Origin of the sequence: Streptomyces sp. SID14515 (genome assembly GCF_010548505.1) — a bacterium.
Classification (GTDB): domain Bacteria; phylum Actinomycetota; class Actinomycetes; order Streptomycetales; family Streptomycetaceae; genus Streptomyces; species Streptomyces caviscabies.
Genome location: NZ_JAAGMH010000053.1, coordinates 57,672 through 111,432, shown reverse-complemented (window position 1 = coordinate 111,432; position 53,761 = coordinate 57,672). Strand labels below are relative to the sequence as shown.

Sequence of the window (53,761 nt, the reverse complement as noted above, 5' to 3'; positions counted from 1 at the left end):
CGAGTGCCGCCGCCGATTCGGCGACCGGGGCGAGGGCGCCCAGGGCGAGGGCCATCGCGGCCGGGGCCCAGGCCCCGTCCAGGCGTCCGGCGGACGCGGCGTGAGCGGCGGCGGCCACGACCCCGATGACGGCGGCGACGACCAGCAGATCGCGGGCCGCGCCCGCGCCGGTCTCCCACGACTGTTCGGCACGCTGAGCGCGGGCGAGCCGACGCCCGGCGGACCGGAGGCGGGCCCGCCTGCGGTTCAGCGCCCCCGCCATCAGGAGCTCGCGCAGCCCGTCGACGCTCTCCACGGTCTCGGACGAGACCTCGGCGAGCGCGCTCCGGGTCCGGGCCCCGCGCTCGGCCCGCCCGCGCGCTTCGAACAGCGGCGACCAAATCAGGAGCAGCGCGGCGGGCACGACGGCGAGCAGCAGCCAGGGGCCGAGGGCCGCCAGCACGGCGGCCGACACCGCGAAGACCACGCCGGATGCGAGGAGTTGGGCGATGGCGTGGGCGTAGAAGAACTCCAGCGCCTCGACGTCCCCGAGCGCGGTGGCCGCGAGGTCGCCGCTGCGCCGGCCGGCGATCCGGGCGGGCGCGCTGCGGGCCAGCCCGTCGAAGACCCGGACGCGCAGTTCGGCGAGGACCCGGTAGGCGAGGTCGTGCGAGAGGTCCATCTCGCGCCAGGTGGCGAGGGCCCGGAGCAGGACGAGTCCGGCCAGGACGGCGACGGTCCCGGGGGCGGGTGGGCGGTGCTCGGTGACGGCGGTGCCCACCGTGTACGCGGCGAGCGTGACGAGGGCGACCAGGGCCGCCTGGTCGACGAGGGCGGCCAGGCAGGTGCGCAGCACGGTGGCGCGGTGCGCGCCGAGGACCGGGAGGAGCGAGCGGAGGGCGCCGGTCGGTGGGGTGGGAGCCTGTGTCGGGTTCATGCGGCGCGCTCCTCGTGTGCGGTGCGCCCGGCGGCGACGAGCGAGGCGTAGACGCCGCCGCCCGCGAGCAGGGTGGTGTGGTCGCCCGCCGCTGCGACTCGGCCCGCGTCGAGGACGACGATGTGGTCGGCGTGGCGTACGGCGTCGAGCCGGTGGGCGACGACGACACAGGTGCGGCCACGGCCGGCCGCCGTCAGTTCCCGGACGATGCGCGTCTGGCCGCGCTCGTCGACCGCGCTGGTGGCCTCGTCCAGGATCAGGACGGGCGCGTCGGCCAGCAACGCCCGGGCGAGGGCGAGCCGTTGGCGCTGTCCGCCGGAGAGCGTGGCGCCACGTTCGCCGACGAGGGTGGCGTAACCGTCCGGCAGCCGGGCGATCTCCTGGTCGATCCCGGCGGTGCGGGCGGCGGCGCGCAGTTGTTCGTCCGTGGCGGCCGGGCGGGCGATGCGCAGGTTCTCCGCGATCGTGGCGTGGAAGAGGTAGGTCTCCTGCGAGACCACGGCGATGCCCCGGCGCAGCGAGGCGAGGGTGTACGCGGCGGTGTCCGTCCCGGCGACGGTGAGCCGCCCCCGGTCCGGGTCCCGTTGCCGCAGCAACAGGCTCACCAGGGTCGACTTGCCGGCCCCGGAGGGCCCGACGACGGCTGTGGTGCGCCCGGGGGCGGCGGTGAAGCTGACGCCGTCGAGCGCGGGGCGGGTGCTGCCCGGGTGGGTGAAGTGCACGTCCTCGAAACGGATTTCGGGTGCGTTCGTCCAGGTGGCGGCCACGGTTCCATGGTCCGGCACGGCGGCTTCGGCGGTGCGCAGTCCGGCGATGCCGTCGGCCGCCGACACCCCGAGGTAGCCCGCGTGCCACTCGCGGGAGAGGTCGCGGACGGGGCGGAAGCATTCGGAGGCGAGGAGGAGCAGGAGATAGGTGCCGGTGGCGGCGGTACGGCCGGTGGCGGCCGAGGAGCACGCCACGAGTACGGCGACGACCGTGCCGCCCTGAACGGCGAGGTCGGTGAGGCCCGTGTCGACGAGCGAGACCCGGAGTTTGGCGACGGTGGCCCGGTGCAGGGCGTCCGACCGCCGCTCCAGCCGTTCCCGTACGCGGCCCACGGCTCCGGCGGTGCGCAGGGTCGGCATCCCCTGGAGAGCCTCCAGGTAGTCGGCGGCGAGGGCTTCGTAGGAGTCCCAGTGCTCCTTGCCGCGCCGGGCGAGCAGCCGGTCCCACCAGCGCGGCCCGAAGAGGGCGAGCAGCAGGGCGGGGCCGAGGGCGAGGGCGGCGTACGGCTCGACGAGCGCGACGGCGACGAGGAGCAGCGGCGGAACGGCGCACGTGATGAGGAGTTGGGGCAGATAGCGCGAGATGTACGCGTCGACGCCCTCGACGCCGTCCACCAGCGTGGCGCGCACGGCTCCGGCCCGCGCCCCGGTGATCGCGGTGGGGCCGAGTGCCCCGAGCCGTCGCAGCAGGGCGTCGCGGAGCCCGACCCGTACGGTGGCTCCCGCCGTGACGGCGATCAGGCGCTGGGCGCGGCCGAGGGCGGCGCGTACCAGGACGACGGCGATGACGGCCGTGAGCAGCGGGGCCAGGGCTGCGGTCTCTCCCTGCGCGATCCGGGAGAGCACGAGGGCGAGCAGGACGGCCTGGGCGAGGTGGGTGGCGGCGACCGCCGCGAGCAGTGCGGTGGCGAGGCCGAGCGGGCGGCGCGCGGTGTTCGCTGCGCGCAGGAGTTCGGGGTGGAGCATCATGGGCGTTCTTCCTCGCCGGGCGGGACCGTCGGGGTGACGGGGTCGGGTGTGTCTGGGGTCCGGGTGGCTGACGTCGGGTTTCGGTCGTTGACGGGCTCTGGACTGCCGAGGCCGGGACTGGCTTCGGACTACGGGCTACGGGCTACGGTGATCGGGGATTACGAAGGTGGGGCGGGCTGCGGTGTGCTCGCGGGTGTCGGGGCGCCGCCCAGGGCCAGGCCGTGCACGATCCAGTCGCGTCCGGGGGTGTCGCCGAGCGCCGCGCCCAGGTCGGCCTGCTGCCAGGAGCCGATGGGGCGTGAGCGCAGGCCCAGCGCGGCGGCGTGGGCTTGGGCGGCGCCGGCCGCGTATCCGGCGATGAGGTGGCTGCTGCGAACGACGGCCGGTGGCGCGTCCTCGGGGCAGCCGTGGGCGAGGAGTACCGCGCCCGCGGTGCCGACCCACTGCTGGCGCGCGGCCCAGTGGGCGAGGGTGGGGCGCGCGTCGCCGGAGGCGCGGACGTCGAGGCCGTGGCGGCCGGGGGCCGATGCGTACAGGGCCGGGGCGGGGCCGCCGACCGCTGCGGTCCAGGCGGGACCGGCGGGGTGCGCTGTCTGCGCGGTGGCCAGGATCCAGGCGAGCAGGTCTTTGCCGGGCGGGTGGTTCAGGTCGGCGGGCGGGGCACTTCGGCGCGCCTCCAGGACGTCGTCGGTCACCGGCTTCGGGCGCGCGGCCGGGTGCCAGGTGCCGCCGGGCAGTTCGGGGGCCCGGGCGATGTGGTCCAGCAGGTGCCGTGCGGCGGCGAGTTCGCGGGGCGGGGCGGTATCGGCGCCGGGTCGCGGCGCAGGGGCCCCGGCCCGGGGCAGGGTGGCCCAAACGCTCAACAGCCCTTCGGGGTCCGGAGCACCGCTGCCCGGATGCACCAACTCGACTACCGCGAAGGGCAGTTCCGGCTCGGTGCCGGGCCAGGCGTGCTGCCAGTCCGGAGAGCGGGGCAGCCCGGCGGCGGCGGACAGCAGGGCGCCGTCCGCGTCGAGGCAGACCCGGACGTCGAGGGCCGGGGACGCGGCGAGCGCCAGGGCGGCGGCTGCATGGCCCGTGTCCAGGAGCAGCAGCGGCCAGGCCCGGTGACCGTAGTGGGCGACGGTGCGGGACACGGCCACGGTGAGGACGACGAGGGCGCCCGGGGGCGCGTCGGCGGGGGCGGGACCGCGCGGGTGGACGCGATGGGTGCGCGGGTCGTAGGCGTAACCTCCGGGCGGCAGCGAGCACCCCGGCCCGAGCAACAGGTGCGCACGCACCGGGTGGAGGGCGCCCGCAGAGGGAACGGGACGGAGCCTGCCGGGTGTTCCGGTGGGCCCGGCCAGGGACAGCCGCAGTACGCGATCGAGGTCGAGGTCGGAGTCGAGGTCGGAGTCGAGGTCGGAGTCGAGGTCGATGGAACCTGCGGCTGCGGATCCGGTCCCGGCCACGGGCAGCCCCGGGCCCTTCCAGGGGAACGGGCGCTCCGGAACGTACGGAGAAAGAGCCGGAACACGCGAAGACCGGGCATCCGCAAGCGCCTGGCGCAGGAAGCCCGGTGCGTCGGGGCGCTCGGGTCGAGCCGAGGGAGCGCCATCGCTACCGGAAGCCGGCCCCGGGGCTCGCGCGGAAGTGCGGGCGTCGGGCGGCGCGGGGGTCGGGCCACCGGTGACGCGAGCGGCAGGTGACACGTCAGACGGTCCGGGAGCGGACCCGGCAAGCCGCACGGCGCGCACACCCGAGGCGGGCACGGTGGTCACTGCCGGAGCCGGTCCGGCCACGGGGAGGACCGGTGACACATCGGACTTCTCGGGAACGGACCCGGCAAGCCGCATAGCGCGCTTCCCCGAGGTAGGCACGGTGGTCACTGCCGGAACCGGTCCGGCCACGAGGACGACCGGAGACACATCGGACAGTCCGGGAGCGGGCCCGGCGGGCTCCACGGCGCGCACCCCCGAGGCAGGCACGGCAGGCCCTGCCGGAGCCCGTCCGGCCACAGGGACGACCGGAGACACATCAGGCCGCCCAAGAGTCAGCCCCGCGGGCCCCACGGCACCCACCCCGGCAGCAGGCGCGTCGGGCAGTTCGGCGCCCACCCCGGGCTTGGGCGCGTCAGGCCGTGCGGCACGTTCCGCCGAAGCGGGTGCGGTGGGCTGTGCAACGTCTGCTCCGGAAGCAGGCGCAGCAGTTCGGTCCGGTGTGTCGGGCATGGTGGCGGCATCCTTCACATGTGCGGCGGCGGGGCGAGCGTGAAGTCCGCCGGGTCGGTCGGGGGCCGGGACCGCCAGCCCCGGGCCAGCGCCGCGTCCGCGAAGCGCGGGCAGCCGAAGTAGCCGAAGGCCGCAGGGGCGTTGGGGATCAGGCCGGAGACCAGGACGCGGGCGACGCGCAGCGTGGTCTCGGCGACGTCCTCCGTGGTGAGGTCCGCGGTGATCACCCGGTGCCCTCCGGCGGCGAGCGTCGCGTCCAGCGTGGTCCGGCTGCCGGGGACGATCTCGGTGACGGGGACGACGCCCAGGGCGGGTTCGGTGAACCGGCGGGCGAGCGGGGCCATCCGGTCGTCCAGCCAGACCTGGACATGGGCGCCGAGGTCCCGTACGGCGGCGAACTCGGGCCCGCAGTCGTCGAGATAGCGTCGGTCTGCGCGGTGATCGAGGTAGAGACCGCGGGCCAGCATGCCGGCTTCCACCGCCCGGTACACCCAGCCGTCGGCGTCCACCGCGCCCTGGGTGAACACCCACGTGTGCACGGCCTCCAGGACCGCCTTGCGGGCCGCCTCCGCCGGGTCGTACCGGCAGGCGAACCCCGCCGCGTGGATGCCGCGCCCGGGATCGTGCACGAGGGCCGCCACACAAGGGGCGAACTCGGAGGGCATCTCCACGATGTGCACGTCCAGACCGCAGCCGGCCAGGTCCTCGGTGAGCCCGGGAACACTCGCCGGGTCGATGCCCCGGGTGGGTCCGTCCAGGTGCCACCACAGCTCCAGCGCGTCGCGTTCGACGACTTCGAGGAGCCCGCGCTCGACGGCGTCGTCGAGGCCCTGCCCGGTGGCGATACCGGCGTAGTTGAGGTGGTGGGTGCGCGGCAGCGAACGCAGCTCGCCCTGACGCCAGTTGAGGTGAGTCAGCGCGACGGGCGCCCAGCACGGCTCCCCGTCCTCGACGGCCCGGGTCCACAGCGCCGGTGTGTCGGGGGTGAGTTCGGCGTACGGGAATCCCGGCCGGCCGTACTGCCAGGGTGCGTAACTCGGCAGAGCGCCGGGCCCGTACAGGCGGTGGCCCTCGGCGGTCAGTTCGGCGGCGGTGGCCCGCCGTGGCTCCTGAGGGTGGCCGGGCGGCGGGAGGCGGTTGCCGCAGTAGCGCTCGACGGCCTCGGCCACCGCGGCGATCCACGCGCCCCGGGGGTCGCCGAACGTCGTGCCGAGCGAGACCCGGTCGGCGGGCCAGGCGCCCAGACGGCGGGCGTCGGCGACGTCCGCGGTCATCGCGGTGTAGCGGGGAGGCGCACCGGTGGGGTGCTCGACGGGCGCGACGTCCCGGATGATCCCGGTGACGGGATCGACGAGGGCTTCGATGGGCAGGGCGCTGGTCAACGGCATATCTCCGGTACGGGCTCGACGTAGCGGCGTCGGGCGACGACGGGCAGGTGGAGGGCGCTGCCCCGGGGGTTCACGGTGCGACGGGACGGGACGAGCCGGGTGGCCGTGACCGGGTCCTCGCCGGTGTGCGGGTTACGGGCGTGGGCGGGGAAGTGGTGTCCGGCGATCTCGGCCCGCAACCGGGTCCCGGCGGCCAGCCGGCGGCCCAGCGTGCCGAGCGGCACGGTGATGTCCGCGGCTTCGCCGGGCGGGCCGGTACGCCGGACGATGCCGAAGGCGAGCGGATCCGCGCGGCCGGACGGGTCGAGCGCGGTCAGGCGTACGGCCCAGTCGGCACAGGGCGTGTCGGCCGTGACGTTGATCCGGGCGGCGGCGGCTCCCGCCAGGTCGAGCGGGCGCGGCAGCGGCGGCGAGAGGAGCAGACAGCGGTCGGCACGGTCGCCGCCGGTCGGGACGGCGAGGTCGTCGGAGCGCACGGGGCGGTCCGGGTCGGCGCTGAACTCGGCTCCGTGGAGCAGCCGTAGACCGGTGGGCGAGTCGAAGGGCCAGGTGACGGTGTCCGGAGGCGGGGCAGGTACGGCGGGCAGGACGCGTACGGTGACTGCGGCTTCGGCTGCGGCCGAGGCGCGGGCCGCGGCATCGGTGGTGACCGTGCGGCGGTCGCGGTGGCTGTCCGGCGACGGAGGCCGGGGAGCGCTCCGCGCCCGCGTGCTGTGCCAGCGGCCACTGTCGCCGAGGGCGATGACCCCGTGCCGCGTCGGCTCCAGGTGGCCGGCGAGCGCGGCGCGGGCCCACCGTACGTACAGCGCACCGAGGTTGACGCGAGCCCGGGCCGGGGCGGCCGGGTCGGCGGTGAGGCGGTGGCCCCAGGGCCCGAGCAGCAGCCGGGCCGGGCCGCCCCACGCGTGCCAGAGGGCCACGGTGTCCTCGGCGAAGGGGTCACGGGTGCCGCCGACGGCGAGCAGCGGAAGGCGGGTGGCGGAACCCCGTGCGACGAGCCGACCCCGGCCGCGGTCGGCCCAGAGCCGGGGCCAGGACGGCAGTCGGCGCCCCAGGCCCTCGGCCAGCCGCTCCGCCAGACGGGTGATCGGGAGATGTTCGAGCAGTCGCGGGTCATCCGCCAGGGCGCGGTCCAGCGCGTCCGGGTCGGAGTCACGACGGTCGCCGTGGGCCGCCCACCAACCGGCCCGGGCCCACAGCCGCTCCGGGCCCCCGGGCTCGCGCGCCGTCTCGGTGAGTCCGAGCGCGGGGACGGCGGCGATGACGGCATCGGGGACACCGTCGGGGCGAGACCCGTCCCCGTCGGAGGCAGCTGGGAGCGCGTCGTCGGCCGTGGCCAGGGCGGTGACGAGCGCGCAGTGCGCGGCGTAGGAAGCGCCTACGGCGACGACTTCCCCGTTGCTCCACGCCTGTGCGCGCACCCAGGCGACGGTGGCCGCGCCGTCCGTCTCCTCGTGGCTCCGGTACGGGTGCCACTCCCCCGGTGAGCCGTGGCGGCCGCGTACGTCCTGGGCGAGGGCGGCGAATCCATGGGCCGCCCAGCCGCGCAGCTCGGCGCGGTGGGCATCGCGCCCGTAAGGGGTTCTGATCACGACGGCGGGGCGGGGGCGGGTCCCGTCCGGGAGGCATACGTCGGTGGCGAGCGCGGTGCCGTCCGGCGTGAGGACGTACACGGTACGGGTGTTCACCGGCGCGCCTTCGCGGTTCCGGCCTCGGCGCGCGTCTTCACCGGTGTGGGTGCGGGCAGAGGTCCCACGTCCGGGACGGGGAGTACGGGGTGCTCGGTGACGGTGAGGTCGCGCAGGTCGATCCGGCGCAGCCGACGGCGGGACGGGAGTCCGGGAGACCCGCTCGGTCCGACTGCGGCTTCGGCCCAGGCGATCAGATCGGCGGTGAGGAGCGCGGCGATCAGGGCGGCGGAGGCCTCGGTCGGGTGCGGTCCGGTGTCGGGTGTGCGGTGTCCGGCCCAGTACGCGGCGAGTTCGCGATGGGCGGCGGTGGCCGCGAGTCTACGGAGGCGGACATGCCGGGAGGTGACGTCACCCGGAGTCGCGGCGAGCGGTTCGGTCCACACGTGAGCACCCTCGCGGTGGCACCGCAGCCAGGCGATGCGTTGTCCGGGCAACCGGTCCGCCGCGTCCCAAAGCCCTTCGGGTACGGGCGAGTCGAGGCACCACACCACGGCGACGCGTTCCTCGGCGCGGTGGTCCGCGGTCGCCACGCGGGCGATTTCCGCCACGCGGTCCGGGGTGGCCCGGTGGACCTCGGCCCCTTCCGCCCGGGCGCAGCGCGCCAGCGGACCGGTGAGTACGGGGTCGCCCAGGACGTGGACGGCACAACCGGCGAGCGGGGCTCGGGACGGGCTGGACACCGCGTGTCCACCCTCCTCGAACGCCTCTACAAGCACCGCGAGTTGGGCAGCCTGCGGGCCTTCGTCCGGTGCATCCTCCCCCACCAGCCGGCGCACCAGGGCGTCGGTGTCGACACCGCCGGTGTCGATGCGCAGGAACTCCCCTCCGGAGGTCCGGAGCACGGGACCGGCTCCGGGGGCGGTGACGATCCCGGTGCCGGGAGCGAGTCGACTGCGGGTCACGGAATCCTCCGGTGCGGAATACGGGGTGAGGGACGAGGGTGCGGGATGTTCCGGCAGAACAGAGGCAGCGGGGGCAGCGGGGTGAACGGGGCGGGCCCGCCCGGGGTGTCACCGGGCGGGCCCGCCCCCGCGCTACGCGGGGAAACCTGCCGTCAGCGGCAGGCTTCGCTCACTTCTCGCCCGCGGTGTCGGCCTCGACGGCGTCGTCGAAGGGGTTCTCGACGAGGGCGTTCGAGTGGGTGGCGGACAGGTGGGCGAGCTGGCCCTGGTCGGCGATCGGGCTGAACACCTTGTTGTTCTCCATGAGTTGGAGTCTCCATTCGGTCGGATCGGATGAGTGTGAGTCACGGCGTTGGTGCGTTGGTGCGTGCCGCAGCACAGACACTAATGAATATGATTTTCATTCCGCAATAGCTGGAGCGGTTCGAGAGGGTGATCTGGGTAACAGACGGGCCAGCCACCCTCGCTGTCGATCCCCACCCGGCCGTCCACGCCCAGGACTTCGGCCAGCAGCTGCCGCGTGACCACCTCGGCCGGGGGCCCGTCGGCGGCGACACGACCCTCGCGCAGCGCGACGATCCGGTCGGCGAACCGGGCGGCGTGGTTCAGGTCATGCAGCACCATCACCACCGTCAACCGGCGCTCCGCGCGCAGCCGTACGACCGTCTGGAGCACCTCCAGCTGATGCCGCAGATCGAGATACGTCGTCGGCTCGTCGAGGAAGAGCACGCGGGCGTCCTGGGCCAGCGCCATGGCCAGCCGGACCCGTTGGCGCTCACCCCCCGACAGCGCGTCCACCGGCCGGTCGGCCCAGGCGGTGACACCGACGTCCGCGAGCGCCCTGGACGTCACCTCATCGTCGCCCTCCCGCAGCATCCCCAGCGGCCCCCGGGCCGCATAACGCCCTTGCCGCACTAGTTGACGTACCGTCAAACCAGGCACGTTCGGAGCCGATTGGTGGAGCAGGGCGACACGTCGGGCGGCGGTGCGGCGGGGCAGTCGGGCCACGTCGTCGCCTTCGAGCAGGACGCGGCCGCCGCTCGGGGCGAGAAGCCCTGCGGCGAGTTTGAGGAAGGTGCTCTTGCCGCATCCGTTGAGACCGATCAGGGCGACCAGTTCGCCGGCACGGATACTCAGGTCCACTCCGCGCAGCACCATGCGTCCCGGGTAGCCGAAGGCCAGCCCTTCCGCCCGCACCACATCCGGACCGGGCTCCACACCGGACTCCACACCCGGACCGGTCACCTCCCCCGGGCTTGTGTCCACTTGTTCTGTCAGGCCTTCCGGCATGCCGCCCTCCTCATCGCTGCACCCCTGTTCCGCCCACGCCCACGCGCACGTGCACGTCCATGTCCATGTCCACGTCGTCCTGCCGCGTCCGCGCCTCGCTGCTCGCCGTCATCGCTCGTCCGCCCGTCGCCGTGCCACGACCATCAGCAGCCCCGCCCCCACGAAGGTGGTCAGTGCGCCGACCGGAAGGGTCAGCCGGTCCGCTTCCCACGCGGTGGCCAGCAGCCGGGACAGCAGTTGGGCGGCGGCGTCCGCCCCGCACACCACCGCCGCACCGAGCAGCGCGGTGCCCGGGAGCGTGATGCGCAGGTCCGCGCCGAACACGGCCAGCGCCAGATGGGGCACCAGCAGTCCTACGAAGCCGAGCGCACCCACCGCCGATACGGCGCCGGCCGTCAGTGCCACCGCGCACACGAGTGCCGCTCCCCGGCCCCGGCCGGTGGCCAGACCCGCCGCAGCGGCCTGTTCGTCGCCGCAGCGCAGCAGGGTCAGCGGTCCGGCGAGCAGCCAGGCCGCCGCACCCCAGAAGGCGGCCCACGGCCAGAGCAGATTCCAGTGCTGCCACACGCGGCCCTCGGTGGAGCCGATCAACCACTGGACGACGCTGCCGAGTTCACCGGGAGCCACCAGGAGGACCACGGCGGTGAGCCCGGCGAGCACCGCCGACACGAGGACCCCGTAGACAGCGGTCTGCTCCGGGTCGCCCCGGTCCCGCCCGGCGAGCAGCCACAGCAGCCCCGCTCCGGCGAAGCCGCCGAGGCAGGCCGCCACGACCACGGCCGTGGGGGACTCCCAGCCCGCGAGGCCGAGGCCGGTCGCGGCCACCGCGCCGAGCACCGCACCAGGGGTGACGCCGGTGACCTCGGGTCCGGCCAGCGGGTTGCGCAGGGCCGACTGGAGCACCAGCCCGGCCACTCCGAGGCAGGCCCCGGCGACCAGCGCCACCAGTAGCCGCGGCAGACGCAGTTGGAGCACGATGTGCTCGGCGGTGGGGTCGTCGCCGACCCCGAGCAGCACGGCCCGTACGCCGTCGGGGGTGACGCCCCGGCCGGCGAACAGATCCGCGCAGGCGACCAGCGCGACGAGCACCGCCAGGCCGCCCATCCGGATGCCCGGTGCGCGCAGAGCGCGTCGGGCCGGTCCGGGCACGACATCGAGCAGAGTCATCGTTCCGCCTTCCGCAGGACGGGAGCGGGGACGTCCGGCGGGCCCCCCGGTGCGGACGGGCCCCTCGGTACGGACGGGCCCCCCGGTGCGGACGGGCCCCTCGGTACGGACGGACTCGCCGATACGGGCGGGCCGTCCGACACCGGCGGGTTGTCCGACACCGGCGGGCCGTCCGGCAACGGCGAACCACCCGACACCGGCGAACTCCCCGGCGCGGACAGGACCACGGCCCCCCGGTCCCGGGCCGGCCGCCTCCCCCGCTTCAGCAGCACCACCCCGACCGGCACCCCGACCAGGGCGGTCCAGGCGCCGACGGGCGTCTCGACCGGGGCGAGTGCCAGCCGGGCCGGCTGATCGGCGCACAGCACGACGATCGCGCCGCACACCGCCGACCGGACGAGCCACCCGGCCGCGCCGCCGTCCGGGCGGAGGCGGCGGGCGAGGTGCGGGGCGAGGAAGCCGACCCAGGCCACCGGACCGCAGACCGCGACGACGGGGGCGATGAGGACGACGGCGATGCCCAGCGCGGCCACCCGCGCCCGTTCGACCCGTACGCCCAGCGCACGGGCGTCGTCGTCGCCCAGCCGCAGCACCCCGAGCACCGGCACGCACAGCACCAGCGCCGGGACGGCCACGGCGAGCCAGGGCAGCAGACCGGTGACGTCGTCCCAGGTGCGGGCGGACAGACTGCCCAGCAGATAGCGGTAGATGAGCTGGAGGTCGAGCTGGTCGGCCATGACCATCAGCACCAGCAGTCCCGCCTGGAGCGCGGCCGCGACGGCGGCTCCGGTCAGCAGGACGGCCGAGGGGCTCCGCCCGAATCCGGCGGCGACCAGGGTGAGCAGGCCGCCGAGCGCCGCCCCGGCCAGGGCGAGGAACGGCTGCAGCCCGAGCGGCACGGACAGGGCCAGGACCAGCGGGGCCGCGACGCCCAGGGCGGCGCCGGAGGAGACCCCCAGCATCTCCGGCACGGCCAGCGGGTTGCGCAGGGCCTCCTGGAGGACGAGGCCCGCCGCTCCCAGGCAGGCGCCGGCGAGCAGCGCCAGCACCATGCGGGGCAGCCGCAGTTCGGTGACGACGAGCCCCGCGAGCCCGTCGGACCCCAGCGTGGCCGGGAGCCTGCCGGGCGGGACGTACGGTGTGCCGAGGCTGAGCGCGCAGACGGCGCTCGCCAGGGCCACCGCGCCCAGGCAGAGCAGCGCGACGGGCGGACGCCTCACCGCAGTGCGGCCGTCGCCTCGTCGAGGACGACGCCCAGGGACCGGGTGCCGCGCCCCTTGGCCCATACCTCGGAGTCGACCTCGATGACCTTGCCGTTCTTCACGGCGGGGATGCGTGACCAGAGCGGGTTCTTCGCCAGCTTGTCGGAGAGCTTGCCGTCCGGGGCGCCGAAGGACAGGGTCTCCACGAACAGGACGTCGACGTCCCGGGCGAGGATCTCCTCCAGGCTGTAACTGCCCTCGACGCCTCGGCTCTTCCAGGGGTAGTGGGAGATCTTCGGGAACAGTCCGGCCGCCACATCGGTCTCCGGGGTGGCCACACCGAAGTTCTCGTCGCTGCCGTAGACGATCAGCGCGGTCTTGTCGCTCTTCCGCTTCTCCGCCTCCGCCAGGCGGTTGCGGAAGGCCTTCTCCGCCCGCTCGCCCTGTGCGGTGCGGCCGGTGAGCGCGGCGAGGTCCCGCAGGTAGCCGACGCTGTCCTGCCAGGATCCGGGCTGGACGGGCCAGAAGGTCGTGGCGCCCTTCAGCGCGGGGGCCAGCTTGCCGTGCGTGTCCTCCAGGCCGATCACCAGGTCGGGGCGGTGGGACAGGATCGCCTCGACCTCGGGGCTGAGGAAGCCGCCGGGCACGACCGGCACCTTCGCGGCCTTCGCCTCGCCCAGGAACTTCGGATGCGCCAGCACCTGGGAGTTGGTGGCCGTGGGGGTCAGGCCCAGCTCGACGAGTATGTCGTCGCAGAGGGCGACCAGGCAGACGATCTTCTCCGGCGGCTTGGGCAGCGAGACCGTGACGCCCTTGGCGTCGGTGATCCGGGTGGCGGCCTCGATGGGCCGCACCTCCGTGCTCGTACGGGCTTCGGCACCGGCCGCCGCAGCCGGTTTCCCGGTGTCGGCGTTCTCGGTCCCGCAGCCGGCCAGCAGGCCGCCCAGTACGGCGATCGCGGCCCAGCGTCGGACTCTCAGCGCGGTTCGTGGCATCGGCGGTCCCTCAACGTTCCTGTGTGGTCCCGGGGATGCGGCAGTGGCGGCGGAGCCCCGGGAGCATCCCCGCCACAAACCGAAACCTTACACATGATTATCATTTCCAATAAAGCCAGCAGGGTTCCCGCCGATGCCAGGAGTTCGCCATGCCTCACCCCCGTGCCCACACCCACCCCCACACCCGCACCCCTCACCCCTCGCCCCGGACGCCGCCGCGCCTCCTGGTCTCCGACCATGTCGCCGGGCGGATCAGCCTGTTGGACCTTCCGGACGGCACGGAGCGGGCGGAGCTGAACCACCGGCACCTCGCCGAGCACGCGGGGTTCCTCGCCCTGCCGGGCGACCTCACCGCTTGCGTGGACGACCGGGCGGGCGAGCTGCTGGTCCTCGACCCCTACGCCCCCGGCGCGGGCCGGCCGCTGGTCCGGCGGCGGATACCGGTCGCGGTCCCCGCCGAGCACCTGGCGGCGGATCCGGACGGCCGACACCTCGCGGTGACCACCGGCCTCGGCCGTAACGAGGAGGCCTGGACGGGACTTCTGACCGCCGTCGACCTCGACGCACCGGACGGGGCCGTCGCCGTACGCGTACGGGGGCGCACCGGCGAGCCGGGGGTCACGGTCCTCGGCGGACCGTCCCCGCTCGTGGTGCTGCGCCACCGGGAGCCCGGCGAACTCCTGGTCCACCGGCACCGCGACCTGATGCGCTCAGCCCCCGCCTGCCCACCGGCGACCCCGGTCCGGCGGATCGCCCTGCCGGACGACGACGGACATGGCGATGCCCACGACCCGCTCACCGGGCGGGTGTTCGCCGCCGCCGGCTCGGGGGTGCATCGCGCACTGCGGAAGGGGGACGACCTCGCGCCCGAGGCCCCGCTGCCCTGGTCCGCCGACGGGAGGTCCGGCGGGCGCGGCTACTACCTGCGGCTCGACCCCGTACGGCGCAGGCTCTGGTCCTGCGTGCGCGGCGGTTCGGGTGACCCCGGGCAGTGGCCCGACTGGTCCAACGACGCCTGGTGGCACGACCTCGACACGGGCGTCACGGGCCGGCTGGACCTGGGCCCGGGGCTGGTCTTCCGGCTCGCGGTGACCGCACGCCACATCGCGTACACCCGGGTCCACCCGGACGGCGACGAACTCATCCTGCTCACCGCGCCCCCGGTCGCCGGTTCCCGCCCGGCGGTGGGCGCGCGGCTACCCCTGCCCGCCATGTCCGGCGCGCCCCGCCCCGGCGGCACCCCCTGGGACGGTGTGCAGCGGCGGGCCGTCGCCGCCTCCCCCGGCGGCGGCCTGGTCGCGGTCAGCCGCGGCGGCCACGGCGAGGTCCATATCTTCGACGCGGACCGGGCGGCCCAGGTCACGACCCTGACCGTCCCGACGCCCCTGGACGACGGCGGCCACCTCGCCCTCCTCACCCCCGGGGACGGAGCGCACGCCGATCCGGTCGGCCGCTGAGAGCGAGGTCGCGGGTGGTGGCGAGCGGTGGCGGACCCCGTCACACCACCACCCGCCGGCCTCCACCCGCTCAGCCCGGCGTCACCGGGAAAGCGGCCGGTGCTACCAGGAGGACTTGGTCACACCTGGCAGAAATCCCGCGTGGGCCTGTTCGCGCATCCGGACCCGGGAGAGGCCGAACTTGCGCAGATACCCCCGGGGCCTGCCGTCGACACTGTCCCGGTTGCGGACCCGGGTGGCGCTGGCATCGCGCGGCTGACGCCGCAACTCCTCGACGGCGGCGGCACGTTCGCGCTCCGGCGTACCGGGACGGCGGATGATCTCCTTCAGCTCGGCCCTGCGGGCGGCGTAGCGGTCGACGGTCGCCCGACGCCTGTCGTTCCGCGCGATCTTGCTCTTCTTCGCCATCAGACCTTCCCTCCCCGCGCACGGATGCGCGCGACCGCGGCTTCGATGCCGATGGTGTCGATGGTCTTGATCGCCCGGGCACTAAGCGTGAGGCGCACATACCGCCCCTCACCCGGCAGCCAGTACCGCTTGCGCTGGACATTCGGGTCGAACCGACGGGATGTCCGGCGGTGCGAGTGGGAGATGTTGTTGCCGAATCCCGGCTGCGAGCCGGTCAGTTGGCAGTGGGCGGACATGAAAGTTACCTACCTCTCCTTCGACGCATCCATTATTGAAAATGGAAACCATTGCCATATAGTAGCGCCCATGGCTCGCAACGAAGTACGCCCGGTCATCAAGCTCCGCTCCACCGCGGGGACCGGCTACACCTACGTCACCCGCAAGAACCGGCGGAACGACCCCGACCGGATGGTGCTGCGCAAGTACGACCCGGTCGCCCGTCGCCATGTCGACTTCCGCGAGGAACGCTGAAGCACCCACTCCCCCGACGCCCGACCCTGAAGCCCGACCCTGAAGCACACCCCTAGGACATCGCCATGAAGCCCGGAATCCACCCCTCGTACGGCCCCGTCGTCTTCCGCGACAAGGCCGCCGACTTCGCGTTCCTGACCCGCTCGACCATGACCAGCGACCGCACCGTCGACTGGGAGGACGGCAACACCTACCCGGTGGTCGACGTGGAGATCTCCTCCGCGAGCCACCCCTTCTACACCGGAACCGCCCGCGTCCTGGACACCGCCGGACGCGTGGAGCGATTCGAGCGCCGTTACGGACGCGGTGAGGCCCGGTGAGCGAGCACCGCGCGAAACTGCCCGTCGTCATCGTCTGCGGTCTGCACTCCGAGGCGCGCCGCGATGTGGTGGAAGGGCTGCTGCGGGACGTTCCGCACAGCGTCGCGCTCCATCACGACCTCGCGACGGCCACCGGCGGGACGGTCCGCCGCTCCCTGCGGGACGCCGGGGGCGAGCTGGCCTCCGGCGAGACGCCGCTGGTCAACGAATGCGCCTGCTGCGCGCTGCGCGAGGACCTCGTGCCCGAGCTCGAACGGCTGGCCGGGGACGGGGTGACCCGCCTCGCCGTTCTGGAGCTCTGGGACTCCGTCGAGCCGAAGTCCATGGCCGAGGTGATCGCCGCGCACACCACCGCCGCCGAGGTGACCAATGTGTTCGCGGCGGTCGACCCCACCCTCGTCCTGCCCTGCCTCTCCAACGGCGACGATCTGGCCGAGGCCGGTCTCGCGGCGGCGCCGGGCGACCGGCGAACCATCGGCGACACCTGGGCCCGGCAGGTGGAGTACGCGCCCGTCCTGGCCGTGGCGCCGAGCCCCGCGGCCGACGACGAGGACCGCGCGCTGATCCGGCAGCTTCATCCGACTGCCCGTCAGGCGGCGGCCGGGTCGGCGGAGTTGGCCCGGCTCGCGTTCGCGGGGTTCGACGTGGAGGCGGCGGACGCGGGCCAGCACCCGGCCTGTGCGCTGCTGCCGCAGGAGGCGGAGGAGGCCGGGGTGGGCACGCTCGTGTGGCGGCGGCACCGGCCCTTCCATCCCGAGCGCCTCCTCGACGCGCTGGAGGACCTGAGCTGCGCGGCGGCCCGCAGCCGGGGCCGGTTCTGGCTCGCGGACCGGCCCGACACGCTGCTCTCCTGGGATGCGGCGGGCGGCGCGCTCTGCGTGGAGAACACCGGCCCCTGGCTCGCCTCGCTCCCGGACGCCGCCTGGTCGATGGTGCCGCCCTACCGGCGGGCGGCCGCCGCGCTGGACTGGCACCCCGAGCACGGCGACTGCTGTCAGCACCTGGTCTTCGTCTCCCCCGGCCTCGACCGCGACGGTCTGACCGGGCTGCTGGACTCCTGCCTGCTCACGGACGAGGAGTACGGCTCCGGGCGGGAGGCGTGGAAGAGCCTGCCCGCCGCCTTCGACGCGCTCCTGGACCCGGTCCACTGACCGGATCCACCGACCCGGCCCGTATCACCCGCACACCGGATCCACCGATCACCCCAACTCACCGAACAATCCGAGCACATCGAGCACGAGGAAGACTCATGGCCCGTCAGCAGGACCCCCGCAAGCCGCTCAAGAATCGGCCGAACCCCCTGGACGCCGCCAGGATCACGTACATCGACTACAAGGACACCGATCTGCTGCGGAGGTTCATCTCCGACCGGGGAAAGATCCGCAGCCGGCGGGTCACCCGGATCAGCGCCCAGCAGCAGCGGCAGATGGCGGCGGCCATCAAGAACGCCCGCGAGATGGCCCTGCTCCCGTACGCGGGATCCGCGGCGGGCAAGTAGCGCGCGCGACCTCCCCGCCCTCCCCTGGAATGCGCCCTGCGGCGGGGACGCGTTCGCGGCTCGGGATGCAGCACTGCGGCAGTCCGAGGAGCATGGACGCATGGGCAGAGACATCCCGGACAAGGGCGCCCCCGGTCCGAAGTCATCGGAGCCGGGAACGGCGGCCCGGCGGGGCACCCCGCCGAATCAGGGCCTCGCTCTCGCGGCCATGCTGTTCGCCGTGTCGATGACGTTCATCGACCAGACGATCGTCGCGATCGCCGCCCCTGACATCATCGACGAACTCGGGCTCACCTCCTCGCAGATGCAGTGGGTCGTCAATGCCTATCTGCTGACGCTGGCCGCCTTCTTCGCCCTGGGCGGAAGGCTGTCCGACATCTTCGGTCACCGCCGCGTGATGCTGATCGGCACCCTGGTCTTCGTCATCGCCTCCGCGCTGTGCGGCGCCGTGCCCTCCGGGGACTTCGCGCAGGCCTGGCTGATCGGCTTCCGGGCCGTCCAGGGCATCGGCGCCGCACTGATGTTCCCCGCCGCGCTCGCCGTGGTGATCGCCGTCTTCCCGGTGGAGCGGCGGGGCCGGGCGCTGGCGCTGTTCTTCGGGGTGTCCGGGGCGCTGACCGCGGTCGGGCCGCTGCTCGGCGGCTGGCTCACCGCGTGGACCTGGCGGGCGATCTTCTGGGTCAACGTCCCGATCGCCGTCATCGCCGTCGTACTGGCGCTGCTGGCCCATATCCCGGACCGGGCCCGCCGCGAGCCGCTGGACCTGCCCGGCGCGGCGATGGTCGCCGTCGGCATGGGGCTGACGGTGCTCGGTCTGCAGCAGGCGGGGACCTGGGGCTGGGACTCCGTCGCCACCTGGGCCTGTATCGCGGGCGGGCTGCTGGTGCTGGCGGTGTTCTGCCGGTTCGAGCTGCGCACCCGCTTCCCGTTGATCAAACTGCGGGTCTTCCGCGATCTGGCGTTCCGCGTCGACAACGCCGTCCTGTTCTTCGCCATGATGGCGTTCGTCCCGGTGTTCTTCTTCGCCTCCGTGTACGCGCAGGTCTCGCTGAGCGCCTCGCCGAACCAGGCCGCGCTGTACCTCCTGTACTTCTTCATCGGCTTCGGACTCGCCTCGCAGTGGGGCGGCCGGATCCTCGACAAGCGTGGCGCGCGTCCGGCGATGAAGCTCGGCACGGCGCTCGGTGCGGTCGGGTTCGCCCTGTGGGCGGGGAAGTTGACGTCCTTGTCCATGCACGACCAATGGCTGTACGCGGCCATGGCGGGCGCGGGCATCGGACTGCTGCTGGCGCCGGCCTCGACGGACGCGGTGAACCGGGCGATCGACGCCTCGTACGGCGAGGTCACCGGCATCACCCAGACCGTGCGCAACTTCGCCGCCAGCATCGGTCTTGCCGTCTACGGCACCATGCTGACCCATACGACGATCACCAAGGTGGACGAGACGCTGCGGAGCAAGGGCCTGCCCGACGGGGAGGCGCACGACATCGCCGAGTCCGTCGCGCAGTCGGTGACCGGTCACGCGGACTCCCGGGGACCGTCCGGCTCCTGGCAGGTGGCCGAGACCGTACGGGACTCGATGGCGGCGATCCGGATGGACTTCGCCGAGGCGAACCAGTGGGTGTTCTACGGGATGGCCATCGCGTTGGCCGTGGCGTTCCTGATCTCGCTGCGCCATCCGGGCACTCGGGTGACGCAGGAGTCCTCCGACTGACGAAGCCGACCGGTCGCGGCCGACCGGCCGGAGGTGGGCCAACCGACCGGGGCGGGTCGCTGCCGGCCGCGGCGGAAACGGCTGGGGCGACCGCGTGGCTCCCGGTCGTCGTGGACGGGGGCGTGTGCGGGGCACGCCGGGTGGGGCGGGTCGCCGGACGCGTTCGGGCGGGGAGGAGGACGGGTCGTGCTCCGTCACTCGGGCGTCGGCACACCCCGGTGGATCAGTGGATCAGAAGGCGAAGACGGCGTTGTCGTTCATGCTGCCCGCCATCTCGCAGGCGTTGCCGTACGTGGTGCTGAACTGGACCGGCTTGCCCTGCCAGACACCGTGCGCGGTCACCACGACCGGGTCCCACTGGCGGGTACAGGTCCGGTTCGACGGGCCGGCGGTCAGTTCGGAGAACTTGCCCTGGACCGATGCCAGTTCCTTGCAGGCCGCGGCGGGCGTGGGGTGCGTTCCCTCGGCGGTGGGGGCACAGCTGAGCGTGACGGCCCGCTCCACGGTGGCGGTCAGCGGGTCCTCGCCCCGGGCGACGGTGAGGACGAGCGCGGAGGGTGCGTAGAGGCTCTCCGCCTTCACCGGTGCGGCCTGCGCGGTGGCGGCCGCGAAACCGCCGAGCAGAAGGGCGCTCGCCGTGACGGTTGCGAAGATGGCGTGAGGGTTGCGTCGCATTGGTGAAAACTCCTTGGTCGGGTGCCTGATTGCGGTCAGGAGTCTTACGCATGCGGAAAGTAGGCGCACATCGACGGCCAGCTTCCAGCCGCAGACGAGTGTTCGACCCGACCGAATGGTCATTCGGGCAGCTCAGGCACATCGCGCGAGTCGTCCAGCATATGGACAGACTTCGGCGGTTCAATGCGAAACGACCGCCTGACCTGCGAATACGCCGGAGTCCCTTGATGCACCAAACCGCCGCTTCGGCCGGAAAGTACCGCCGTCCGAGGGTTTTCACACCGGATCACCCCTCCCGACGCCACCGCCGGAGGCGAACACCTACCGGTCGGCCGACCGCCCACGATCACGCGGAGGACACGATTCCGGATCCCCCTTGACCCGGAGAACTTAGGCTAGGCTAACCTCACGGCGTGATCGCTCCTGCCCTCGACCGAGAAGACCCACCGCCGCGTCGGCGCTCCGCGCCCGCTGCCGGTGCCCCCGCCATGACCGCCGCTGCCGGTCCCGGCGCGGCCGTGTCCTTCGCGGACCCCGAACCCGACGCCGGACTGGACGCCCGCGACCTGACGATCGCGTACGACCGTACGGACGTCGTGCACAGGGCCGACCTCCGGCTGCCGCGCGGTCGCGTCACCGCACTCATCGGGCCGAACGGCAGCGGGAAGTCCACCCTGTTGCGGGCCGTGGCCCGGCTGCACAAGGCCCGTACCGGCACCGTGACCGTGGCGGCCCAGGCCGAGGACGCCGAGCCCGTCGACGCGCTCGCCCTGTCGCGCTCCGACTTCGCCCGCCGCGTCACCCTGCTCGCGCAGAGCCGGAACGCGCCGGCCGGGCTCAGCGTGCGCGACGTGGTCGGATTCGGCCGGCACCCGTACCGGGGCGGGCTCCGGGGGTCCGACCCGGACGGGGCCCGGATGGTCGAGCACGCGCTGGCCGTCACCGACCTCGCCGAGTTCGCCGACCGCGGGGTGGAGAGCCTGTCCGGCGGGCAGTTGCAGCGCGTCTGGTTCGCCTGCTGCCTGGCCCAGGACACCGACGTACTCCTTCTCGACGAGCCGACGACCTATCTCGACCTGCGCTACCAGGTGGAGATCCTCGACCTCGTCCGCGATCTGGCCGACACCCACGGCGTCACCGTCGGGGTCGTGCTGCACGACCTGGACCAGGCCGCCGCCGTGGCCGACCAGGTCGTCCTGCTCGCGTCCGGGCGGATCGTCGCCGCCGGCACGCCCGCCGAGGTGTACGCCCCCGAGCGGCTCAGCGACGCCTACGGCATCCGCATCGACGTCGAACCCGATTCCTCCACCGGCATCCCACGCACCCGCGCGGTCGGCCGCCACCACCTTCGCTCCGAAAGGCCCTGAACACCCTCATGAAGAACCAGCACCTGACGTGGCCCGTCCTCGCCGCCGCGGCCGCGCTCGCCCTCACGGCCTGCGGCACCACCGAGGCGCCGAAGAAGGAGTCCGCCGGGGACAGCGCGGTGACGGTCACCGACTCCCGCGGCAAGAAGATCACCCTCGACGGGCCCGCCAAGCGCGTCGTCGGCACCGAGTGGAACGTCGTCGAGACGCTCGTCACCCTCGGCGTCCAGCCGGTCGGTGTGGCCGACGTCAAGGGCTACACCGCGTACGACAAGGCCGCGCCGCTCACCAAGGGCGTCAAGGACATAGGCACCCGGGGCGAGCCCAGCGTCGCCACCGTCGCCGCTCTCAAGCCCGACCTCATCGTCGCCACGACCGACCTGTCCGACTCCGCCATCGCGCAGCTGTCCAAGGCCGCCCCGGTCGTCGTGGTCCGCTCGGCCGACGCGAGCCGTCAGATCGACCAGATGATCGACACCGTCAACCTCATCGCCGAAGCCACCGGCACCGAGGACAAGGCCAAGTCCGAGGTCGACTCCTTCCACAAGGCGGTCGCGGACGGGAAGAAGAAGCTCGCGGACGCCGGTCTCGACGGCGAGAAGGTCGCGTTCGCCGACGGCTGGCAGGAGGGCAACCAGGTCTCGGTCCGCCCGTACGTCAAGGGCTCGCTGCTCTCCGACGTCAACACCGAACTCGGGCTCGTCGACCCGTGGAAGCTGAAGGGCGACAAGGCCTACGGCCTGGCCGCGACCGATGTCGAGGGCCTCACGAAGATCGGCGACGCGCAGTTCGCGTACATCGCCAACGACTCCGACGGCGGCGACCCGTTCGCCGACGGCCTCAAGGACAACGCGGTGTGGAAGTCCCTCCCGTTCGTCAAGAACGACGAGGTCCACCGGCTGCCCGACGGCGTCTGGATGTTCGGCGGCACCGCGTCGATGCGCGAGTACATCGACGCCCTCGTCGGCGCGCTGACCGACTGACGATGAGCACACGCACCACAACCGCCCCGCCCGCCCCCGTGAAGACGGCGGCGGGCGCGGCCGGTCCGGCCGGGGCCGTCGCCCCGGTGCCGGCCGGCCCGCCGGCCCGTCGCGGCCGGATGTTCCTGCTGGCGCTCGCGGGGCTCCTCGCCCTGGCGGCCCTCGCGGTCGTGCACGTGAGCCAGGGCACCGCCGCCGTCGATCTGCACACGCTCTGGCAGCTCGCGACCGGCTCGTCGTCCGACCGGACAGCCCACGAGCAGACGGCCGCCGTGGTGCTGGACTCCCGGCTGCCCCGGCTCGCCGCTGGGCTCCTCGTCGGCTGCGCGCTCGGCGCGGCGGGCGCGGCCCTCCAGTCGGTGTCGCGCAACATGCTGGCCTCCCCCGACACGCTCGCCGTGAACGCGGGCGCGTATCTCGCGGTGGTCGCGGTCGCCGCGTTCGGCATCACGCTGCCCGCGCTGCCGGCCGGAGCCACGGCGTTCCTCGGCGGGCTGCTTGCGGCGGGTGTCGTCCTCGGTCTGTCGCGGGCGGGGGCCGGGCCCATCCGGCTGGTGCTGGCGGGTTCGGCGCTCACCCTCGCCCTGTCCGGGCTGAGCGGGATGCTGCTGCTCCTGCGCTCCCAGCAGACGACCGGGCTGTTCGCGTGGGGCAACGGTTCGCTCGCCCAGATCGGCATGCAGTCCATCGACCGGCTGGCCCCGGTCGCGCTCCTGGCGTTCGCCGGGCTCATGCTGCTGGGCAGGCGGCTGGACATCCTCGCCCTCGGCGACGACGGGGCGGCGGTCGTGGGGGTGAGCCCCCGGCTGACGCGCAGCGTCGCGGTGATCCTCGCGGTGCTGCTGGCGGCGGTGTCGGTGGCGGTCGCGGGGCCGGTCGGCTTCGTCGGGCTGTGCGCGCCCGCCGTGGTGCGGCTGCTCAGCACCTGGATCCCGGGCCTGGTCCGGCACCGCGCGTTCATCCCCGCGTCGGCGCTCGCGGGTGTGCTCGTGGTGCTCGGCGCGGATGTGCTGCTGCGTGCGGTGTTCGGCGCCCAGGCGGGGGCCGAGGTGCCCACCGGCATCGTCACGACCTGCTTCGGCGCGCTCGTCCTGGTCGTCCTGGCCTACCGGTCGCGCGACATGGGCTCGGACAGCGGCTCTACGGCGTTCGCCCGGCTGCGCAGCCGGCGCGCGTTCGTCCTCGCCCTGACGGTGACGGTCCTGGCGCTGCTCGGCGCGGTGGTGGCGGCGACGCTGTTCGGCGACGCGACACTGCTCCTGGGCGATGTGGGCAACTGGCTCACCGGCCGTTCCGGCCGGTTGGTCACGTACATCCTCGACACGCGCGTCCCCCGGGTGGCCGCCGCCCTGCTGGCCGGTGCGGCGCTGGCCGTCGCGGGCGCCGTCGTCCAGGCGGTGTCGCGCAATCCGCTCGCGGAGCCGGGCGTTCTCGGCGTCGTCAGCGGGGCCGGGGTGGGGGCGGTGGCCGTTCTCACCGTCGTACCGCTGGCGAGCTTCTGGCTGATCAGCGGCTCCGCGCTGGCCGGTGCGGCGGCCGCGGCGGGGCTGGTGTTCGGTCTTGCCGCACGGCGTGGTCTGGAGCAGAACCGGCTGGTGCTGATCGGCATCGGGGTCCAGGCGGGCGCGGGCGCGTTCGTCAGTCTGCTGATCGTGCTCACCGACCCGTACAACGAGACGAAGGCGCTGGCCTGGCTCGGCGGGTCGACGTACGGGCGGACGTTCCCCGAGCTGATTCCGGTGCTGGTGGCCCTGGTCGTCGCCCTGCCCGTCCTCGCGGTGATGCGCCGTGAACTGGACCTGATCGGGCTGGACGACGAGACGCCCGCCCTGCTCGGCGTACGGATCGGGGCCACCCGGCTGGGCCTGCTGAGCCTTGCCGTCCTCCTGACGGCGGGTGCCGTCGCGGCGGTCGGCGTGATCGGGTTCGTCGGCCTCGTCGCCCCGCACGCGGCACGGGCCCTGGTGGGCCGTCGTCATGTGCGGGTCGTTCCGCTGAGTGCGCTGCTCGGCGCGCTGCTGGTGGTCGTGTCCGACACGGTCGGCCGGACGATCATCGCTCCGGCGCAGATCCCGGTCGGACTGCTCACCGCCGTGATCGGAGCGCCCTACTTCATCTGGCTGCTCTGGCGGTCACGGCGCGAGGGGTGACGACGGCGCGGCCCGTCGCACAGGCGTCGAACGCTTCGAGCGGGTGCCCGCGTTCTCCATCGCCGCCTCCTTCGCTACGGTGGCGGCGATGGAGATATCCGCGTACCCCACCCCTGATGTCCTCGTGGCGCGGCTGGCCCGGTCGGCGGGGATCCCGGTTCCTCCCGGGCATCCTCCGGACGAGGAGTTCCTGCGCGAACTCGCCGGACGGGTCGGCCTGGACGGCAACGACCTCCTTGTCGTCGCCGGTCTTCCGCTGCCGGAGGGCGCGCTGGACCTGGAAGGCGCGGCGGGCGGCTGGGTCTCTTCTCTGGTGCAGCACACGCTGTCCCTCTCCGCCGCCGACCGCCGGCGCCTGCGCGCACGTGCCCGGACGCTCGCCGCGCAACCGCGTCCCGCACGGACTCTTGTGCGGCCCCCGCAGGACGCCGGTCCGCCGGGTTTCGGCTCCTTGCTGGTGCACCTGCTCGCCCTGCGCAACCTGAACGCGTCGGCCGTCGCCAAGACGATGTGCCTGATGTCCGGAGTGTGCAAGGCCGCATCGACGATCCGCATGGTGCGCGACGGTGCGAAGGATCTCGACGCCGAGCTGCTCGACGGCTTCGCCGCGGTGCTCGGCGTACCGGTCGCCGTCCTGGCCTCGTTGACCGGCGTAAGCCCTCCGGCGCGGGGCGGCGGCCCCTCGCCGGAGGTTGCCGACGTCGCGGCGCTGATCCGGGAAGTGCGGCATCTGACCGAGGATCAGGTGCGGGAGCTGGCCGACGCGGCCGAGGCGCTCGACCGCGGCTGAGGAGCATCGGCTCAAGAGCGCGCGTGCGCCGTACCGGCGGTGCCTGACCGCCGGTACGGCGCACGCCTGTCGCCCTGGCGGGCTCAGACCGCGAAGCGATGGCTTCCCGAACCGACGGCGAACACCGCGCAGCCGTCCTCCAGCCGCAGGAACCGGGCGCCGGTATGCGTCACGTCCTCGGCCCGGCCCGCCGGGATCCACACCTCGGCGGTGGTGTTCACGGGCAGGCCCACGGTCAGGTGGAAACGGCCCTTCTCCGTCTTCCAGTCGGTGGTGATCGGCCCGTGTAGGGAGGCGAAGCGGCCCCGGGCACGGGTGATGCCGCCGCCGGGCCGGGGCCGCACGGTCACCTCGCGGAAGCCGGGGGCGGCGGGGGCGATGCCCGCGATGTGGGCGTACATCCACTCCCCCACCGAGCCGTACGCGTAGTGGTTGAAGGAGTTCATCCCGGCGTCCTGGAAGCTGCCGTCGGGCTTGATGGAGTCCCAGCGCTCCCACATCGTCGTGGCCCCGCGGTCGATCTGGTAGCCCCAGCTCGGGAAGGTCCGCTGGAGCAGCAGACGGTACGCCACATCGGTGTGCCCGGTGTCGGTGAGGACGGGGAGCAGGCGCGGGGTGCCGAGGAAGCCCGTGGACAGATGCCAGTCCTTCGCCTCGATGAGCGCGACGAGGCGGTCGGCCGCGGTGGTGCGTTCCTCGGTGCTCAGGAGGTCCATGGAGAGCGCCAGGACGTAGGCGGTCTGGGTGTCGCCCTTCACCCGGCCGCCGCCGGTGACGTACGCGGTACGGAAGGCCTCGCGGACCTCCGCGAACAGCGCGGTGTACGGGGCCGGGTCCTTGCCCAGGACCCGGGCGGTACGGGCCACGAGGTCGGCGCTGTGGGCGTAGTAGGCGGTGGCGATGACGTCCTTGGGGGTGTCGTCGGCGATGTTCAGCCAGTCGCCGTAGCCGGTGGCGGGCCGCAGCCGTCCGGTGCTGTGGGCGTCCAGGTAGTCGAGCCACTTCAGCATGGAAGGCCAGGCCTGCTCCAGTACCCGGGTGTCGCCGTACGCCTGGTAGAGGGCCCAGGGGACGGTGACGCCCGCGTCGCCCCAGCCGGCCGAGCCCGCGCCGAGGCCTTCGACGTGCGGCGCGACGTCCGTGAAGGCTCCGTCGGCGGTCTGGTCGTCCTGGAGGTCGCTCAGCCATTTGCCGAGAAACCGCGCGGACTCCATCGCGTACGCGGCGGTGGGCGCGAAGACGTTGATGTCGCCGGTCCAGCCGAGGCGTTCGTCGCGGGCGGGGGTGTCGGTGGGGATGGAGAGGAAGTTGCCGCGCAGGCCCCAGGTGATGTTGCTGTGGAGCTGGTTGAGCATCGGGACGTTCGTCTCGAACTCCATGGTGAGGGGCGCGTCGGTGTGGATCACCCGCCCGACGACGGCGTCCAGCGGTGGCTTGCCCGGATAGCCGGTCACTTCGACGTAGCGGAAGCCGTGGAAGGTGAAGCGCGGCTCGTACGTCTCGCGGCCGCCGCCCTTGAGGGTGTAGTGGTCGGTCGCGGCGGCGGTGCGGAGGTTGGTGGTGTAGACGGTGCCGTCGGGGTTCAGCACCTCCGCGTGGCGCAGGCGCACGGTGGTGCCGGCCCGTCCGGTGACGCGCAGGCGTGCGGTGCCGACCATGTTCTGGCCGAGGTCGAAGACGAAGACGCCGGGGCGGGGTTCGGTGATCTTCCGGGCCTTCAGCTCCTGGATGACACGGCAGGGTCCGTCGGGCTCCGCGACCAGTTCGGCGGTGACCTCCTCCTCGGCGGGCACGGCCTTCGCCCAGGCGGCGTCGTCGAAGCCGGAGCGCAGCCAGCCGTCGGTCTCCAGGCGGGCGTCGTAGTTCTCGCCGGTGAGGAGGTCCGCCAGGGTGATGGGCCCGGTGGCGGCCCGCCAGTCGGTGCCGGACAGCACCCGCTCGGTGGTTCCGTCCCGGTAGGTAACCTCCAACTGTCCGAGGAACGCCGGGTGTTCGCCGTACTGATGCGGGCCGAACATGCCGACGTTGCCCGCGTACCAGCCGGTCGCCAGCTCCACGCCGAGGGTGTTGGCCCCGGAGGCGAGCAGCTCGGTGACGTCATGGGTCTGGTACTGGATCCGCCGGGCGTAGTCGGTCCAGCCCGGTGCGAGGCGGTCCGTGCCGACGCGCTTGCCGTTGAGGTGGGCCTCGTACAGGCCGAGCGCCGTGGAGTAGAGCCGGGCCCGTGCGACGGGCTTGCGGCGCAGCCGGAACTCGTGGCGCAGCTGGGCGACGGGCGCGTAGGCGGGAGCGACCTTCCCCCAGGGGCCGGAGCCCCATGCGGCGAGGACCTTCACGGCGGGCCAGGCTCCGTCGTCGTACTCCAACGCCTGCCAGTCGCCCGCGGGTTCGGTGTCGGCGACCTTCCAGCCGTCGTCGGTGGCGATGGTGCGTACGCCGTCGGCGGTGGTCAGTTCCAGGGCTCCGAGCAGCCCGGCGGGGCCGGTGACCTCGTTGGTCGCGGCGATGGCGAGGACGTGGCGGCCGGGGGCGAGCCGTTCGGTGACGTCGGTGACCGAGGGGCGGCTCCAGGCCCTGGCGACCTCGTCCGGTTCGGCGCGCGCCACTTCCGTACCGTCCAGGTGGGCGACGTATCCGTCGTCGGCGGTGAGCACCAGCCGGGCCCGGGTCACTCCCTCCGGTACGTCGAACGCGCCGCGGAACCACCGGGTCGCGGCCGGGGCGCTGCTCGCCGGGTCACCCTCCGGGAACCAGATCCAGGAGGCCTCGTCCAGGGCCGGTGCGCCGACGAGGGCGGCGGGCGCCCCGATCCAGGCGGCGGACCAGTCCGAGGCTTCGGTGAGCCCGGTCTCCCACCAGGCGGGTTCGGACCAGCCGGAGACCTGGCCCCGGTCGTCCCAGACCCGCACGGTCCAGTAGTAGCGGGTACGGGAGCGCAACTCCGGTCCGCCGTAGCCCACTTGGGTCGAGTCGGCGGACTCGACCTTGCCGCTGTCCCAGACGTCGGGCCGCTCCAGGGCCCGTTCGCTGAGCGCGACACGGATCTGGTATGCGCTCTGCGTGCGGCCCGGCGCGGTGGCGGTGAGCGGCCAGCCGAGGCGCGGGCGGGCGGCGCCGAGGCCGAGCGGGTTCTTCACGTACTCGGCGGTCGAGCCGCCCACCCGGAGGCCCCTGGCTCCTTTCGCACCGCGTTCCGCGGCCTGTGCGGGTGGGATGGCTCCGGCGATGAGGGTGGTTCCCAGGGCGGTGGCGGTCGTGCTGAGCAGTCGTCGTCGGCTGATCACACTCGGCTCCGATTCGGCGAGGGGAAGGGATGGGACTGGAAATGAAGGGAGGTTGATGGGACGGAGTAGGTGACGGGGCGGGGTGGCTGGTCAAGCGTGCAGGCGGCGCGCACCTTCGGTGCGGCGCGCCGCCGCCTCCCAGGCCGCCGGGTCTCCCGACGGCTCGTAGCGGGTCAAGGGCTGGGTGCGGGCGATGAGTTCACGGGTGGCGGCGAGATCGCCGGGCAGGCCGTGGGCCCGTGCCTGGACGAGGACGTTGCCGAACGCGGCCGCCTCGGCGGGGCCGGCCACGACCGGCAGTCCGCAGGCGTCGGCCGTGAGTTGGCACAGCAGCGCGTTGCGCGCTCCGCCGCCGACGATGTGCACGACGTCGACCGCACGGTCGGCCAGGCGCTGCGCCTCGTGGATCGCGCGCCGGTGGGCGAGGGCCAGCGAGTCGAGGATGCAGCGCGTGGTCGCGCCCAAAGTGGCGGGCGCGGGCTGGCCGGTCGCCCGGCAGGCGGCCGCGATGCGTTCGGGCATGTCTCCGGGGGCCAGGAACTCCGGTGCGGCGGCGTCCACGACGGACCGCAGGGCGGGAGCGCGGGCGGCCTCGGCGAGCAGGGGCGCGATGTCGTCCCGGCCCCAGGTGCGCATGCACTCCTGGAGCAGCCACATGCCCATGATGTTGCGCAGGAAGCGGACGGTGCCGTCGATGCCCAGCTCATTGGTGAAGTTCGCCTCGCGGCTCGCTTCGGTGGTGACGGGTGCGTCGAGTTCGAGTCCGGCCAGGGACCAGGTGCCGGTGCAGAGGTAGGCGAAGCGCTCGCCCCGCGCGGCCGGGACGGCGGCGACGGCGGATGCGGTGTCGTGCGAGCCGACGGTCGTCACCGGTACGGGGCCGGGCAGCCCGGTCAGCTCCTGGACCGGGGGAAGCGTCGAACCGGCGGGGTCGCCGGGGCGGCGCAGCGGGGCGAAGAGCCCGAGGTCGATGCCGAGGCGGCCGGCCAGGTCGCGGTTCCAATCGGCGGTGCGCGGGTCGATGAGCTGGGTGGTGGAGGCGTTGGTGAGCTCGGTGCCCTGTTCGCCCGTGAGCCAGTACGTCAACAGGTCCGGGATCAGCAACAGCCTTTGCGCGGCTGCGAATTGTGGCGTGCCGCGGGCGGCGACGAGTTGGTAGAGCGTGTTGAACGGGGCGTACTGGATGCCGGTCGCCCGGTACAGCTCCTCGGGCGGGACCGTGGCCCACACCTTCTCCGGGACGCCTTCGATGCGGCGGTCGCGGTAGTGGACGGGGTTGCCGAGGAGGGCCCCGTCGGCGTCGAGGAGGCCATGGTCGACCGCCCAGCTGTCGATGCCGAGGGAGTCGACCGGGCCCGCCGCGCGCAGCCCGTCGAGCACCCCCCGGTAGAGGCCGAGGATGTCCCAGCGCAGCCCCTCCGGCAGGTGAACGGGACGGTTGGGGAAGCGGTGGGCTTCGGCAAGTTCCAGGGTGTCGGGGCCGACGCGGCCGACCATGACCCGGCCGCTGGAGGCTCCCAGGTCGACCGCGGCGAGGGTCCGCGTGGGCGCGCTCATCGCAGGAAGGCCCCGGCGACCCCGGCGTCGACGGGGATGTGGAGGCCGGTGGTGTGGGTCAACTCGCCGCCGGTGAGGGCGAACACGGCGTTGGCGACGTGTTCGGGCAGCACTTCGCGCTTGAGGAGGGTGCGTTGGGCGTAGAACTCGCCGAGCTTCCCCTCCTCGATCCCGTACGTCGCGGCGCGCTGCGCCCCCCATCCGCCGGCGAAGATGCCGGAGCCGCGCACGACGCCGTCCGGGTTGACACCGTTGACACGGATGCCGTCTCCGCCCAATTCGGCTGCGAGCAGTCGCACTTGGTGGGCCTGGTCGGCCTTGGCCGCGGAGTAGGCCACATTGTTCGGACCGGCGAAGACGGCGTTCTTGGAGGCGATGTAGACGAGGTCGCCGCCGAAGCCCTGGGCGCGCATGATGCGCGCCGCCTCACGGGCCACGAGGAAGGAGCCCCGGGCCATGATGGCGTGCTGAAGGTCCCAGTCCTGGGCCGTGGTCTCCGCCAGGGGCTTGGAGATGGAGATGCCCGCGTTGTTCACCACCAGGTCGACGCCGCCGAAGGCGAGCGCCGCCGCCTCGAAGGCGTCGGCGATCTGCTCCTCGCTGGTGACGTCGACCGTGACGGCCACCGCCCGGTCGGGGCCGCCCAGTTCCTCGGCGACGGCGGCCCCGCTCTCGGCGTCCAGGTCGGCGACGACCACGCAGGCGCCCTCCGCGACGAGGCGGCGGGCGATGGCCCTGCCGATGCCGCTGCCCGCGCCGGTCACCAGGGCGACCCGGCTGGCCAGCGGCTTCGGCTTCGGCATCCGTCGGAGTTTGGCCTCCTCCAACGCCCAGTACTCGATGCGGAACTTCTCCGACTCCTCGATCGGCGCATAGGAGGAGACGGCTTCCGCGCCGCGCATCACGTTGATCGCGTTCAGATAGAACTCCCCGGCCACGCGGGCGGTCTGCTTGTCCTTGCCGAAGCTGAACATCCCCACCCCGGGGATCAGCACGATCGCCGGGTCCGCGCCCCGCATCGGGGGCGAGCCGGGCTCGGCGTGACGCTCGTAGTAGGCGGCGTACTCCTCCCGGTATGCGGTGTGCAGCTCGCTCAAGCGGCTTACGGCGTCGGTGAGTTCGGCGGCCGGCGGGAGGTCCAGGACCAGCGGCCTGACCTTCGTACGGAGGAAGTGGTCCGGGCAGGAGGTGCCCAGCGCCGCGAGCCTCGGGTGCTCGGTGCGGGCGAGGAAGTCCAGGACCGCGTCGGAGTCGTCGAAGTGCCCGACCTGGGGCCGGTCCTTCGAGGCGAGCGCGCGTACGTACGGGGCGAGGGCGGCGGCCCGCGCACGGCGCTCGGCCCCGGGCAGCGCCTCGTACCCGTCGAGGACCGGCCCGAACGGCTCGGGCCTGCCGCGCTCGGCCAGGAACGTCTCGGCGGTGCGGATGATGTGGAGCGCGTTGGCCTCGCACTCCTCCGAGGTCTCGCCCCAGGCGGTGATGCCGTGGCCGCCGAGGACGCAGCCGATGGCCCCCGGGTTCGCGTCCTTGACCGCGGCGATGTCCAGGCCGAGCTGGAAGCCGGGACGCCGCCAGGGCACCCAGGCGACCGTGTCGCCGAAGCAGTCGGCGGTCAGCTTCTCGCCGTCGGCGGCGCAGGCCAGCGCGATCCCGGAGTCCGGGTGCAGATGGTCGACGTGCGGGGCGTCGACGAGGCCGTGCATGGCGGTGTCGATGGAGGGAGCGGCCCCGCCCTTGCCGTGCAGGCAGTAGTCGAACGCGGCGACCATCTCGTCCTCGCGCTCCACGCCGGCGTAGACGGTCCGCAGTGCGCGGAGCCGGTCGAGGCGGAGTATGGCGAGCCCTTCCGCGGTGAGGGTGCCGAGGTCGCCGCCGGAGCCCTTGACCCACATCAGCTCGACGTCGTCGCCGGTGACCGGGTCGGGCGCGGCGCCCTTGGCGGAGGCGTTGCCGCCTGCGTAGTTCGTGTTGCGCGGGTCGGAGCCGAGCCGGTGGGAGCGGGCCAGCAGCGCCGCGGCTTCGGGGTGGAGTGCCATGGGTTCCTCGGTGTCCTTCGCTAAGGGGCGGCGGAGAGGCGGGGCGGGGCGGGCGTGGGGCCGGGCGGGTATGCGGCCCGTCGGTCGTGGGGCGCGGAGAGGTCCGGACGGTCGGGGCCCGGAGGGTTTACGCGCCCCAGCCCGCCTGCTGTCCGCCGATCCGCTCCTCGGCGGTCTTCGTCGCCCAGCCGGAGCGCCGGTAGGCGGCCATCGGGTCGCCGTCGAGGCCCTGTTCCTCGCGGACCTCGGCGAGCAGCGGACGTACGTCGGTGTTGTAGGCGTCCATGAGCACGGCGTTGGCCGCCAGGACGTCGCCGGTGCGCTGGGCGGCGGCCAGCGCCTCGCGGTCCACGAGGAGCGCTTTCGCGGTGGCCTCCTGCACGTTCATCACCGAGCGGATGATCGCGGGGATCTTCTCCTCGATGTTGTGGCACTGGTCGAGCATGAAGGCGACGTCCGCGGTGAGCCCGCCGCCGCGGACGACCTCGTACATGATGCGGAAGAGCTGGAAGGGGTCGGCCGCCCCGACCATCAGGTCGTCGTCGGCGTAGAAGCGGGAGTTGAAGTCGAAGCCGCCGAGCCGGCCCTCGCGCAGCAGGGTCGCGACGATGAACTCGATGTTGGTGCCGGGTGCGTGGTGACCGGTGTCCACGACGACCTGGGCCCGGGGCCCGAGCTTGAGGCAGTGGGCGTAGGCCGTGCCCCAGTCCGGGACGTCGGTCGTGTAGAAGGCGGGCTCGAACAGCTTGTACTCCAGGAGCATCCGCTGGTCGTCGCCGAGCCGTTCGTACACGGCGGCCAGCGCCTCGGCGAGCCGGTCCTGCCGCTCGCGGATGTCGTCCTGCCCGGGGTAGTTCGTGCCGTCCGCGAACCACAGCTTGAGGTCCCGGGATCCCGTCGCGTCCATGATGTCGACGCAGGCCAGGAGGTGGTCGAGAGCCTTGCGGCGTACGGCGGCATCCGAGTGGCAGACGCTGCCGAGCCGGAAGTCGTCGTCCTGGAAGGTGTTGGCGTTGACGGCCCCGAGCGTGAGGCCCCGGTCGCGGGCGTGTTCGGCGAGGGCCGCGTAGTCGTCGACCGTGTCCCAGGGAATATGGAGGGCGACGGTGGGTGCGGCTCCGGTGAACTCGTGCACCTTCGCCGCGTCGTCGAGTTTCTCCTGGGGCGTGCGGGGCACGCCGGGCCGTGCGAAGACCTTGAAGCGGGTCCCGGAGTTCCCGTACGCCCATGAGGGGGTCTCGATGGCCTGGGACATGAGGGCGGCCTTCACCGTGGCGGGCTCGGTCACTTCGTCGCTCCTGTGACATCGGGGTGAACGCGAATGAATCTGAAACGATTCACACGGCTTGAAGGTAGGAGCGCCCCCGAGGACTGTCAACCCTTCCGGCAGGCCCGACCTGACAGAACCTCACGAACGCAAGGGCCGGTCGAGAATTTCCGTTCACCCCCATTGACGCGACCCAAGGGACCTGCCTAACGTCCCGGCAACTCATTTGAAACCTTTCACGATGTCGTGAGGACGCCCTCCGCGTCGTCGAGGAGCCACCGATGACCCACCGGTCCGCCAAGGATCCGGCCCCCGTGCTGGCCCTGAGGGACGTCTCCAAGTCCTTCGGCGCCGTACGGGCCCTGCGGGATGTGTCGCTCGACCTGTTTCCCGGCGAGGTCCACGCCCTCGCCGGCGAGAACGGCGCGGGCAAGTCGACCCTGATCAAGACGCTCGCCGGAGTCCACCGGCCCGATGCCGGACAGCTCCTGCTGGACGGCGAGCCGGTCACCTTCCACGGCCCCGCCGACGCCCGGGACGCCGGTATCGCCGTCATCTACCAGGAGCCCACGCTCTTCCCCGACCTGTCGATCACCGAGAACATCTTCATGGGCCGCCAGCCCCGGCGGACGTACCGGCGGATCGACCACCAGGCCGCCCGGGCCGCCACGGCCGCCCTGATGCACCGGCTCGGGGTCGAACTCGACCCCGACCGCCCGGCGCGCGGCCTCTCGATCGCGGACCAGCAGATCGTCGAGATCGCCAAGGCCCTCTCCTTCGACGCCCGCGTCCTGATCATGGACGAGCCGACGGCCGCCCTGACCGGCAGCGAGGTGGCCCGGCTGTTCGGCGTGGTCCGCGCGCTGCGCGAGCAGGGGGCCGCCGTGCTGTTCATCTCGCACCGGCTGGAGGAGATCTTCCGTATCTGCGAACGGGTCACCACCCTGCGGGACGGGGCGCTGATCGCCAGTGAACCGCTGGCCGGCATGGCCGAAGAGGACCTGGTCCGCCGGATGGTCGGCCGGGACCTGGACGAGCTCTATCCGAAGCAGCACGTCGAGGCCGGCGAGGTCGCCCTCAGCGTCCGACGGCTCACCCGCGAAGGCGTGTTCACCGACGTCTCCTTCGATGTGCGGTGCGGCGAGATCGTCGGCATGGCGGGGCTGGTGGGCGCCGGGCGTACGGAGGTGGCGCGGGCGGTCTTCGGCGTCGACCGGTGGGACGCCGGTGAGGTCGAGGTGGCCGGGCGGGCGCTCGTCAACGGCGCCCCGTCCACCGCGATGGCCGCCGGCCTCGCCCTGGTCCCCGAGGACCGGCGGGCCCAGGGCCTGGTGATGGGCATGTCCATCGAGCGGAACATCGGGCTCACCGGTCTGCGCGCCACCAGGAAGGCGGGGCTGATGGACCGGGGCGCCGAGCGCAGCCGGTCGCTCGACTGGGCGGTCAGGCTCCAGGTGAAGTACGCCCGGATCGCCGACGCCGTGTCCACCCTGTCCGGTGGCAACCAGCAGAAGGTGGTCCTGGCCAAGTGGCTGGCCACCGGGCCCGCCGTACTGATCGTCGACGAGCCGACGCGCGGCATCGACGTCGGCACCAAGGCGGAGGTGCACCGGCTGCTGAGCTCGCTGGCCGCGGACGGGGTGGCGGTGCTGATGATCTCCTCGGACCTGCCCGAGATCCTCGGCATGGCCGACCGGGTGCTGGTGATGCACGAGGGCCGCCTCACCGCCGAGATCCCGCGTTCCGACGCCACCGAGGAGTCCGTGATGGCCGCTGCCACCGGGAGGGCCGCCGCATGACGGTGACGACCACCGAACCGGCGCCCGTCGCGCCGATACCCTCCTCCAGCAGCACCCGGCTGGTGGACCGCGTCTTCAAGATGCGCGAACTCGCCATCCTGGTCGTGCTGTTGGTGATGCTGGTGCTGACCCAGCTCGGCAACAGCGCGTTCCTCTCCGAGCAGGGCATCAAGGACCTGCTGCTGAACGCCACGATCCTGGCGCTGGTCGCCACCGGCCAGTCGCTGGTGGTCATCACCCGCAACGTCGACCTGTCGGTGGGCTCGACGCTCGGCATCAGCGCCTTCGCCGCCGGTACGTATCTCCAGGGCGGCGGGCACCCGGTGGTGGCCGTGGCCCTGGCCGTCCTGCTGGGCGTCGGTTTCGGGCTGCTGAACGGGCTGCTCGTGAGCCTGGGCCAGGTGCCCGCGCTGGTCGTGACGCTGGGCACGCTCTACATCATCCGGGGCATCGACTCGATCTGGGTCGGCTCGCGGCAGATCACGGCGGCCGATCTGCCGAACGGATTCGTGGACTTCGGCTCCGGCGGAATCTCTGCGGTGCCCTGGCTCGCGATGATCGCGCTGGCCCTGCTGGTGTCGACGGCGTACTACCTCAAGCACTTCGGCAGCGGGCGCGAGCTGTACGCGCTGGGTTCCGACCCGGAGGCGGCGCGGCTGGCCGGGATTCCGGTACGCCGGCGGATCCTGCTCGCGTACACCTTCTGCGGGGCGCTGGCCGGTCTCGCGGGCGCGCTGTATCTGGCGCGCTTCGGGAACGTCGACTCGGGCACCGGCACCGGTTACGAACTCACCGTCGTCAGCGCGGTCGTGGTCGGCGGCGTGGTCTTCACCGGGGGCTCCGGCACGGTCTACGGCGCGGCGCTCGGCGCGCTGCTGCTGACCTCGGTCAACAGCGTGCTGCCCGCGCTGGGCGTCAGCTCCGTGTGGGTGCTCGCGATCAACGGCTTCCTGCTCATCCTCGCCATCGCGGTCGACCGGATCGTCGCCCTGCGCGTGGCGTCCGCACTGAAGAAGAGGAACGCCCGCCATGGCTGACTCCGCACTCGCGCGCGCCGTCCGCTGGGACACGGTCGTCGGCGCCCTCCTGATCGTGGTGCTGCTGCTGTCCTTCGGCTTCGTCGACGGTTTCGGCAACGCCCTCAACCTGTCGTTCCTGATCGGCAACACCCTGCCCATCGCGCTGATCGCCCTGCCCATGACGCTGCTGGTGGTCTCCGGTGAGATCGATCTGTCGGTGGCGTCCACGGCCGGTCTCTCCGGTGCGGTGATGGGGGCGCTGTGGAACCAGGGCCTGCCGATCGAGGCGATCATTCCGGTCTGTCTGCTGCTCGGTGTGGTCTGCGGGCTGGTCAACGGGCTGCTCGTCACCCGGCTCGGGCTGCCGTCGCTCGCGGTCACCATCGGAACGCTGGCCGCCTACCGGGGCATCGCGCAGATCGTGCTCGGCTCGGACGCCGTCACCGACTTCCCCGCGCCCTACCTCGACTTCGCCGCCGGACGGATCGGCGACACGTTCGTCCCGTACGCCCTGCTGCCGTTCCTGGCGCTGCTCGCCGTCGCCGTACTCGCCCTGCACGCGACGCCGTTCGGGCGTTCGCTGTTCGCCACGGGGGCCAACGAGGAGGCGGCCCGGTTCGCCGGTGTGCGGGTGAAGCGGCAGAAGCTGATCCTGTTCACGGTGACCGGCCTGATGGCCTCCCTCACCGGAGTGTTCTGGGCGCTGCACTACGCCAGCGCCCGCTTCGACAACGCCACCGGCCTCGAACTGTCCGTCGTGGCCGCCGTATTGCTCGGCGGTATCGACTTCGACGGCGGCAAGGGCACACTCGGCGGCGCGATCGCGGGGGTGTTCCTGCTCGGGGCGCTGCAGAACGTGATGAGCCTGGGGGACGTCTCCGCGCAGTCGCAGATCGTCGTCACCGGTGTGCTGCTCGTCGTCTCCGTGCTCGGCCCGCGCGTCGGGCGGCAGATCGCCGTCGCGAAGGCGGGGCGACGGGCCGCCTCGGCTCCCCCGCCGACCTCGGCGCCGGTTCCGTGACCGCTTCCCCGGCTCCGTGACCGACATGTCGACTCCGTAACCGCCACCTCGGCTCCGCTCCGCAACCCGCCTCCCTCCGAAAAGGACTCCCGCCATGCGTACGTCATCGATCCGCCGCACCTGTGCGGCCCTCGCGGCCGTCACCTCCCTCGCGCTCGCCGTCAGCGCCTGCGGGGGCACCACCAAGAGCGATGTGAAGAAGGAGAGCGGTTCGGCCGCCTCGGCCGGAAAGGCGGACCCGGACGCGCCCACCAAGAAGGGCCTGACCGTGGGCTTCCTGCCCAAGCAGGTCAACAACCCCTACTTCACCACCGCCGACAAGGGCGGGCAGAAGGCCGTCGAGGGTCTCGGCTCCACCTTCAAGGAGGTCGGCCCGACCAGCGCCACCGACACCTCGGGCCAGGTCTCCTACGTCAACACACTCACCCAGCAGCAGGTCGACGCCATCGCCGTGTCCGCGCAGGACCCGGGGGCGCTGTGCACCGCGCTCAAGCAGGCCATGAGGAACGGCGTCAAGGTCGTCACGTACGACTCCGACACCAAGACCGACTGCCGCAATGTGTTCGTCTCGCAGGCCGGCGCGGAGGATCTGGGCCGCACCCAGGTCCAGCTGCTCGCCGAGCAGATCGGCTACAAGGGCGAGATCGCGATCCTGTCCGCCGCCCAGACCGCGACGAACCAGAACCTGTGGATCGACTACATGAAGGACGAGCTGAAGGACCCGAAGTACAAGGACGTGAAGCTGGTGAAGGTGGCGTACGGCAACGACGACGCCCAGCAGTCCTTCCAGCAGACGCAGGGGCTGCTCCAGGAGTACCCGAAGCTCGCCGGGATCGTCTCGCCGACCACGGTCGGCATCAAGGCGGCGGCGCAGTACCTGTCGGGGTCGAAGTACCGGGGCAAGGTGAAGCTGTCCGGCCTCGGCACCCCCAACGATCTGCGCTCGTACGTGAAGAACGGCACCGTCGAGGCGTTCGAGCTGTGGGACCCGGCGAAGCTCGGCGAGCTGGCCGGCCATGCCTCGATCGCCCTGGCGTCCGGGCAGATCACCGGCGCGCAGGGGCAGACCTTCGAGGCGGGCGAGCTGGGCACGTACACGATCGGGAAGGACGGGGTGGTCGACCTCGGCAAGCCGACGGTGTTCGACAAGGACAACATCGACGACTTCGACTTCTGATGCGCGCGGATAGGCTGAGGGCTCGTTCCGCGTCCCTCGCCCCTCTGGAGGTCTCCGTCTGATGGCCCAGTCGGTGGGTATCAAGGACGTGGCCCGGGTCGCCGGAGTATCGGTGGGCACGGTCTCCAACGTCATCAACCGCCCGGACACGGTCGGTCCCGACACCCGGGCCCGCGTCCTGTCGGCGATCGACCGGCTCGGTTACGTCCGCAGCGAGTCGGCGCGGCAGTTGCGGGCGGGGCGCAGCCGGATCATGGGGCTGCTGGTGCTCGACATGGGCAACCCGTTCTTCGTCGATGTGGCGCGCGGTGCGGAGCGGGCCGCGCGCGAGGCGGGGCTCGGTGTCATGGTCTGCAACAGTGCGCAGAGCCCCGGCGAGGAGGCGGAGTATCTGGCGCTCTTCGCGGAACAGCGGGTCCGGGGTGTGCTGCTCACCCCGGCCGACGCGACCGGGCGCAACATCGAGGCGTTCCGCCGCCACGACATCCCGTTCGTCCTCGTCGACCGGGTCGCCGAGGGAACCACGGAGTGCTCGGTGTCGGTCGACGACGTGGCGGGCGGGGCGCTGGCGGTGCGGCATCTGCTGGACGCCGGGCACCGCTCCATCGCGTACGTCAGCGGGCCGCCCGGATTCAACCAGGTCCGGGACCGCCGTACGGGTGCGCTCACCGCGCTCGCGGAGGCGGGCCTGGGCCCGGACGCCCTGCGGGAGCTGCCCACGGAACGGCTCGACGTGGCGGCGGGCCGGGACGCGGGGGCCCGGCTGCTGGGGCTCTCCGACCGGCCTACCGCCGTGTTCTGCGCCAACGACCTGCTGGCCCTGGGCGTACTGCAGTCCTTGTTCGCCGCCGGGGTGTCGGTGCCCGGCGATCTGGCGCTGGTGGGGTACGACGACATCGAGTTCGCGGCGGCGGCCGCCGTGCCGCTCACGTCCGTACGGCAGCCGGCGGCGACGATGGGGGCGCTGGCGGCGGGTCTGCTGCTGGAGGAGACCGGGGCCGGTGCGGCGGAAGTGCCGCACGAGCACCGGCGGGTGGTGCTCCAGCCGGAGCTGGTGGTGCGCCGCTCCAGCCTCGCCCAACGCTGAACGGCGAGCCGTCGGTCCAGAGGCGCGAGCCGTCGGTCAGAGGTGGGCGAGGAGTCCGTCCAGCGGGCGTGGCAGGCGTGTGAGGTCCAGGGCCTCGGTCAGCGCACGGGCGTAGTGCTCCTTACGGCCGCCGATGGTTCCCATGAAGCGCCGGAGCTGCGCCTCGACGGGCCGCTCGCGCTGGGCGGGCTGCCGTTGGAAGATCCGGAAGGTGCGCAGATCACCCTGGTCGTCGATGACCTGCTGGACGCCGTCGGCGCCGAGCGCCCGGATCAGCTCGTCCTCCAGGTCGGCGTGGCAGGTGAAGAAGCCCAGCGCCTCCAGGTCGTCGGGGGTGCGGGCGGTGCCGAAGCCGGTCCGCTCCAGGCCCTGGAGGAAGAACCGCTGCTCCGCCGCGTCGCACAGGCCGGCGGGCCGGACGTCGAGGCCGTCGGGCCCGAGCAGGCGCAGGAAGCGGGTGATGCTGGTGGCGCCCCCGAGCGGCACGACCACGGCGCCCTCGGCGGTCAGGGCGCGCCCCTGGCGTTCGGCCAGCGCCTCGACGGCCGCCCGGTCGCTGACGCCCTCCACGAGCACCACGGTGTGCAGACCCAGGTCGGCGGCCAGCTCGCGGGCGGCCCCGGCCTCGGCGGGCGCCGGTGTGTCCCCGTCGCCCGCGGCCCAGGCGATGACCGTCTGCCGGAAGTGTGTCGCTGTGTCCACCGGGCCAGTCTCGCACCATGATCGGCGGGGGCCGCAAGGGTTTTCGCGTACGTGAACGAGAGGGCCCGGCCCGTACGCCGGCGTCGGCGTCGGCGTCGGCGTCGGCGTCGGCGCAGTGCGTGTACGTCAGCGGGGCGTGGGTACGTCGGCGGGGCGCGGGTAGGTCAGCGGGGCGCGGGTACGTCAGCGCGGTGCTCGTACGTCAGCGGGGCACGGGTGGCTTCCGCGCCAGATACAGGCCGACGCCCAGGGCCAGCGCCAGCACACAGCCGGAGAAGGTCAGTCCGGCGTTCCTGAGTCCGATGCCCAGGGTGAGCGCGCCGACGCCGACGACGGGCAGGGAGATGCCCAGGTAGGCGATGACGAAGAAGGCGGAGACGGTCGCGGCCCGGTGCTCGGGCGGTGCCGCGGCACTGATCGCCTTCACCGCTCCCCGGAACGCCAGCCCCTGCCCGAGGCCGCCGCAGAGTGCCCCGGCGACGAGCAGCGGCAGTGAGGCGAACAGCAAGGAGGCGCCGACCAGCAGGAGTCCGGCGACCAGGACGAAGCAGCCGCCCGGCAGGGCCCGGCGCTCGCCGACCCGTCCCATGAGCGCCTGCCCGGCCGTGGAGGCGAGGAAGACGGAGAAGACGACGAGTCCGGTCAGGGCCAGGTTGTGGAGGTCGAGCGTCTCCGCCACGAACGCGGGGGCGACCGCCGTGAAGAGGCCCAGCAGGGAGAACCCGGCGAAGGCGGCCAGCGCCGAGGGGGCGAACACGCCGCGCACCTCGGGCGGGACGGCGAGCCCCTGCGGCCGCAGCCGGAATCGGCGGACGCGGGAGGTGACCGTCTCGGGCAGGAGGCAGGTCAGCGCGGCGGCCACGGCGATCAGCGCCAGATGCACGACGAAGGGAAGCCGCAGCGGCCAGGGGGCGTATTCGGCGAGCAGTCCCGACAGGAGCGGGCCGCAGCCCAGGCCGCCCATGTTCGCGGCGGTCGCGGCCAGCCCGGCCCTGGCCGCGCGCCCCGGCGGGGCCAGCTCCATGACCGTGACCGTCGCCGCGCCGCTCAGCAGTCCGGCGGCGAACCCGGAGAGGAGACGACCGGCGAACAGAGCGGGGAGCCCGCCCTCGAAGAGGAAGCAGAGCGCGCTGGCCGCCGAGAAGCCCAGGGCCGCCAGCAGAACGGGCCGCCGGCCCGCCTCGTCGGAGACGTTCCCGGCGAGCAGCAGGGTGGCGATCACCCCGAGGGCGTAGACGGCGAAGACCACGGTCACCATCAGCTCGGAGAAGCCGAGCTGTTCCCGGTAGAGGCCGTAGAGCGGGGTGGGCAGCGTGGTGCCCGCCATGCCGACGGCGAAGACGGCCGCGGCGGCCGGGTAGCCGAGGCGCTTCCTCCGGTGGGCGGGGTCGGTCGTCCGGCTCATGCGTCGGGCGGCGGGTCCGTCGGGGCGGCGGCGGGCGTGATGTGGCTGAGCACGCACAGCCAGCGGCCGTCGCGCCGGACGAAGACGTCCGTGACCCATTCGTCGGCGTCGAAACGGCGGCCACCGTAGTGGGCCGTGTTCGTCATCCGTGCGGTGATCATGGCGGTGTCTCCGTGGACGCGCACCCTCGGCGGGCTGATGGCCCGCATCGCCGAGTGGGTCAGGTCGCCGGACTCGACGTAGCCGAGGAACGCCTCCCGGTCCGTGATGCCGGACTCGGAGACGATGACCCACTCGTCGGCCATGTAGGCCGCCATCCGCGCCACGTCGTTCGAGACGATCGCGGCGGACCACTCCTCCAGCACGGCGGCGATCCGGGCGTGATCCGCGTCGGGTGTGCGCCGGTCCGCGGGCGGCTCGGCGGTCTCGTCCTCTCCGCTCTCTCCCATGCCGCGAGCGTAGCCGTGGGCCGGGCGGGCCGCGCGTCCTACGGGCTGAGCGGGACCGTGCGCGGCTCTTGTGGCCGCCCTGCATGGTCCCGCTCCCGGTCATCGGACGGTCAGCGGTGGCGCGGGGTCAGCGCGCTCCGCCCTGCCTGCGTTCGAATCCGGCGAACGCCGCTTCCTGACGCCACTCGGTGGCCGCCTTGGCGTTGTCCGCGAGATAGCGGGCACAGGCCGGGGTGGGCGGCGTGATGCCCGGCCGGGATCCGGCGCAGACGCGCACCGGGCGGTAGCCGGAGCGTTCGGCGCCGGTGGCCCACAGGCTGCCGCCGTCGAGGAATGCGTACGTCAGCGAGGCGCGCGCCAGGTCCTTCAGCTCGGTGTAGCTCAGGCCGTAGGTGGCGCGGGCGTACTGGTACTCGTGGCTGATGTCGATACGCGAGACGCCGGGGTCGTCGGTGGCCAGGACCACCGGGACGCCGTAGCGGCGGTAGGCGTTGAACGGGTGGTCGTCGCCCGCGACGCCCAGGATCTGCTTGTTGCTGCTGAACGGCACCTCGACGGCGACCTCGCGCCGGGCCATGGTCCGGGCGAGCTGCTGCCAGTCGTCCTCGTGGACCAGGTCGACGCCGTGGCCGATGCGTTCGGCTCCGGCGACGAGGACGGCCTCGCGGATGTGGAACGTCAGGTCCTCGGGCTTGACCAGGCCGGGGGTCAGCTCACCGGCGTGCAGGGTGAGGCGGGCGTCCGGGTACTGGGTGCGCAGGAACTGGAGCATCCGCATCTGGAGGCGGTAGTTGAGCAGGGCGCTCTCCCCGTCCTCCGGCTGGACGAGGTTGACAGCGACGAACCGCGGGTCACGCTCCGCGAGTCGCATGCCGAGCGCCATCTGTGTGAACACGCGCTCGTTCGAACTGCCGCGGGAAACCTGGGAGATCCACCGGACGGGGAGCCGGCAGCCGGGGTCGGGGCGGTCGGTGTCGCAGTGGGCCGTCTCCCGGAACTGGGCGTCGGCGGCGTCCGCCTCACGTACGGCCTCGGCGACGACCCTGTCGAGCTTTCCGCCGGCGACCAGCTTCCGGTGGAACGCGGCGAGGTCGGCGTCGTAGCCCACGGACTCGGCGAGCTTCTTCGCGGAGTCCGAGGCGGGGGTGACCAGGGTCTCCAGGTAGAACTGGTTCTGCTCCACCACGGTGTTGGCGACGTTGGCGAGCATCTTGCCGCGGTCGCGCGTCGCCTCGCCGAACTTGCCGAAGGTGTCGAAGAAGTGGTCGTGGCCGGACTGGTCGGCGGGGAAGTCCTGCATCGACCAGGCGCGGACGATCCGCTGACGGAACGCGGCGTCGGTGCGGGCGTCGGCGGCCGGTCGCGTACCCGGTCCGCAGGGCGGACGTACGGCGGTGTCCGTGGCGTCGATGCAGAGCCCGTTCTCACCCGCGAGCTGGATGAGGTATTCGGTGGTGACGGCGCCCGAGAGGTGGTTGTGGAGGTCGCCGCCCTTGGGCAGCGCCGCGAAAAACGCCTTGAGCCGCGCCGGGTTGTCCCGCAACGCGTCGAGGCGGGCGGCGGTCCTGCGTTCGGCCGGGGTCGTGAGGCGGCCCGGCGCCTGCGCCTCGGCCCGGGGAGACGCGTCCTGCACAGGCGCCGCGGCGGCCGGTACGGCGGGAAGCAGCGTGACGAGAGCGAGTAAACCGAGCCCGGCAGGGAGCAGAGACTTGGGACGGTGGGCCGTCCGAATCGAAGAGATCACCGCCGAATGATCGCGTCGGCGGGCCCGCTTCCCGCCCCGAATCGCATACCTGGGCAGCAAGATCCACTCGATCGAGTGGGGAGACCTGTCGCCCCGTACGGTGCGGTGTGCCGGGGCCCCGGCACACCGCACCGGGACCCCGGCCCGCTGCTCAGCGGGCTGTCGAGCCGGTCAGGCGACCACGTCGAGCGCGCGGTACAGCGCGTAGAGGATCGCGGGAAGCGCGCCGACGAGCCCCGATACGGCCACGATGACCGTGGGAAGCCGATGCGTGGTCCGAAGCGCCTTCACCAAATGGCCCACGAGGGCGAAGTAGGCCAGCGAGATGACCACGCCGGCCAGTAATCCTGTCGATGAACCCGTGAAGTGCATGACAGCGCACTCTCCTAACGTCCGATTGCCCAGTCCGTGATGAGATCGGCACGCTGCGGGAAGGACACGTCAACAGGCCCTTGGCTAGAGGGACCTCAGCGCTCTTCAACGGCGTGACGACGCTATGAAGGTAGCCCAAAGTCGCACCTGCGCAATAGACTTGGGGGAATTGGGCACGCCAAGGACCCCGGGAGGCCATCCCGGGGTACCCTCGCGACGCTGGTCCTCCGGACTGGGCAGTCTGGTGGCGGACGTCAGGTCCACCATGCTGGACCTCGGAGATATACGAACGATGTACGTCCTGCATACGGATGCGGGACACGGTCGGAGAAATGGTGGTGGTGGCCGAGGTGATGGCAGCGGAGGCGCCGGCCCTGAGGTTCTCGGTGCTCGGCCCGGTGCGCGCCTGGCGCGGGTCCGAGGCGGTCTCCACCGGCAGCCCGCAGCAGCGCGCTCTGCTGTCGGCGCTCCTCCTGCGCGACGGCCGCACCGCGACCGCCGGGGAACTGATCGACGCGATGTGGGGCGAGGAACCTCCGCCACAGGCGCTGGCCGTCACCCGCACGTACGCCTCCCGGCTGCGCAAGGTGCTCTCGAGTGAGCACCTCGTGTCCGAGTCCGGCGGTTACGCACTACGGCTGTCCCCCGGTTCGCTGGATCTCGACCTGGCCCGCGATTGCGCCGACCACGCCGATCGGGCTCGCGCGTCCGGAGACCTCACCCTCGCACGGGAGTTGTTCAACCGCGCGTTGGAGTTGTGGGACGGCGAACCCCTGGCCGGAGTGCCCGGCCCCTTCGCCGAGAACCAGCGGACCAGGCTCTCCGAATGGCGACTCCAACTGCTGGAGAGCCGCCTCGACCTGGATCTGGAGGTCGGTCACCATGCTGAGGCCGTATCCGAGTTGACCTCCCTCGTGGCCGCGCACCCGCTGCGGGAACGGCTGCGGGAGCTCCTGATGCTGGCCCTCTACCGGAGCGGCAGACAGGCCGAGGCGCTCGCCGTCTACGCCGACACGCGCAGGCTGCTCGCCGAGGAGCTGGGCGTCGAGCCCCGCCCCGAGCTGGCCAGGCTCCAGCAGCGCATCCTGCATGCCGACGGCGGTCTCGTGCCCTCCGGCGAACCAGCTGCGACGGTCACCGCCGCCTCGGTGCGGCCCGCTCAACTGCCGGCCACCGTCGCGGATTTCACGGGCCGAACCTCATTCGTCAGCGACCTCGCCGCGTCGCTGTCCCAGGGCGCGGAGAGCAAGGTCATGGCCTTTTCCGCGCTCGCCGGGCCCGGCGGCGTCGGCAAGACGACGCTGGCCGTGCATGTCGCGCACAGCGCGCGCCCGTATTTCCCCGACGGTCAGCTCTACGCCGATCTGGGCGGCTCGGGAACCGCTCCCGCCGAGCCGCAAGCCGTCCTCGGGGACTTCCTCCACGGCCTGGGGATGCGCTCCTCGGACATTCCCGACAGCCTGCCCGCGCGGTCCGCGCTGTACCGTTCGCTCCTCGACGGCAGGCGCGTGCTGGTTCTCCTCGACAACGCGCGCGACGCGGCGCAGATACGGCCGCTGCTGCCGGGCGCGGCGGGCTGCGCCGCCCTGGTCACCAGCCGGGTCAGGATGACGGCTCTCGAAGGGGCTCATCTCGTGGACCTCGACGTGATGAGCCCTGAGGAGGGTGTTCTGCTCTTCACCCGGATCGTGGGGGGAGACCGCGTGCGGCCCGAACTGCAGGCCGCGCACGATGTCGTCGCCGCCTGCGGCTATCTGCCCCTCGCCATCCGGATCGCCGCGTCCCGACTGGCCGCCCGCCGCACCTGGACCGTCGCTGTCCTCGCCGCGAAGCTCGCCGACGAACGCCGCCGCCTCGACGAGCTCCAGGCGGGCGACCTCGCCGTCAGAGCCACTTTCGAACTCGGCTACGGTCAACTGGAACCCGCCCAGCAGCGCGCGTTCCAGCTCCTCGGCCTGGCCGGCGGTCCCGACATCTCGCTCCCGGCCGCAGCAGCGGCACTCGATCTGGCCGAGTCCAGCACCGAGGACGTCCTCGAGTCGCTGGTGGACAGCTCTCTCCTCGAATCGGCCATGCCCGGCCGCTACCGCTTCCACCGTCTCGTTCGGCTGTACGCACGTGATCGGGCCGAACACGGCGAACTTCCCCTCGGCGAAGTCGAAGCGGCCCTCGACCGGCTCCTCGACTTCTATCTCGCCACGGCTTCACGCGTGTACGCCCTGGAACGTCCTGGCGACCGTCTCCCGGCCTATCTCTCCGCGACCCGCCACCCCGGCCTGGACTTCGCCGAGCCGCGTGACGCCCTGGACTGGCTCCATCTCGAGGCGGGCCCTCTCCTGGCCGCCGCCCGGCAGGCCACCGAACGGCCCGGGGCCCTGCGGCGGGCCGTGGACCTGGTGTGGGCGGCCAGGGATCTCGGCGAGTCCGGCGCTCACTCCGGCCAGTACGAGTCCACCGCCGTCGCCCTGTGCGACGCCGCGCACAGCTCCGGCGACCCGGGCGCCGAGGGCCGTGCCCGTGCGGCTCTCATCAACGCCCTTCTGATCGCCGGCCGGTTCGCCGAGGCCGACGGCGAGGCCCGCCGGGCCATGGACCTCGCCCGCGAGTCGGGCGACGTGCTGGTCGGCTGCTGTGCGTCGAACGACCTCGGGATCATCGCGCTGTACCAGGGCCGCCTCCAGGACGGCGAGCGCCACCTGTTGGAGGCCATCGAGAAGTTCCGCGCCGACGACAACACGCTCGGTGAAGCAGGCGCTCTGTGCAATCTCTCGCGGGTCCATGTCGCGATGGACCGGCCGGCCAGTGCGGTCGAGCTCGCGCAGCGGGGCATCGACCTGTACGACACGCTGGGCGCGTCCCTGCGGCGGGCCAACGGCCGATACGCGCTCGGCATGGCCCTCACCCGGGCGGGCAGGCCGGAGGATGCCGTCGAGCAGTTGGAGCATGCGCTGCAGGTCTTCCGCGACAGTCAGCAGGACCTGTGGGTGGGGCTCACATACTTCCGCCTCGCCGAGGCCGAGCTCATGGACCAGCCCTCCTCGGCCGCTGCACACGCCGAACAGGCCATGGCCGTACTCCGTGGAATCGGCGGCGCGTGGCGCCGCGCCACCGTCCTCGTCGTGCTGGGAAAGGCTCTGCACGCGATGGGTCACTCCCACCGCGCCCGCGTCTGCTGGCAGGAGGCGCTGGAGTTCTTCGAGTCCACCGAATCCGCAGAGGCCGCGCCGGTGCGCGCCCTCCTCGCTTCGGTCGCCGAGGAGGCGGTCAGCGCACCCGTCCCCGGGCCTTGAGGGGCCCCGACGGAAGCTGAGGAGCCGGGATCGGGGCGCCGTCGTAGCCCTTGACCTCGCCGAACCTGTCGCCGTTCATCCAGTCCTCACGGGCCTGGGCGATCTCCTCGTGGGAGCGGCCGATCCAGTTCCAGAACATCACGAGCTCCTCCTCGAACGGCTCGCCGCCCAGGAGCATCAGGCCGGCGTCGGATACCGCGCGCAGGGGCAGTTCGGTGCGGCCGCAGCCGAGGTAGAGCATCGAGCCGGGCAGCACGGGGACGCCGTCGACCTCCGCCTCGCCCGACATGGACAGGACCGCGTACTCGAAGTCGGGGTCCAGGGGCAGGCGGGCCTCGGCGCCGACGGTCAGGGTCACGTCGGCGCCGACGATCGGGGTGTACGCGGTGCCGGGCGAGGCGGCCCCGTCCAGTTCGCCCAGGATGACGGTGGCGGCGAGGCCGGGGGCGGTGACGACGGGCAGGTCCGTGTGGTGCTGGAAATGCGGCTCGACGTTGCGGTGCGCGTCCGGAAGCGCCACCCAGAGTTGCGCTCCGTGCAGCAGCCGGGCGTGCTCCTTCGGGCTCTCCTCGGAATGGCTGATGGCGCGGCCCGAGGTCATCAGGCCCAGCTCGCGGGGGCGTACCGTCTGGAGGCTGCCGAGGCTGTCCCGATGGAGCACCTCCCCGTCGTGGAGCCAGCTGACGGTCTGGAGGCCCATGTGGGGGTGGGGCGGGACCTGCATTCCGGGCTCGTCGGCGATGTCGTCCGGCCCGTAGTGGTCCACGAAGGCCCAGGCGCCGACCATGCGCCGGCCGAGGTTGGGCAGCAGGCGGCGGACCTCGGTGCCCTCGCCGAGCTGGACGCGGCGGGGGGCGAGAAGCTCACGGACGGGCTCGGCGACGACGAAGCCGCGTCCTCCGCAGACGGAGGGCGTTGCCTGGCGATCGAGATTGCTCATGGCGCTCAACCTATTCCCGTGCGGGCGTGGGGCACCGGGGTCCCACGCCAGAACTTTAGTGGAATGTTCAACCATCGTGTGGTGTTGTCACGGGCGAACGTACGACGGGGCGGTCCGGAGGCGGCCCGCACCACACGAAGGAGGACACGTGAGCGAGACCGAGACCTACTACGAGTTCGGCACCGCCGCCGACCGGTGGGACCGGGCGCAGATGTTCTTCGAGGCCAAGGAGTACCTGACGGCCGCGCGGATCCTGGCCGGACTGGTCGAGGAAGTGCCGGAGCAGGTCGCGCCGCGGCTGCTGCTGGCCCGCTCCTACTACCACTCCGCCCGGCTGGGCAAAGCGGAGAAGGAGCTGCGGACCGTTCTGGAGCTCGACCCGGTGGAAAGCTACGCGCGCCTCATGCTGGGCCGGACGTTGGAGCGCCAGGGGCGGATCGCCGACGCGACGCCGCACCTGCGGATGGCCGCCGCCCTCACCGGCGACTTCGGCCCCGGAGCGATCCGCTCCTGAGCCGTCGCCCCGTTCCACCTGCCGGGCCCGCACCCTTCGGTGCGGGCCCGGTCTCCTTTACCCGCCGGTATGGACATCGGACAATGGGATCTCCAGGACGAAGACGAAGGGGTGGGAGATGTACGGATCCAGGAGTGCCGCATTACGCCGGGCGCGGTCAGCCGCGCTCATCGGGCTGGCGGTGGCGGCCTCGGCCGGCTGCTCCGGCGGCGGTGATGGTGACGGCCGCGGGCAGAACGGAGAAGGGGCGGAGCTCACCGCCCGCCCGCCGGGGGCCCACAGCTGGACCAGCAGGCCGTGCGCCCTCCTCTCCGGCGCCGCGCCCGCCGAGGGCTTCACCTTCAGCAGCTCCACCGACTCCGCCTCCCCCGACGCCCGGGAGGACATCGGCGAGAACGGTGCGCGGCCGCTCTACCGCCGGACCGGCTGCCTCGCGGACCTGAAGGCCCCGGACGGCACGTTCTGGAAACTCAGCACCACGGCCCAGGTGTACGAGAACACCGCGCCGGCCCGTCACGCGTACCGTGTCAAAGAGGATCTCGACCGTGCCCATGGGCGCGGACCCGAGAAGATCCATGACACCGCCTACGCGTTACCGGAGGACGACCAGGGCCGCCCCGGCCGCACCCTCCTTCTGTGGAACGGCGACCTCGTGCTCACGGTGTCCGCGTACGCACCGCACGGCAGCACGGAACACGACGTACAGAAGGACCTCGAACGCATCGTCGGCAACGCGGCGCGGCGCGGCGAGGACGGCCTGCGCGATCACGACGCCTCCTCCCCCGCACCCGGATGACCTCCGTGGTCCGATGACCTCCGCGGTCGGACTCGGCGCCGCGGGTCAGACGTCCGGCCGGGCGTTCGCCACCCGGTCGAGCCACTCCTTCATCAGCGCCGCCTCGGCGGTGCTCAGGCCCGCCCCGTGCTCCTTCCGGAGCAGAGCGCTCAACCGGGCCGCCGCCGTGGGCACTTCGGCGGCCGGCGGCACGTCGGGCGACGCGCTCGGTGACATCTCCGGCGACACGTCCGGTGTGAGCACCGTCGCGTGCAGCGCGTCGCGCACCCGTCGGGACACCTCGATGTCGTCGAACGTCGCCGGACGGGACACCAGCATCAGCGCCACCCCCACATTGGCCGACATGATCATCTGGGCGGCGAGCTCGGGCGCGACGCGTATCCGGCCCCGGGCGGCGGCCCGTTCGAGGTCCCCGGTCAGGATCCGGTGGGACTCCAGCGCCGCGGCGGGCGGCGTGCGCATCGCCGGCGAGTTCATCAGCCGGTAGAGGTTGCGGTTGTCGAGGGCGAAGGCGACGTGACTGTCCCACCCCCGGCGCAGGTCCTCCACGGGGTCCGTCGTCTCGCCGCGCTCCCTCTTCGTCGCCAGGTACTTCTCGAAGCCGTGGTCGACGACGGCCGACAGCAGGCCTTCCTTGTCGCCGAAGTGGCGGTAGAGGGCCGGGGCGCCGACCTTCGCCGCCTCGCACACGGCGCGCGTGGAAATATCGCCGTCGGGCGACTCCCTGACCAGGGTGGCGGCCACTTCCAGGATGCGTGTGCGGGTGCTCGTACTCACCGGACGGACGCTATCAAGCGGCACGGCGGCGATCAGACGATGCCGCCGTTGGCCCGCAGCACCTGGCCGTTGACCCAGCGGGCCGGGCCGGCGAGGAAGGAGACCACCTCGGCTATGTCCTGCGGGGCGCCCAGCCGCTCCAGCGGCGGCTGGGCGGCCATCCGCGCGATGGTCTCCTCGTCCTTGCCGTCCAGGAACAGGGCGGTGGCGGTCGGCCCGGGCGCGACGGCGTTGACGGTGATGTCGCGGCCGCGCAGCTCGCGGGCGAGGATCAGGGTCATGGCCTCGACGGCGCCCTTGGTCGCGGCATAGGCGGTGTAGCCGGGCAGGGCAAGCGACAGCACCGAACTGGAGAAGTTGATGATGGCCCCGCCCTCGCGCAACCGCCGAGCGGCCTGCTGGTCGACGACGAACGTGCCCCGGATGTTGGTGCGGTGCATCCGGTCGAGCGTGTCGAGTTCGAGCTCGGCCAGCGGCGCGAGCGCCATGACCCCCGCCGCGTGCACCACGACGTCGACGCCGCCGAACGTCTCCTCGGCGGCATCGAAGAGCGCCGCGACGGCGACCTCGTCGGCCACGTCCGCCTGCTGTGCGAAGGCTTCACCGCCCGCGGCGGTGATGGCGGCGACGGCGGCCTCCGCCTCGGTCCGGTTGCCCGCGTAGTTGACGACGACCGCGAAGCCGTCGGCGGCGAGCCGTTCGGCACTCTCACGGCCGATACCCCGCGAGCCCCCGGTGACCACGGCCACCCGGCGAGGCGCGTCACCGGCGCGCGCGGCCTGCGCGGAGGACGCAGATGCGGATGCGGATGTGGGTACGGATGCGGACTGTTCGGTCATGGCAGTGCTCCTGGCGACTGGGGTCGCGGCGGTCCCGTGAAACCCGATGAGATCAACGCTAACACCGTCGCCGTAGCGGCGCTACCTCGCGAACGTAGCAATGATAATAAACATCGCTACCCCTCTTCCGCCCTGCCCGCACACGACAGAACCCGCCGGTAAGGCCCCCGGCGGGTTCTGTCGTGTGCGGGCGATCCGCTCAGTTCACCGCACTCGCGGTGCGGGGCGTCGCGGCACCGGCCGCGGGCGTCAGAAGGCGTTCGGTGAGATAGCCGAAGACCACGCCGAAGACGCTCCACAGCGTCGCCTGGACCGCGAGCGTCGAGAGCCTGAACTCCCACAGCAGGGCGGCCGGGAAGTCCTTGCCCACCTCGTCGAAGGAGGGCAGGAAGGCGTAGGAGAGGCCGATCAGCAGAACGAAGCCGGCGACGGCCACGATGGTGGCGTTCCAGTTGCCCAGTAGTGGAGCGAGCCGTTTGCCGATGATGACGGCGGCGACGGCCAGCAGCACGCTGAGGGCGACCATCAGGAAGAACAAGGTGGTGCGCTTGCCGATGGTGTCCGGGTTGCCGACGGCGGGCGGGTTCGCCGGGTACTTCAGGAACGGCACGACGTAGACAGTGAGCAGGGCGGCGCCCGCGATGAGCGCAGCCGTGGCCCGGGGGCCGAAGTCGCCGATGCGGCCCAGCGCGTAACAGAACACGAGGGCGGCGATCCCGCCCACGGCGACGCCGAAGACCAGGACGCCGGTGGCGAGTCCGCCGGTCGCCTGCATGGTGCGGCTGACCAGCTCCTCGCCGCCGCCGTGGTCGTGGCTGTGGGCCTCTTCGAGGGCGATGGCCGCGTCCACCTGGGACTCACCGAGGAAGTAGGCGACGGCGAGCGCGAGCGCACCCGCGATCAGGCCCGCGAGCATGCCGCGCACGAGCAGAGCTCTGACAGATATGGAGTTCACGATGGTTTCCTGATTTCTCTTGCTTCCCGTGTCCGCTGATTCCCTGGTGCTTCAGGCACCGCAGGCGCCTCAGTGGCAGGGGAAGCCGAGCAGGTGGCGGCCGTCGTGGACCCACTCGTGGACGCCTTCGCCCGAGATGAGCGCGGTGGCGCCCTGTTCGGCGCCGACGAAGTACAGCAGGACGAGCATGAGAATGCCGAAGAAGACCGCCCACGGGGCGAGGGCCTTCGCCGAGATCGGAGTGATCGCGGATGTCCCGGTTGCGGGAACGGCGGACTGTGCCATCGCAGTACCTCCTGTGGGAACACGCGTCCCTGTCGTGGTGCCTCGGACGAAGGTGCCGGGTCTGACTTCCCCGCACGGATGCGGGTTCACAGTGGCGCGACCGTGCCGGATTCTCACCGGACTTCCGTCACACCCTCGTCATGGTCGACGTGACCATACCGCCTGTACGCAGGTGCCGCCATGGTCCAATCTGCGGAGCCGCGGAGCGCGGATCCCTTGGGGCTACAGGACGTTGGGGCCCACGGTGAAGGAGTGAGGGCAGGAACATGACAGTACGGGTGATGTTGATCTCACCGGCGATGAACGCGGCGCTGCGGGAGGCCCGCTTCGACGGTGACGCTCCGCTGGACCGGTCCGGCCGGGAGCGCGCGCGGGCCGCGGCCGGCGCGGTGCCGGAAGCCGGGCTCGCGCTGAGCGGCCCCTCCGAGCGGTGCCGCGAGACCGCCGCGGCGCTCGGCCTGGCGGCGCGGGCCGAACCGGCCCTGGCCGGCTGGGACCTGGCGCGCTGGGCCGGCCGCCGTCTCGACGAGGTGGCCGCCGCCGAACCCGCGCAGGTGACCGCATGGCTCGGCGACCCCTCGGCGGCTCCGCACGGCGGCGAGTCGCTGCACGACCTGGTCGGGAGGATCGGGCGGTGGCTGGACTCCCTCGGCGGACCGGACGCACCCGGCACGAGCGTCCTGGCGGTGGCCGAGGCCGCCGTCGTCCGGGCAGCGGTCGTCCACGGTCTGCGGCTGCCGGCGGAGGCATTCTGGCGGCTGGACGTCGCCCCGCTGACGCTGACCGAACTCAGCGGGCGGTCGGGCCGGTGGAATGTGGCACTGGGCCGCCCCCTGACCGCTCCCCCGGCCGGCTGACCGTCACGGCACGTCGCGCTGTCCCGGCCGGTCGGCCGAACGTCACGCCGCCTCGCCGTCCCGCCAGTCGGGCCGGACCAGCACAGCCGTGGCGACGATCCCGTCCTCGATCCGCCAGAACCCGTGCAGGGTCGTCGGCAGCGCCGGGTCGGTGAGCAGCAGACGGGCGGCGAAGGAGCCCTCGGCGGCCACCCCGTCCCGAGGACCGTCACTGTCACCCGGCCCGGAGAGGCCGGACGGGCCGGAGAGACCGGACGGG

Annotated in this window: 48 protein-coding genes and 1 riboswitch (1 of these 49 running past the window's edge); of the genes, 19 read left to right on the top strand and 29 right to left on the bottom strand. The window is 72.8% G+C overall.

Features of this window, described 5'->3' with window-relative positions; all coding sequences use genetic code 11:
* From G3I54_RS10280 to G3I54_RS10235, 11 genes are all read right to left on the bottom strand, one after another.
* Positions 1-916: ABC transporter transmembrane domain-containing protein (locus G3I54_RS10280; RefSeq protein ID WP_275407943.1), on the bottom strand; the 916-nt coding region annotated here is incomplete at its 3' end.
* Complete coding sequence (locus G3I54_RS10275) at positions 913-2,652, bottom strand: ATP-binding cassette domain-containing protein (protein WP_164613302.1); 1,740 nt, start codon at positions 2,650-2,652, stop codon at positions 913-915. The genes G3I54_RS10280 and G3I54_RS10275, both read right to left, overlap by 4 nt.
* 158 nt (positions 2,653-2,810) lie before the next feature.
* Entirely contained in the window at positions 2,811-4,202 is a 1,392-nt protein-coding gene (locus G3I54_RS10270) for a nitroreductase (RefSeq protein ID WP_164613312.1), read from the bottom strand.
* A 674-nt stretch (positions 4,203-4,876) separates the two neighbouring features.
* Positions 4,877-6,244, bottom strand: a complete 1,368-nt coding sequence (locus G3I54_RS10265; RefSeq protein ID WP_164613310.1) for a YcaO-like family protein — start codon at positions 6,242-6,244, stop codon at positions 4,877-4,879.
* Positions 6,241-7,938, bottom strand: coding sequence for a CocE/NonD family hydrolase (locus G3I54_RS10260; RefSeq protein ID WP_164613300.1), 1,698 nt, complete (start codon positions 7,936-7,938; stop codon positions 6,241-6,243). Before G3I54_RS10260 ends, G3I54_RS10265 begins: the two co-directional genes overlap by 4 nt.
* On the bottom strand, positions 7,935-8,843 hold the full coding sequence (locus G3I54_RS10255; protein ID WP_164613298.1) for a hypothetical protein: 909 nt from the start codon (positions 8,841-8,843) through the stop codon (positions 7,935-7,937). Before G3I54_RS10255 ends, G3I54_RS10260 begins: the two co-directional genes overlap by 4 nt.
* Before the next feature lie 169 nt (positions 8,844-9,012).
* Positions 9,013-9,147, bottom strand: a complete 135-nt coding sequence (gene amiA, locus G3I54_RS39980; RefSeq protein ID WP_240805756.1) for a streptamidine family RiPP — start codon at positions 9,145-9,147, stop codon at positions 9,013-9,015.
* Positions 9,148-9,227: 80 nt separating this feature from the next.
* Positions 9,228-10,001: an ABC transporter ATP-binding protein gene (locus G3I54_RS10250; RefSeq protein ID WP_239144319.1), complete on the bottom strand. Its 774-nt coding sequence runs from the start codon at positions 9,999-10,001 to the stop codon at positions 9,228-9,230.
* A 240-nt stretch (positions 10,002-10,241) separates the two neighbouring features.
* Positions 10,242-11,300 carry an iron ABC transporter permease gene (locus G3I54_RS10245; protein ID WP_164613296.1) on the bottom strand — a complete coding sequence of 353 codons (1,059 nt, stop codon included), beginning with the start codon at positions 11,298-11,300 and terminating at the stop codon, positions 10,242-10,244.
* Positions 11,297-12,520 carry an iron chelate uptake ABC transporter family permease subunit gene (locus tag G3I54_RS10240; protein WP_343240303.1) on the bottom strand — a complete coding sequence of 408 codons (1,224 nt, stop codon included), beginning with the start codon at positions 12,518-12,520 and terminating at the stop codon, positions 11,297-11,299. Before G3I54_RS10240 ends, G3I54_RS10245 begins: the two co-directional genes overlap by 4 nt.
* Positions 12,517-13,497 carry an ABC transporter substrate-binding protein gene (locus tag G3I54_RS10235; RefSeq protein ID WP_164613294.1) on the bottom strand — a complete coding sequence of 327 codons (981 nt, stop codon included), beginning with the start codon at positions 13,495-13,497 and terminating at the stop codon, positions 12,517-12,519. Before G3I54_RS10235 ends, G3I54_RS10240 begins: the two co-directional genes overlap by 4 nt.
* A gap of 149 nt (positions 13,498-13,646) precedes the next feature.
* Here G3I54_RS10235 and G3I54_RS10230 point away from each other — a divergent pair, with 149 nt between their 5' ends.
* Positions 13,647-14,954, top strand: a complete 1,308-nt coding sequence (locus G3I54_RS10230; RefSeq protein WP_164613291.1) for a hypothetical protein — start codon at positions 13,647-13,649, stop codon at positions 14,952-14,954.
* Positions 14,955-15,056: 102 nt separating this feature from the next.
* Here G3I54_RS10230 and rpsN read toward each other — a convergent pair whose 3' ends face one another.
* Positions 15,057-15,362 (bottom strand): 30S ribosomal protein S14, encoded by a 306-nt coding sequence (gene rpsN / locus G3I54_RS10225; protein WP_164613289.1) that lies wholly within the window; start codon positions 15,360-15,362, stop codon positions 15,057-15,059.
* Positions 15,362-15,598, bottom strand: coding sequence for a 50S ribosomal protein L28 (gene rpmB / locus G3I54_RS10220; RefSeq protein ID WP_164613287.1), 237 nt, complete (start codon positions 15,596-15,598; stop codon positions 15,362-15,364). The genes rpsN and rpmB overlap by 1 nt, the downstream gene beginning before the upstream one ends.
* 70 nt (positions 15,599-15,668) lie before the next feature.
* Between rpmB and rpmG the strand changes: the two genes are divergently transcribed.
* From rpmG to G3I54_RS10195, 5 genes are all read left to right on the top strand, one after another.
* A complete protein-coding gene (gene rpmG / locus G3I54_RS10215; RefSeq protein WP_003964410.1) occupies positions 15,669-15,833 on the top strand; it encodes a 50S ribosomal protein L33 in 165 nt (54 codons plus the stop codon).
* Positions 15,834-15,898: 65 nt separating this feature from the next.
* Positions 15,899-16,153, top strand: a complete 255-nt coding sequence (locus tag G3I54_RS10210; protein ID WP_164613285.1) for a type B 50S ribosomal protein L31 — start codon at positions 15,899-15,901, stop codon at positions 16,151-16,153.
* Positions 16,150-17,304: a GTP-binding protein gene (locus G3I54_RS10205; RefSeq protein ID WP_164613283.1), complete on the top strand. Its 1,155-nt coding sequence runs from the start codon at positions 16,150-16,152 to the stop codon at positions 17,302-17,304. The genes G3I54_RS10210 and G3I54_RS10205 overlap by 4 nt, the downstream gene beginning before the upstream one ends.
* 98 nt (positions 17,305-17,402) lie before the next feature.
* Complete coding sequence (rpsR, locus tag G3I54_RS10200) at positions 17,403-17,651, top strand: 30S ribosomal protein S18 (RefSeq protein WP_164613281.1); 249 nt, start codon at positions 17,403-17,405, stop codon at positions 17,649-17,651.
* Between the two features lie 100 nt (positions 17,652-17,751).
* Positions 17,752-19,365, top strand: a complete 1,614-nt coding sequence (locus tag G3I54_RS10195) for an MFS transporter (protein WP_164613279.1) — start codon at positions 17,752-17,754, stop codon at positions 19,363-19,365.
* 231 nt (positions 19,366-19,596) lie between these two features.
* Here the strand turns inward: G3I54_RS10195 and G3I54_RS10190 are convergent, their stop codons facing one another.
* Entirely contained in the window at positions 19,597-20,040 is a 444-nt protein-coding gene (locus G3I54_RS10190) for a subtilase-type protease inhibitor (RefSeq protein ID WP_164613277.1), read from the bottom strand.
* A 413-nt stretch (positions 20,041-20,453) separates the two neighbouring features.
* Between G3I54_RS10190 and G3I54_RS10185 the strand changes: the two genes are divergently transcribed.
* From G3I54_RS10185 to G3I54_RS10170, 4 genes are read left to right on the top strand one after another with little or no spacing between them, the layout of a single operon-like run.
* Positions 20,454-21,407 (top strand): ABC transporter ATP-binding protein, encoded by a 954-nt coding sequence (locus tag G3I54_RS10185; RefSeq protein WP_343240302.1) that lies wholly within the window; start codon positions 20,454-20,456, stop codon positions 21,405-21,407.
* A gap of 8 nt (positions 21,408-21,415) precedes the next feature.
* On the top strand, positions 21,416-22,390 hold the full coding sequence (locus tag G3I54_RS10180; RefSeq protein WP_164613273.1) for an iron-siderophore ABC transporter substrate-binding protein: 975 nt from the start codon (positions 21,416-21,418) through the stop codon (positions 22,388-22,390).
* A 2-nt stretch (positions 22,391-22,392) separates the two neighbouring features.
* On the top strand, positions 22,393-24,540 hold the full coding sequence (locus tag G3I54_RS10175; RefSeq protein ID WP_164613271.1) for an iron ABC transporter permease: 2,148 nt from the start codon (positions 22,393-22,395) through the stop codon (positions 24,538-24,540).
* Positions 24,541-24,583: 43 nt separating this feature from the next.
* A complete protein-coding gene (locus G3I54_RS10170) occupies positions 24,584-25,330 on the top strand; it encodes a hypothetical protein (RefSeq protein WP_164613269.1) in 747 nt (248 codons plus the stop codon).
* Positions 25,331-25,413: 83 nt separating this feature from the next.
* Here G3I54_RS10170 and G3I54_RS10165 read toward each other — a convergent pair whose 3' ends face one another.
* The 4 genes from G3I54_RS10165 to rhaI form a co-directional block, all read right to left on the bottom strand.
* Entirely contained in the window at positions 25,414-28,614 is a 3,201-nt protein-coding gene (locus tag G3I54_RS10165) for an alpha-L-rhamnosidase (RefSeq protein WP_164613267.1), read from the bottom strand.
* A gap of 90 nt (positions 28,615-28,704) precedes the next feature.
* Positions 28,705-30,171: a rhamnulokinase family protein gene (locus G3I54_RS10160; RefSeq protein WP_164613265.1), complete on the bottom strand. Its 1,467-nt coding sequence runs from the start codon at positions 30,169-30,171 to the stop codon at positions 28,705-28,707.
* On the bottom strand, positions 30,168-32,207 hold the full coding sequence (locus G3I54_RS10155) for a bifunctional aldolase/short-chain dehydrogenase (protein WP_164613263.1): 2,040 nt from the start codon (positions 32,205-32,207) through the stop codon (positions 30,168-30,170). Before G3I54_RS10155 ends, G3I54_RS10160 begins: the two co-directional genes overlap by 4 nt.
* A gap of 127 nt (positions 32,208-32,334) precedes the next feature.
* Positions 32,335-33,495, bottom strand: a complete 1,161-nt coding sequence (rhaI, locus tag G3I54_RS10150) for an L-rhamnose isomerase (RefSeq protein ID WP_164613261.1) — start codon at positions 33,493-33,495, stop codon at positions 32,335-32,337.
* 260 nt (positions 33,496-33,755) lie between these two features.
* On the opposite strand from rhaI, the gene G3I54_RS10145 reads away from it, so the two are divergent.
* The 5 genes from G3I54_RS10145 (at position 33,756) to G3I54_RS10125 (ending at position 39,577) form a co-directional block, all read left to right on the top strand.
* On the top strand, positions 33,756-35,273 hold the full coding sequence (locus G3I54_RS10145; RefSeq protein ID WP_164613259.1) for a sugar ABC transporter ATP-binding protein: 1,518 nt from the start codon (positions 33,756-33,758) through the stop codon (positions 35,271-35,273).
* The gene (locus G3I54_RS10140; protein ID WP_164613257.1) at positions 35,270-36,310 is read left to right on the top strand and encodes an ABC transporter permease; all 1,041 of its coding nucleotides are present in this window, start codon (positions 35,270-35,272) and stop codon (positions 36,308-36,310) included. Before G3I54_RS10145 ends, G3I54_RS10140 begins: the two co-directional genes overlap by 4 nt.
* Positions 36,303-37,313: an ABC transporter permease gene (locus tag G3I54_RS10135; RefSeq protein ID WP_164613255.1), complete on the top strand. Its 1,011-nt coding sequence runs from the start codon at positions 36,303-36,305 to the stop codon at positions 37,311-37,313. The genes G3I54_RS10140 and G3I54_RS10135 overlap by 8 nt, the downstream gene beginning before the upstream one ends.
* A gap of 94 nt (positions 37,314-37,407) precedes the next feature.
* Positions 37,408-38,490 carry a rhamnose ABC transporter substrate-binding protein gene (gene rhaS, locus G3I54_RS10130; RefSeq protein ID WP_164613253.1) on the top strand — a complete coding sequence of 361 codons (1,083 nt, stop codon included), beginning with the start codon at positions 37,408-37,410 and terminating at the stop codon, positions 38,488-38,490.
* A 61-nt stretch (positions 38,491-38,551) separates the two neighbouring features.
* The gene (locus G3I54_RS10125) at positions 38,552-39,577 is read left to right on the top strand and encodes a LacI family DNA-binding transcriptional regulator (protein WP_164613251.1); all 1,026 of its coding nucleotides are present in this window, start codon (positions 38,552-38,554) and stop codon (positions 39,575-39,577) included.
* A gap of 36 nt (positions 39,578-39,613) precedes the next feature.
* On the opposite strand, the gene G3I54_RS10120 is transcribed toward G3I54_RS10125, so the two are convergent.
* From G3I54_RS10120 to G3I54_RS10100, 5 genes are all read right to left on the bottom strand, one after another.
* Entirely contained in the window at positions 39,614-40,279 is a 666-nt protein-coding gene (locus G3I54_RS10120) for a TOPRIM nucleotidyl transferase/hydrolase domain-containing protein (RefSeq protein WP_164613249.1), read from the bottom strand.
* A 202-nt stretch (positions 40,280-40,481) separates the two neighbouring features.
* The gene (locus tag G3I54_RS10115) at positions 40,482-41,684 is read right to left on the bottom strand and encodes an MFS transporter (protein ID WP_164613247.1); all 1,203 of its coding nucleotides are present in this window, start codon (positions 41,682-41,684) and stop codon (positions 40,482-40,484) included.
* Complete coding sequence (locus G3I54_RS10110) at positions 41,681-42,133, bottom strand: nuclear transport factor 2 family protein (protein WP_164613245.1); 453 nt, start codon at positions 42,131-42,133, stop codon at positions 41,681-41,683. The genes G3I54_RS10115 and G3I54_RS10110 overlap by 4 nt, the downstream gene beginning before the upstream one ends.
* 127 nt (positions 42,134-42,260) lie before the next feature.
* Positions 42,261-43,877, bottom strand: a complete 1,617-nt coding sequence (locus G3I54_RS10105; protein WP_164613243.1) for an adenosine deaminase — start codon at positions 43,875-43,877, stop codon at positions 42,261-42,263.
* A gap of 171 nt (positions 43,878-44,048) precedes the next feature.
* A complete protein-coding gene (locus G3I54_RS10100; protein ID WP_164613242.1) occupies positions 44,049-44,249 on the bottom strand; it encodes a hypothetical protein in 201 nt (66 codons plus the stop codon).
* Between the two features lie 332 nt (positions 44,250-44,581).
* Here G3I54_RS10100 and G3I54_RS10095 point away from each other — a divergent pair, with 332 nt between their 5' ends.
* Complete coding sequence (locus tag G3I54_RS10095; RefSeq protein WP_239144310.1) at positions 44,582-47,539, top strand: BTAD domain-containing putative transcriptional regulator; 2,958 nt, start codon at positions 44,582-44,584, stop codon at positions 47,537-47,539.
* Here G3I54_RS10095 and G3I54_RS10090 read toward each other — a convergent pair.
* Complete coding sequence (locus G3I54_RS10090; RefSeq protein WP_164613238.1) at positions 47,514-48,479, bottom strand: pirin family protein; 966 nt, start codon at positions 48,477-48,479, stop codon at positions 47,514-47,516. The two genes, G3I54_RS10095 and G3I54_RS10090, sit on opposite strands and share 26 nt — an antisense overlap.
* 148 nt (positions 48,480-48,627) lie before the next feature.
* On the opposite strand from G3I54_RS10090, the gene G3I54_RS10085 reads away from it, so the two are divergent.
* A complete protein-coding gene (locus G3I54_RS10085; RefSeq protein WP_164613236.1) occupies positions 48,628-48,993 on the top strand; it encodes a tetratricopeptide repeat protein in 366 nt (121 codons plus the stop codon).
* Positions 48,994-49,111: 118 nt separating this feature from the next.
* Positions 49,112-49,789 carry a hypothetical protein gene (locus G3I54_RS10080; RefSeq protein ID WP_164613234.1) on the top strand — a complete coding sequence of 226 codons (678 nt, stop codon included), beginning with the start codon at positions 49,112-49,114 and terminating at the stop codon, positions 49,787-49,789.
* 45 nt (positions 49,790-49,834) lie between these two features.
* On the opposite strand, the gene G3I54_RS10075 is transcribed toward G3I54_RS10080, so the two are convergent.
* The 4 genes from G3I54_RS10075 to G3I54_RS10060 form a co-directional block, all read right to left on the bottom strand.
* Positions 49,835-50,566, bottom strand: a complete 732-nt coding sequence (locus G3I54_RS10075) for a TetR/AcrR family transcriptional regulator (protein WP_240805761.1) — start codon at positions 50,564-50,566, stop codon at positions 49,835-49,837.
* Positions 50,567-50,598: 32 nt separating this feature from the next.
* Positions 50,599-51,405 carry an SDR family oxidoreductase gene (locus G3I54_RS10070; RefSeq protein WP_164613232.1) on the bottom strand — a complete coding sequence of 269 codons (807 nt, stop codon included), beginning with the start codon at positions 51,403-51,405 and terminating at the stop codon, positions 50,599-50,601.
* A gap of 199 nt (positions 51,406-51,604) precedes the next feature.
* Entirely contained in the window at positions 51,605-52,360 is a 756-nt protein-coding gene (locus G3I54_RS10065) for a CbtA family protein (protein ID WP_164613230.1), read from the bottom strand.
* Between the two features lie 69 nt (positions 52,361-52,429).
* Entirely contained in the window at positions 52,430-52,645 is a 216-nt protein-coding gene (locus G3I54_RS10060; RefSeq protein WP_164613228.1) for a CbtB-domain containing protein, read from the bottom strand.
* Positions 52,646-52,690: 45 nt separating this feature from the next.
* Positions 52,691-52,785, bottom strand: a riboswitch (adenosylcobalamin (AdoCbl) riboswitch).
* A 126-nt stretch (positions 52,786-52,911) separates the two neighbouring features.
* On the opposite strand from G3I54_RS10060, the gene G3I54_RS10055 reads away from it, so the two are divergent.
* Positions 52,912-53,502: a histidine phosphatase family protein gene (locus G3I54_RS10055; RefSeq protein WP_164613226.1), complete on the top strand. Its 591-nt coding sequence runs from the start codon at positions 52,912-52,914 to the stop codon at positions 53,500-53,502.
* Positions 53,503-53,544: 42 nt separating this feature from the next.
* Here G3I54_RS10055 and G3I54_RS10050 read toward each other — a convergent pair whose 3' ends face one another.
* Positions 53,545-53,761 carry the final stretch of a 4'-phosphopantetheinyl transferase superfamily protein gene (locus G3I54_RS10050; RefSeq protein ID WP_164613225.1) on the bottom strand. It continues 602 nt past the right edge of the window, so 217 of the gene's 819 nt are visible here — the last part of the coding sequence; its start codon lies beyond the right edge, outside the window — the gene reads right to left on this strand; the stop codon is at positions 53,545-53,547.

Bases quoted from the DNA above. Each gene is read 5' to 3' on its own strand.
- rpsR (WP_164613281.1), top strand. From the start codon at position 17,403: ATGGCCCGTCAGCAGGACCCCCGCAAGCCGCTCAAGAATCGGCCGAAC.
- amiA (WP_240805756.1), bottom strand. From the start codon at position 9,147: ATGGAGAACAACAAGGTGTTCAGCCCGATCGCCGACCAGGGCCAGCTC.
- G3I54_RS10100 (WP_164613242.1), bottom strand. From the start codon at position 44,249: ATGCACTTCACGGGTTCATCGACAGGATTACTGGCCGGCGTGGTCATC.
- G3I54_RS10180 (WP_164613273.1), top strand. From the start codon at position 21,416: ATGAAGAACCAGCACCTGACGTGGCCCGTCCTCGCCGCCGCGGCCGCG.
- G3I54_RS10060 (WP_164613228.1), bottom strand. From the start codon at position 52,645: ATGGCACAGTCCGCCGTTCCCGCAACCGGGACATCCGCGATCACTCCG.
- G3I54_RS10195 (WP_164613279.1), top strand. From the start codon at position 17,752: ATGGGCAGAGACATCCCGGACAAGGGCGCCCCCGGTCCGAAGTCATCG.
- G3I54_RS10140 (WP_164613257.1), top strand. From the start codon at position 35,270: ATGACGGTGACGACCACCGAACCGGCGCCCGTCGCGCCGATACCCTCC.
- G3I54_RS10210 (WP_164613285.1), top strand. From the start codon at position 15,899: ATGAAGCCCGGAATCCACCCCTCGTACGGCCCCGTCGTCTTCCGCGAC.
- G3I54_RS10230 (WP_164613291.1), top strand. From the start codon at position 13,647: ATGCCTCACCCCCGTGCCCACACCCACCCCCACACCCGCACCCCTCAC.
- G3I54_RS10115 (WP_164613247.1), bottom strand. From the start codon at position 41,684: ATGAGCCGGACGACCGACCCCGCCCACCGGAGGAAGCGCCTCGGCTAC.
- G3I54_RS10070 (WP_164613232.1), bottom strand. From the start codon at position 51,405: ATGACCGAACAGTCCGCATCCGTACCCACATCCGCATCCGCATCTGCG.
- G3I54_RS10190 (WP_164613277.1), bottom strand. From the start codon at position 20,040: ATGCGACGCAACCCTCACGCCATCTTCGCAACCGTCACGGCGAGCGCC.
- G3I54_RS10110 (WP_164613245.1), bottom strand. From the start codon at position 42,133: ATGGGAGAGAGCGGAGAGGACGAGACCGCCGAGCCGCCCGCGGACCGG.
- rpmB (WP_164613287.1), bottom strand. From the start codon at position 15,598: ATGTCCGCCCACTGCCAACTGACCGGCTCGCAGCCGGGATTCGGCAAC.
- G3I54_RS10155 (WP_164613263.1), bottom strand. From the start codon at position 32,207: ATGGCACTCCACCCCGAAGCCGCGGCGCTGCTGGCCCGCTCCCACCGG.
- rhaS (WP_164613253.1), top strand. From the start codon at position 37,408: ATGCGTACGTCATCGATCCGCCGCACCTGTGCGGCCCTCGCGGCCGTC.
- G3I54_RS10175 (WP_164613271.1), top strand. From the start codon at position 22,393: ATGAGCACACGCACCACAACCGCCCCGCCCGCCCCCGTGAAGACGGCG.
- G3I54_RS10250 (WP_239144319.1), bottom strand. From the start codon at position 10,001: ATGGTGCTGCGCGGAGTGGACCTGAGTATCCGTGCCGGCGAACTGGTC.
- G3I54_RS10160 (WP_164613265.1), bottom strand. From the start codon at position 30,171: ATGAGCGCGCCCACGCGGACCCTCGCCGCGGTCGACCTGGGAGCCTCC.
- G3I54_RS10275 (WP_164613302.1), bottom strand. From the start codon at position 2,652: ATGATGCTCCACCCCGAACTCCTGCGCGCAGCGAACACCGCGCGCCGC.
- G3I54_RS10125 (WP_164613251.1), top strand. From the start codon at position 38,552: ATGGCCCAGTCGGTGGGTATCAAGGACGTGGCCCGGGTCGCCGGAGTA.
- rpsN (WP_164613289.1), bottom strand. From the start codon at position 15,362: ATGGCGAAGAAGAGCAAGATCGCGCGGAACGACAGGCGTCGGGCGACC.
- G3I54_RS10235 (WP_164613294.1), bottom strand. From the start codon at position 13,497: ATGCCACGAACCGCGCTGAGAGTCCGACGCTGGGCCGCGATCGCCGTA.
- G3I54_RS10135 (WP_164613255.1), top strand. From the start codon at position 36,303: ATGGCTGACTCCGCACTCGCGCGCGCCGTCCGCTGGGACACGGTCGTC.
- G3I54_RS10145 (WP_164613259.1), top strand. From the start codon at position 33,756: ATGACCCACCGGTCCGCCAAGGATCCGGCCCCCGTGCTGGCCCTGAGG.
- G3I54_RS10095 (WP_239144310.1), top strand. From the start codon at position 44,582: ATGGTGGTGGTGGCCGAGGTGATGGCAGCGGAGGCGCCGGCCCTGAGG.
- G3I54_RS10090 (WP_164613238.1), bottom strand. From the start codon at position 48,479: ATGAGCAATCTCGATCGCCAGGCAACGCCCTCCGTCTGCGGAGGACGC.
- G3I54_RS10055 (WP_164613226.1), top strand. From the start codon at position 52,912: ATGACAGTACGGGTGATGTTGATCTCACCGGCGATGAACGCGGCGCTG.
- rpmG (WP_003964410.1), top strand. From the start codon at position 15,669: ATGGCTCGCAACGAAGTACGCCCGGTCATCAAGCTCCGCTCCACCGCG.
- G3I54_RS10245 (WP_164613296.1), bottom strand. From the start codon at position 11,300: ATGACTCTGCTCGATGTCGTGCCCGGACCGGCCCGACGCGCTCTGCGC.
- G3I54_RS10080 (WP_164613234.1), top strand. From the start codon at position 49,112: ATGTACGGATCCAGGAGTGCCGCATTACGCCGGGCGCGGTCAGCCGCG.